Consider the following 57,671-nt stretch of genomic DNA (forward strand, 5'->3'; position numbering starts at 1 on the left):
ATCTGAACTGGATTTTCCACCCCAGATTTAATATCATTAAGAATAATATCCTTCAAGTTACTTGTTTGAACTAAAAGCACGGCTAATTGCAATATAAATAAGGGTCTGCCTGAAGTTATTTCATGTATTTTTTCTTTGAAATCTTCTTTAAGTAATTCTTTCTCCATCAATTCCCTATTAAATTGAGGAAATTCGTTCTTTAGAGCTTCTAAAAAGAAACGTACAGTTTCATCCTGAGTTAGTTCAGAAGTTTGAATTTCAATTCCTGTAATAAGATTTGCAGAGCGAGTAGTAATTACAACCTTGTGGTGATTAATATTTAGTCTAGAAATAAAATCAGTAATTTTTATTTTTTCCTCTTTCGAAAACGTTTCGAAATCATCAAAAATTAATAAAATTTTACCTTCAAAGTTTAATATCGATTCAAGTTCAAAAGATGGAATATTGGATATAATAGAATTTATATACTGTATTATCTGATCCAAAGAAGAAATATTATCATCAATCTTTTCTATACGCCCCTTGTAATAATTGTAATATCTGTCTTTTGCAGATAAGAAAATAATATAGTCAAATTTCTTTTCTTGGCTTTGGCATAATAATTGAGATACATACTGTATTGATGCTGTTTTGCCGACACCTCCATGTCCCCATAAAGTTGCATATACCGAAGAATTATTCTTCGTCAAGAAATTTTGTATTTTAGAAGCTATGCCAACATCAATATATTTGTTATAATTATTTTTGAAAGAATTAATAACAGTACCATTTGAGTTTTTCCTTTTTATACCATCATCAGAGATTAATAAAGATTGTAATTCAATATTATCAAGTTGGTAAGTACCAGTAGATATAAGTTTATTATATTTAGTTCTACCTGTTAACTTCTCTTCTATTGAACAAAAGGTATAAAAGTTAGATTCGTCTTTAATATAAATGAAGGGACTAATTCTATGATATTCGTTATCATTCTTTTGAATATATAAACTTTTAACTTGAAACTCAGATACTAATTCTGGGCATTGCCATGCAATATATTCGCCATCAGATCTATAATTAATACCATAATTAATATTATTGACAGTTTGATCGACGTATATTAAATTATAATTTTCATTAATGAGCCAAATATCTGAATCTTCTATGGCACTGATAAGCTCTTCAAATTTGATCAAATAGTTGTCAATGTCATCCTCATAAGAATATCCGTGACCTATTATTTGATTTCTAACACCTGGATATTTATCCAAAGCTGTAGATATTTTTTTAGCCTTTTTATTCCCGAAAATTTCATTCTCTATATCTAATTTTCTAATTATGGAAACTATACTACCAATGGATGGTCGTAGAATTTCATTTATGACAATTTCTTTATCTTCGAGCTCTAAAGATGAAAGATTTTTATTCCAATAGTATGCTAGCAATAGATTTAGATAAAACTCAAGTTTGGCCTGTAAATGAGGTTTTAATTCTGCTTTTCTGTTTAATGACTTCAAAAATGAAATTTTCCGTTCCAAATGATTTAGTAAATAATTCATAGTATAGATTATTTATTAGTTTTATTACTTTTCCCCATACTCCCCAATCTTCTCTTCACAAATCCTCTTAGTAATATCTCTCAACAATTCAACTTTCGGAATAAGTGCGTCAATATCCTCTTTCGTTACTACAAAATCAGGATCGTAGCGACCATTTACATAGGCAGCTTTTATAAGCTCAAAAAGTCGTTTCTCTTCAGGAGTGTCTTGAGGGAAAACTTTGATAAACTCGTTAGAATATTTCTTTACAGAGTTTAGAAGCTTTGATAGGTTATGTTGTTTGGGATTTTCTAACGTAAAGACTAAGCGGATTGCATAAATATAGTTTTCACAAGCTTGATGTAACATAAACGAAGCTGCTCTATATTCTTTTATTTCAGAATTGAATAATGTATTTTTTAGAAAGACATCTCCACTATGATATTTATCATTAAAATACTCCTCAGCTTGTTGCTTTATTTCATCAAAACTAAGTTTACGGCGACGGGCAAGTTTAAACTTACCACTATCATATAGCACAACACCTTCCTGCTTTATTTGTGTGTAGAAATATCTTCCATCGTTCAGATACTTATTCAGCTTTTTCATATCCTCACTAATAAATTGAACAGGAGGTTGACGATCTGGATCTGTTGCCCGATCGTAATACAAATCTTCTATATTACTAAGTATCTTTATTGCAATGCCATCAGATATGCCACTCGTTACAACCAATATATCGTAATCGCTCACATAGAATTGTATTTTGCCAAACTCATATTTTTCATCATACACCACATAATCATTTCGGGCATAACTGCCAAAAAGTATTATCATCTCAGTCTGTTTCAATCTCTGTAAAACAGATTCGATAATAAAATGCAAATCTCTCTGATTAGTTGATGGTAAATATGATATGGACTTTTTCATTCTATTCGTTCGTACTTTTTGCAAATCAAAAATTAAAGATAGGTAAAAAAGAAAATCGAAATTAACTTTTTGTTTATTAATTGTATATTTGTATCAACATCCTGTTATCGTCTGTCGGAGATCTAATTTTGACTGACGAATGAAAACCGCAGAGATATAAACTATTTATTAATATTTATATCAGTCTGATTCTCAAATTAGGCTTAAATGCGGACACTATGACAACAAAAGAAATACCTACCGAACAACTTTATTCTAAAATAATTGAGCAGGCAAGCTCAGTGTTAAAGCTTTCCATATCACAAATTAAGGAAAAATACACAGATTATCCGCTCTATCTGATTGACTATATAGAGAAAGATATCCAAGAGAAGTCTATTGAAATACGTTTTTCTAAAGAAGGGATTACATTAACCTGTACTTTTGATAAGGACGGGAACTGTGATGAATCATTCCTGTTTCCTGATGATGATCAGCTTATAGAAGACTTTGTTAGTTATTTGACAGATCATCATGATTACAGTTTTATGAGAAGTCGCTTTATGCTAGGTAACTGTTATTTGAAAATAAAGGAACTGAAAGAACAGAGAAGTGATATTTGCTTGGTTTTCTTTCAATGAAGTTGTAATTTTTTAGGGCAGGGTTGAATAAATTCTGCTCTTTTTGTTTATCTCCTTAATATCACCAACTTTACACCGCTGATAATCAATATTTATATCATAAAATCACACTAAGTAAAAGAGACTTTCGGGTGCAATTTTTCACCCTGACATCATCATATACTATTGCATTTCATTAATTAAAATCACAATTATATGGAATGTAAAGATCTTACTTTCGATAAGTTGCCCGAAGCGGTTGCTTATCTTATCGAAGCGGTTGCAGAGATTAAATCGCTTGTGAAAAACAAAACTGAACTACCCGAAAAACGGATTCCGATCGGAATCGAAGATGCTTGCCGAATTATTCAAAAAGCAAAGCCCACAATTTACGCTTTAGTAAGAAAAGGTTTATTGCCTAGCTATAAACGAGGGAAAAAGCTATTCTTCTTTGAAGACGAGCTGTTGGAGTGGATAGCGAAAGGAAAGAAGAAAACTATCTTGGATATCAGAGCCGAAATGGAAGCCGATCTATATTCTAAATCAAGAAGGCGATGAATCTATTTGATTTGCAGAAAAACTTCTGGCGACTTGATGAACAAGAAAGCTTTAGCGGAAATGAAACACGTTTATATTTCTTTCTTCTATACTTGGCCAATCGTTCATACTGGTCTGGATGGATTGAATATGGAGATAAAAAGATGGTTGCAAATGCAAATATTTCTCTCCAAGTTTTAAAATCAGCCAGAGAGAAATTGAAAAATGCTCAGCTAATTGGCTTTGTCACCGGAGGTGGATTTAGGGTTAAAACTAAGTATCAGATTCTAGAACCTAACTCTACACCTAAACTCTCATCCTATAATATAAATACTAAAGAGAAAAATAATAATACCAATACTTATGGAAAAAAGAAAGGCTTTATCCATTCGGGAAGTGACTTCGACTAATGTTACATTGTATGACATCCTAAAGAATGATATTCAGGATATAGTAACCCGTGAAAAAGAAAAGATAGAACATCAGAGGTTACCTCTTAATCTGGACTTTTCTGAATTCCGCGACCTGTTTATTTTGTCTGGTTCTTACAATTTTAAGAGACAGAATCAGCAACATGATTTTGTTATAGATGCAAATAATGAGTTTATAATACAACAACTATACCTGTATATGAAAAATGACTCTTCTTTTGATGGGGATCTGAATAAAGGAATCATGCTTCAAGGGAAATATGGCTGTGGAAAAACTGCTATTCTGGAAACTTATACTTTGCTTCATAATCACATGATACTTCGTTTTGGAATACCTATCCCTCTATTCACATTCATCAAATCAGTCAATTTGCAAGAGCAGCTCATGAAGCAATCGATCCAATCATTTACATACAAACCTTTAGTAATTGATGAGTTTGGTAGGGAGTCGAAAACGATACAAGACTATGGAAATATTCTGAGACCTATTTCCGAGTTATTAAGTGTCAGGTTAGATATCGGAGCAACAACTCATGGTACTACATACTTCACATTAGAGACTTCAGCCTCTAATGATTTCTATGGGGGAATGATTGGTGACAGGCTTAAAATGATGTTCAATTTTATCACTCTTCATGGTGATAGTAGGCGTAAATAATTGCTCAATGAATCAGCGGACGCAGTATCCCCACCATTCGCGAAATTAAGCGGAGCAAGTTTATGTTTTGGTATGCCCAAAACAACTTGCTTTCCGCTTCCGATGGTCGCAGAAAGGGATCATCCCGTTGGTCTGATGTATAACATTTAAGAATTAAAAAGATGATAGAATATCGTAAAAAAGGAGGTCGTCCGAAAAAAGATTTTGGGCAAAAAAAGACCTATCGAATCAACATAAAATTGATAACAGAAGAGTATTATTCTTTAATCGCAAAAGTGAAAAATACAAAGACGACAATTAGTGACTTTGTTAGAGATTGCCTAAAAAAAGGATATGTAAAAGAACGAATCACGATTGAGCAACTAGACTATGTCCGAAAACTTTGTGGAATGGCGAATAATCTGAATCAGATTGCCCGACAAGCGAATACACAAGGATATAGTAATGTCGCGATTGAGTTTCAATCTATGGCTGAAAGAATAGATAATGTAATAAAGCGACTAGAACAATGATGGCAAAGATTATAAAAGGAAAAGGTTTTAAAGGCTGTGTCAATTATATTTTGGATAGCAAGAAAGGAACAACCCTTCTGGAAGCAAAGGACGTTAGACTAAAAAGCAAAGTTTCTATCATCCAAAGTTTTGTTTCACAGGCAAAGTTGAACCCAAATCTAAGTAGATCAGTTGGGCATATCTCATTAAATTTTTCAGCACAAGACAAGGATAAAATTACTAATGAAATGATGGTGACAGTGGCTCGTGATTACATGCAGAAAATGAGAATTAAAGACACCCAATACATCATTGCTAGACATTTTGACAAAGAGCATCCACATATCCATCTATGCTTTAATCGGATTGATAATAAAGGAAAAACAATATCTGATAAAAACGACAGATATAGAAGTGAAAAGATCTGTAAGGAGCTGACAGCTAAATATGGCCTGTACCTATCTTCTGGCAAAGAGAAAGTGAAGACAAATCGATTAAAAGACCCTGATAAAACTAAGTATGAGATATATAATCTACTTAGTCAACTTGTTCCTAAAAGTAAAAGTTGGAAACAATTATTATATAATCTAAACAGATATGGTGTTGATTCCCAATTTAAATATAAAGGACAAACAGATGAGATACAAGGCATCACTTTTATCAAGAATGGATATTCATTTACAGGCTCTAAGGTTGATCGGATGTTTAGCTATTCGAAAATAGACTATCAGTTGAAACAAAATGAATTTTCACAGAATCAAAGCCTCAGAAAGAGCCAACAGCAAAGTCAAACAAAAGATATTGTTGAATCGACTTTAGATGCTTTATCCGGAATTGGTGGTCTGCAAGTTCACGGTGATGATTATGAAGAAGAATCATTCAAAGACAGGATGGAATATGAAGAAGAGAAACGTAAGAAGAAACGACAATTCAGACCAAAATTTTAAACTTAATAAATTAAAAAATCATGAGTGATTTATCCACTATAAGTATCATGTTTGAAGAGTTAAAACAGATACTAAAACGAGTAGAATCTAATTCTACAAAACCAGAGAGTTCTGTAAAGCAAAATATAATCAGTACATCCGATTTGGCAAATATTACAAATCAAGTCAGCCAATCAGAAGAATTGATTATACAAAAATTAGAGCATATTGAACAAACACAAACAGCTCCAAAGAAAATACATCATCGTATTTCTATAGATATTACCTCTTCGTGGGTATTTATTACAATTATGGTAATTGGGCTTATGCTGCTTGTCTCCTTGTTCTTTCATTATAGGAAAAGGGAAGTTATCAATAATCTATCAGATAATGACTTGAAATATCGCTATATCAAAGCCTTTAATAAAGCTGATTCCGTCAGTGTTTACAAGCTTGAAGACATATTTGAATACAATCGAGATTCGAAGGTTATTAACGAGATTCGTCAATCTGTTGAAAAATATGAGAAAGAAGTCATAGATAGAGCCAAACGTATGGAGCAGGCTAAATTGAAAGAGGAAGAAGCTAAGAGGCTTCAAAATGAAGCTAGTAAATTAAAATCGAAGTAGTATCTTTCTCCATCTGCCATACAAAGATATATACCAAGAATAAATCTGCAAGACCACAGCCTGACGGTTTTCCTGAAAATCTTCCTTTTTCCAAAAGAGTATTTTTAGGAAAAGTCTTGCATTTTTTATTCTTGTTGTATGGGGGTGTATAACAGTTTTAGAAAGGGGAAGTTTATAGAGCTTGCTTTACCAGACTCATTATCTTATATTGGCATTAAGAGCTATTATTTTTTATACAGTATTTAATTTTTATCCTCTTAGTGCTAAATAGTTAGTAAATTATATATTGAATGAATAAATTTGTTAAATTTGAGAATATAATGACTTAAAGATATACTTATGAATATAAGCCAATTTTTTTCTCTAAATAAATCTCAAGCAGAGCTTGACTTTGTTGATATTAACCCGACAGAAGATACACCTCTGTTTTTGGATCCTTTCTTCCTAACCTAAGTAAAAAACAAGATAATTGGTCTATTAATGCAACTTTAACATTGAGAAGCTTCTTTCAGAAATTAATAAATTTGATTAGAGAGGGATATGACGATGAAGCCAGAGAGTTGTTCGATTATCTTCATGAGCCTAATTCCACATGCTTAGGGATGTCCATCGGCAATCCTCAAGGTCGAGGGGTCGGTAATCAAGATACAGATAAGATATATGATAGTCTTCTGAGGAGTAGAGCTATCCAAACAGGTTTAATCCAGGATATTGAAGATAATATATTATTTGTAGACAATTTTGGGAAAGATAAACTGTCTGATATGACTACCAATATTATTACAAAACATTTAATATCATATACACAAGATCAATGTAGGCTTCACAATATTCCATTAACCCCCAATACTCCTTCTCCTTATTTTTGGAATGCACATAATAATGAATGGCATTCAGAATATACTGATATGTTAATTATAAATAGAAAAAAAATACTTCTGGTTCCTAAAGGAATTGTATCTTATTCCAAAGCATATACACCAGACAAATATTATAATTATTTTGTATTAGAATTTCTCCAAAACGAACATTTGAGATTACAAACAGCATTAGTTCAAAGACGAAATAACGGAGTGAGATTTGTAACGAAAAAGAGTTTGAAAGAAGAATTACCTCTCTCTAAAGAATTTCTAAGACGGTTTACTCAGGAACATCCAGAAATATTAGAAGACTTTAAGAATCAAACTGATATAGAATCTCTTACTAACCAAGAACTTGATGATCTAAACATCCAACAAATTACTCAAAGTTTAATTAGTAGGTTACAAATAATTCCTAGTGGAACAGAAAATGCAAGCAACTTTCATAATATTATAATTGGTATATTAGAACTACTCTTTTATCCACACTTAATAAATCCGAGAAAAGAAAGAGAAATTCACGAGGGACGGAAAAGAATAGATATAACATTTGATAATGCAGCAAAGAAGGGAATATTTCACATCTTATCAGAAGTTCATCATATACCTTGCCCATATTTATATATTGAATGTAAAAATTATAGTCGAGATATAGCAAACCCAGAATTAGATCAAATAGCAGGACGTTTTTCTTTTCAGAGAGGCAAAGTTGGGTTTGTCGTCTGCCGTTCAATCGAAAACCTCAATTTATTTATGAATCGTTGCAAAGATACTTATAGAGATGATAGGGGATTGATTATCCCTCTTGTTGATGAAGATTTAATTTTGTTACTTCAAAACTATAATGAATCGAATCAAGACTTTATGGAACATTTTTTGAGTGATAGAGTTAGGGAGCTTATTATGGGGTAACAAAATTATTCCATTATTTCTAAAATAAATAAAATTAAGATATTATTAATCAGATTTTTATGAATTAATTAATAAAATAGATTATGGCTGAATTTAGTATTAACAATGTTTCAAAGTCCAAATTGACAGATGACGGAATATCTGTTGAAGAATTATTAGAGTTGCTCAATGAAGAAGATGAATTAAATAAGTCTTTGCTCGATTCTTTAAACATTGAGAACCTTAAGAAAGATTTTATAAGTATTTCTGGAGCGAAGCAACTTGTTACGCTTCAAAAAGGTATTAACAAACGGTTTCATAAAGAAGACTTTATTAGTCCCTTGAATGATATTGCTGTATATTGTGAGGACAATAAATTAACATTTTCTTTTGTAAATTTAAATGAAAGCGAGTATCTCTCACAACTTAACTTATCTTCTGTAGACGCAATTCCTAAGTATTCATCAAAGAATGATTTTTTTTCTTGGCTTTATGGCATGGATAAATATGCAAATGAATTGATTAAAAATGGATTAGATGATATTCTGTCTCATAACCTAGATTTGTTGAGACAACAAGAGATAGGAACAAAAAAACGAAGGTATAGAATTCTTCAGGATCTAAATAATAAGCAATTTTATGTTCGTGCGATAATATCATTAGACAGATATAACAATTACGATAACAATATAACAATTGTTATCGCACTATTATCGCTTCATAGAAAAATGCAAGAATTGGGTATCGTTTATTCTTTAAACAGAGTTGAATACAATGAATCTTATATAAGAATTTTTTTTGAAGAAGAAGGTAAAAAAGAATTGAAGGGATTAGGGTATGTAAAAAATATAATTGAAGTATCAAATGATGAAGTAAAGCGAGAAGCCTTAAAATTTGATGCAATAAGCAATATTGAATTTATTGATTCTGAAAATAATACTCAAGAATTAATGATTCAATCTTCTTTTTCCAATCGGCCCAAAGTTAAAACTAATATATTAGCAATTGCTCATAGCCTTAGTCCCAAGAAATTTGTAGAGAAGTTAGAGGAAATTGACAACTCAGTAAAAATACATGAAGAATTATTTAATCTGATTAACGAAATTTCTCAGATTTCCAATCCTTTGCAAATAATGTTCTTAATAAAGCAGATGGTTAAGAATGCAAGAGATGAAAGTTTCAAGAAACATAAAAATAAGGTGCAAAAAATTATAGATACTCATGTGGTTGACAATATGATCCAATTGTTATCATTGTTCAAAAAGATAGAATTAGTCACAGAAAATGATATTGAGGCTAGTGAATATGTCAGGTATATTATTTACGAAACACTTATTGAACGTAAAGCTAATAGATAGTTTCCTTTGCTGTAGACTGCTCTAACTAAGAGCGGTCTATTTCTTCTTTATTAAATGAGAAATTGAAACGGTCGATTAAATCTGACAGTTGAATAATTGTTCTTGAGATTTTTTAAGATATTAATGATATAACTATGGTTTTTTGAGTTCTAAGTTCTAATTGAATTGGTAAAGCCAATATTAATTTAAAATTCTTCTTATCCTCAGCATTCAATATTTATGTTAATCTTTATTACAGTCTAGATATCTTTTATTTATATCGATTGGATTATTAGGATAGATCTTTCTTTCAGGTTTGACTTTGCCATTCTCTGAATAATGCTTAATTCTATTTTAGGGTAGTTTTATTGGGTAGTACTACCCAATAAAATTTAAATATTTGTTTGCTTATGAAATTCCAGATAATATTTTGGAAACTTTCCAACTAATATTTCATCTTTTTGATGAAACTTGCAATATTGGTGAAAAACACGTAACTTTCTGATACAGAATAGAACGCAAACAGAACTTATAAATCAATTTGTACCGTTACAGGTTTAAAGTACTGATATAATATAAGTTATATTTGTTGTATCGGCAAGTAACTTAGTAAAACAATATAAAAGTAAAATCAAACAAATATATTGTACACTCGAACATTAAAAAAGTTTTATGTTGATATTCGTTTTTAGCAATCATACCAAAAATAAAGGAGAAAGCTCGTGCAACCAGTGTAAAACCAGAACTATAGTAGGTCGATTGGGAAGATAATTAGAAAGGAAATTATCCAATAATGACAATTACAGCGATTCATTGGATTTATTCACACCTGCATCACCAGCAAGCTATAGCAACCTCCAATAATGTACAAAGATATCGTTTTAAGTATAAAAAAAGCGACGAGATCTTATTCTGGCCGCTTTTACGATATAGAAAAGAGTCTTTATTTTATATTTATAATCGCTTCCGTTGATTTTAGCCAAGGAGATGTGAATCTTACTTTTACTTCACCTTGTTTGCCTGTAGACTGTATATAAGCCAGTATGCGACCATGATAAGTGCGATGCCTGTTATCTGTATAGTCAGACATGTCTTCATTGTTGCTTGCTTCCAATCCTAGTAATTTAGCCGGGCCTTGTATTTGGCAAGTTATTTCATTGTCGGACAGCATAACAGGTGTACCATTCTCGTCCACTACTTGTATTACAATCTGTGCCAAGCCATCTTTACTGATTTCTCTATCTGCTGCTTGTATGTTCAATGCATATGGTTGTCTTGAAGACTGTATTGCATAGCGAGCTGTTTCATTTCCGTTTTTATCCATTCCTATCACTTCAAGCTTTCCATCATGATAAGGAATATCCCAAAAGATAATCCCTGTATTGTCATTATAATCTTTTACTTGTCCTACTTCTTTTCCGTTTAGCAGCAATCGGGCTTTTTGTGTGTTTGTATAACATACTACCCGTATGGACTGCCCTTCTTGGTAATTCCAGATAGACCATGCATCCATAGATGGTATTTTTTCTTCATAGTTACTACCTTCGTTTTCTGCATCCAGTTGTGACCAAACATCCTTTACTTGACTTTTGCTACCTCTGCCAGGAGTAGGATAGGTTCCCAAATAAGCCATCGGCTTGTCAGACCAGAGCGATTGACGGAAATAGCCTCTCGGCTTGATGAAGCCTCCGAAGTCTAGTAGTCCCGAATAAAACCCTCTGGAAGGCCATCTGCCCGATTCTCCTAGATAGTCTATCCCTGTCCAAAGAAACTGACCGAATATATGTTCATTGTCTTTTACGGCTTTCCATGCTCCAAGTTCATGGCGGTTTTCACTGCCAAATATAACACGATTAGGATATTTTTTATGATCAAGCTCATATCTATTTTCGGTATAATTATATCCCGCAATATCCAATGCTCCCGGATATGCTGTTTCATTTGACATGGCAACACCTGCTAAGCCTGCTGTTGTAGGTCGTGATTCGTCGTATTTCTTAACAACGCCAACCAGACGTTTTGCTATATCTCCCAAACGCATTGCATCGGGTGCATCTTTTTTATATCCGCCAAATGTAGCCTGAGTAAAACCTGTGTTTTTTCCTCCATCCAATATAGGGTGAGAGTATGGATCGTTCGGATAGTCTACTTCATTTCCAATGCTCCATGCAAATATAGAGAGGTGATTTCTGTCTCGGCGAACCAAATCGGCAAGGTCTTTCTCTCCCCATTCTTCAAAGAAAGAATAGTTGCCCTGAAATCCCGGAGTACCTACATTCCAGCCTTCGAGCCATTTTCGTTTAGGATACTCCCACTCATCATACGCTTCGTTGAGAACTAATAATCCCAGTTCATCGCATAAGCTGTATAAGTCCGGAGCTTGTGGATTATGGCTGGTGCGGATAGCATTCACTCCAATCTCTTTTAGGGTTAGCAGTCTGCGTTTCCATACATCATGAGGTACTGCAGAACCTAATACACCAGCATCATGATGGATACATACACCTTTTACTTTCATCCATTTGCCATTCAAAGCAAATCCTTTATTGGGATCGAAGGTGAATGATCTGAAACCAGTCTTGGTTATTGTTGCATCTATTTCTTTTCCGTCTTTAATTACAGATGTTTTGAGGCTATATAGATTCGGATTACTCAGGTTCCATAATGCAGGATTCTTTACTTTCAGATTTGTTGTAATTTTTCCGTTCTGATTTCCTGCAACTGATAATCTCTGAGTGTTTTTTGCGATTACTTTATTATCAGGGCTAACAAGTTCATTAACTATGGTTAGATTGGATTTGTCTGTTGTGTTGTTTTCTAGTTCTACTTCAATATTTAGTATTCCTGTATTCTTATCCATTTCGGGATATGCATATACACCCCATTGAGCTATATGTATCGGATTTGCATAAATGAGCCATACATCACGGTAGATACCTGAGCCTGTATACCATCTGGAGTCTGCCGATTGGCTATGATCTACACGAACAGCTATTGTATTATCTTTTCCGTATTCGATATACGGAGTAATGTCATACATAAAAGAGATATAGCCATTCGGACGCTTTCCTAACAGATGCCCATTAATGAACACTTCACTATAGTTATACACACCTTCGAAATAAATATATGTTTTTTCGTCTTGCTTTTCTTTTGGGATATTTATTGTTTTTCTGTACCATCCTATGCCCCCGGGTAGATAACCTGTTGCACTGGCCAAAGTTGGGCTTAGTTGTTCTTTTACACTCCAGTCATGTGGAATCTCTACTGACTTCCACTTCGAGTCGTCATAAGCTTTCGACTTCGCTTCAGGGATATCCGATAGATAGAACTTCCAAGAAGAATTAATTTTTTCGGACTGACCGAAAGAAACCTGTCCCATTATAGAAATGGAAGTTATGGATATTATCGCAGTCAGAAATAGCGTAGTAATTTTCATGATATAATAATTTGCATTTATTTAATGACAAAAATAGACTATGTGTCAGAATATGCAGGGGCTTGTTTCATGCAAGTTTGATTAGTAAACTCGTCATTTCACCATTTAGTCATTTCTTATTCATTATTTGCTTTATATATTCTGATGGTACCATACCAAACTCTTCTTTAAAACACTGCCTGAAATACGTGATACTGTTTATTCCTACCATGTAGGATATTTCAGATATTGTATATTTGCCTGTTAAAAGTAATTGTTCCGCGTTACGTATTCTTACTTTTCTTATAAACTCATTGGCAGATATGCCGGAAAGAGCTTTAATTTTTCGGTAAAGTGTAGAATGGCTCATATTCATTTTGTCTGCAATAAAAGTCACATCCACTTTATCTGAATCCAAGTTGTCTTCGATAATCGTGGTTACTTTTTCGATAAATTCGTTATCTATTTTACTTAAAGATTCTGTTATAATGATGTTTTTATTTATCGTATTATTGTTTATCAGTTCGGCAATTTTCTTTCTGGCTTCCAGTAAATTTACAATACGGCTTTGCAATAGTGTGGCACTGAAAGGTTTGGTGATATAAGATTCGACACCGATGTTATAACCTTCGGTACGGTCTTGTATTGAATCTTTAGCTGTAAGAAGTACAATAGGAATATGGCTGGTTCTTACATCTTCTTTTAAAATCTTGCTTAATTCAAAACCATCCATTTCAGGCATCATGATATCACTTATGATAATGTCAGGAATGTGTTTATAAGCTGCTTTTAGTCCTTGTTTTCCATTATTAGCCGTGTATACTTTGTATTGTTCCGATAAGGAGCTGTAAATGTAGTCCCTGATATCTTCATTATCTTCTATAATGAGTATGATTTGTTTGGAGTCCGAATTTTCAGTGTCTTTGGCTTCAATACCGTTTTCAATAATATCATTGTTAGTATCATTGATATGTAACGCGTCGGGATAAGTATTGTCAGACAGTATTCTGAAACGAAATTTAGAGCCTTCTCCGGGTTTGCTCTCTACTGATATGCTCCCTTGATGTATTGATACCAGATTTTGTACAAGAGCTAATCCGATACCCGTTCCTGATAGTTGTTGATCTCTTTCAGCCTGATAGTATCTGTCAAATATTTTGGATATCGATTCTGTAGGAATACCCTTTCCTGTATCGCTTACTTCTATTTCCATATAATTTATATTGTTTTCAGTTACATCTCTTAGGGTGAGTGTTATATTTCCTTTTTGTGTGTATTTGAATGCATTGGATAATAGATTCTCTAGGATTGTAATTACTGCATCGGGGTCAAAATATAGATTAATATTTTGAGTATCTATTATAGTATTACCAGAAATGCGCTTGTTGGTGTTGAGCTCTCTGTATCTTAATCCTATTTCTTGAACTAATTGGGATATATCACTTTTGTATACACAAAGTTTCTTGTTCTGTGTCTCAGTTTTTCTGAATTCCAATATCTGATTGATGAGGTTCAATAGGCGTGTTGCGCTTCTGTATATGACCGATATTTTAGACGCATGTTTTTCATGTAGATTTGTGTCTGCTTGTAAATCTTCTAATGGGCCAAGTATCAGCGTTAAGGGAGTGCGTAGCTCGTGAGTTATATTCGTAAAGAACCGAAGTCTCTCATTATTCAATTCTTGTTCCTGTATATGGTTCTTCTTTTCTAAAGTGAGAGTATTTTCCAAATCCAGCTTTCGTTTATAAAAGCGAAGTATAAGAAAAACAATGCCTAAGACAGTCAGTATATACAGTGTCTTTGCCCACCAAGTAAGCCATATCGGCGGATTTACGATAATTTTTAATGATGTTATAGAGTCTGACCATTCCTGATTTTTTACTCTCGATTTTATCTGCAACTCGTATGTTCCGGGAGGAACATTGCGGAAAGTAATTGCATTTTCATCCTGTGTGTTATACCATAAATCTTCTAACCCCTTTAACATGTATGCATAGTCTACTAAATGATTGAGTGAATAATCAAGGACATTGAATGACACATTAAAGGTGTTTTGGTTGTATTTTAATTCGATAATGGATGTTATGGGTTTATAGATCTCATTTTCAAATGTATTTGTCTGGTTTCCATAAATTCTGAATCCGGTGATAATAGTCTCAGGTAGTTCTATTGTTGTTGGGATTGATTCAGGGTTGAAGTAGCATAATCCATTTTGAGACCCGAAATAGATTGTACCTTTAGAATCTTTTGTGACAGACCCACTCATAAAGTCACCCAAAGGGATTCCATTATAATGATTGTAATTATAAACTTTATTTAGAGATGGAATAAATCTGTTTATGCCTCTATTGGTGCTAAACCATATATTTCCCTGCTTGTCTTCTGTTATAGCTCTGATGTGGCTGTTTGTAATTCCATTCTGTGTATTGAGGACAATATATTCATCAGTTTTTCCGGGGGAGGTAAAGCATACTAAGCCTTCTCCGGTGGCAATCCACATTTGCCCTCTGTTATCTTTGTATATATTGTCTACGGTGTTGGAAGGGAATCCTTTGTCTGTTTTGAATGTCTTTATGATTTTGAGATTCTTGTCAAAGACGGCAAGCCCCTCACCGAAAAAACCAATCCATATCTGGTCTTTGTCATCTCTTGATATAGCACGAACAAGATTATCCGATAAATCGGAATTGTCGGTAGAATAGAGTTGGCCTTGTTTTGTTATAATATTATATTTGTATAAACCGTTGTTGCACCCGATCCACATATTTTTCTCCTTATCCTCAAAGAAACACCTTATATCTCTGCTCCTGTCATCTATCAGGCATTTTTGTATGCCATTTCTTTTTTGATCATAAATGTTTACTCCACCGTTGAATGTTCCAAACCATAGATTATCTTCAGAATCTTTAATTGCAGCCAATATGGCGTCATCAGTAATTTTATTTGTTTTTTTATCAAATATCTGTACCCTTTCTCCATTTGCAAAAAGATTGATGCCTCCACCATCCGTACCTACCCAGATGCGATCAAATTTGTCTACACATATGCCCCATGCTGTAGGGTTATTCAATGTGTTTTTTAATCCCGGTATAGGAGAATAGATCCATGTATTAAAGTCTGTGGGATGATGACTGATAAAGTTAATTCCACCTCCATATGTGCCAATCCACATATTGTTGAAAGAATCTTGGTATATACTGCGTATTGTAGGATTAGAAAGGCCCCTGTAACCATCATCGTATGAGATATTCTCAAAGGGAATACTTTGAGGGGTAAGAAACATATTCTGTTTCAAATCCAGAACACTTATTCCTCCTTTTTCTGTCCCAACCCATAATTTACCATCGCTTACCTGATTTATTGTATATATATAATTGGATATGAGCGATTGTTTATTTTGAGGATTATGTCTGAATGTCGTAAATGATTCTTTATCACTGTTGAAGAGAGCTAAACCATTGTTTGTTCCTATCCATATATTGTCATTCTTATCTACATATATTGTTTTTACTTCATCTCCTGGCAAGCTTTCTTTATTGTTGGCATCATGCCTGAAATTCTTTATTTTCTTATCTTTTAGAGACAAGATACTCAAACCGGATGATACATGCCCTATATATACAAATCCTTTATTGTCCTCCATTACAGACCATACATTGTTACTAACCATATTCGGAATGGTAGTACGATTGTAATGGGTAAATGTTTCGGTTTTCTTATCAAAATAATCCACCCCTCTATGGTATGTAGAAAGCCATAAATTGCCATCTTTAGATGAGGTAATGTCAGTTATGTCGTTCGTTATAATGCCTGTTTTACTTTCCGTTGAGTGTTTGTAGTGTTTGAATGTTTCAGTTTTGCAATCAAACATATTTAATCCTTCTCGCTGGGTTGCGATCCATATTTTATCTTCAAATTTGTCAGCATATACTTTATTCAGTTCATTTCCGCTAATATTGTTTGATTCTGATGTCCCATTTTTTTTATAAACCTTGAACTTATTACCATCAAATCTGTTTAACCCTGATTCGGTGGCAAACCATAAAAAACCTCTTTTATCTTGAGTGATGCTTATAACATAATTACTAGAAAGACCTTGTTCCAAGCCTAGCTGTTTTATGTTATACTGTTGAGCCTGAATTGGCATAAAAGCTATTAGGGCAAAGAGAAAGAAAAGCTTTATTTTCATGGGATCTGTATTAGTATATCAAAAGTAATTATATTTTGAGAATATAGACCCTCAAACTAGCTATTGACTGATTTGAATCCTATTAATGATTGTTTTATATCCCTGCCTGTTGTTAAGCAATACATATATTTGTTCTGGTTATTTAACTCGAAGCATATCTCTCGTAAAGTATATCTTAATATGTGTTTCTGAGTTATATATATGATAAACTAAAATCTAATTTCATGAAAACAAGAAAGTATTTAAGCTTTTTGATGGTTCTTTTATTTTTCTTCACCGCATGTAGTGATGATTATAAGTATTCGGATGTAGACGGATTGCCTCCTACTATTGTTCTCAGTACATCTAATATCAAGACTGAACCCGGGCGCGAATTTGTAATTAAAGCTAAGGTAGAAGATAAAGATGGTCTTCGGTCAATCAATCTGAAAAACACAAGTTTCAATTTGGATAAAACAATAGATCTTACCTTAGATAGTATTGTTTATTCTTTCGATTTGGACTATAAATACAAAACGATAAAAGGTCTTGAAGGAGATAGCTTTTCGGTGGAAGTAACAGTTACAGACTTAGGAGGTCGTACAGTAAATGAAACTGTATTGGTAACAATGGATGGTGATTTTACCAATCCTGTATTCACTGTCTCTCCTGATGAAGCCATTACTGTTCTTCTTAAAAACCAGACCAGACTGAATGTTAAGTTTACTGTAGAAGACGATAAAGCATTAGGTCTTGTTGTAATTAATATCCCTGAACTCAATTATTCAAAAGAAATAACAGAATTTACAAACTCAAGTAAGACTCTGGTATTTAATGATCCTGTAACATTGCCTTCTACTGTTGCAACATATAATTTGATATTGCGTGCGATAGACAAATCCGGCTTAGAAACATCCAAGACTAGTGTGATAACTGTTTCTGAAATGCCTGATTTCCCTAAAATGTATCTGGCGGATGTCGCAACGGTAAACGAGCTGAACAGTGATGTGTTTGGCGTGCCTATGCGTATAGAACGTACCGGAGCTTATCAATATAAAGCTAATTACTATTGTCGGAAGGCAGGTACAGAGATATTCTTCCTCCCTCAAAAAAGTGACTTCACTCCAATCTGTTTCGGTATTGATCCCGTAGATAATACAAAATTGACAGATGACCCAGATGTTGCAAAACCAATTGTGTTGAATCAAGCCAATGTATATTACGAAATTACATTTAATGTGAAAACTGGGGTTTATGATATTAAGACTTATTCTATCGCTGAGGCAATTGACCCTATTCCTCATAAATTTGGTTCTGTGAGTCTGGATACTTGGGGAGATGGAGGTAGCTGGCTTCAGGAGTTCTATTTCGGTTATATGACTTCTAATCCAAAAGAAGTAACACGGTTTGTACAAGATGCGACCAATCCTCACCTTTTTTATTTAGATAAAGCTCTAACATTAGAAGCGGGTGAAAATATGAATTTCGTCATTCATAATTGGCATTCTGATGGTTGGTGGAATTATTGTACTTGGCGTGTAGATGATTCTCAGGAGCCGGAAATATTTGGTTACTACGGTAATTATAAAAATCCCGCTTGGACCAAGCCTAATACAACTCTTGATAATTGGGCAAAACCGCTTGTTAAGCAGACTGGTAGCTACAAATTATACTTTGATGCTCACTTAGGTAGAGGAAAACTAGTTCGTGAGTAGAATAAATTTGAGTAATAATATAACATATATCTAACATGAAAAAATATCTAATATTCCTATTGTTAACCTTGCCTCTCTATCTTTTTGCTCAGAATAAGGTGGCTGTAACAGGAAAGGTTACATCAGCAATTGATAATGAACCGCTTATCGGAGTTACAGTTGTAGAGAAAGGTTCGTCGAATGGTGTTCTGACCGATTTAGATGGTAATTATAGTTTGCCGAATGTTTCGCAAGGCGGTACTGTCGTTTTCTCAATGATAGGTTTTGTTTCGCAAGAGATAAAAGTCGGTCAGGGGGGAGTAAGGAATATATCTATGGCAGATGATGCAAAGATACTGGATGATGTTGTAGTCATTGGCTATGGTGTAGTAAAGAAAAGTGACCTTACAAGTTCCATTACTACAGTAAAAGGCGATGATCTGAAAAGTATAACATCAGGAAATGCGCTATACTCGCTCCAAGGTAAGGCTAATGGAGTACAGATTACGGGAGAAGGTGGTCCGGGTAGTTCACCTCAGGTTATTATACGTGGGGTTACTACTATAAATGGTTCTAGTCCGCTTTATGTTGTAGATGGCGTACCGATTGGGACTAACATTAATTTTCTCAATCAGGATGATATAGAAAGTATAGAAGTGTTGAAAGATGCATCAGCGTCAGCAATCTACGGTACAAGAGGTTCAAATGGTGTCATTATGGTGACTACTAAAAAGGGTAGTGCAGGTAAAACCAGATTTCAGGCAAATGCATCTTTTGGCTTTCAGACATTGAATAAGCCTAAAATGGCAAATGCTACAACTTACGAAAAAGTATTTAAAGAAAGATATACCAATGATGGTAGCGTCCCTGTGTGGAATACGCCTGAAGGTTCGGGAAATACAGATTGGTGGGATCAGACAATAAACGATTTTGCATATACACAAAACTATAATATCAGTTTTCAGGGAGGTGTAGACAAATTTACATATAGTGGTAGCCTTGGTTATTTTCGTCAGAACTCACAATATGATGTCGGTTACTGGGAGCGTATAACAGGACGTTTCAATACTGAATATAAATTTTCAGAAAAAGTAAAAGCCGGGATTGATTTTGCCCCTCGTTACGAAAGTTGGGATGATACTCCTAATTTGTTTGGAGCAGCAATGAAAATGGATCCCACTACACCTGTATATAGAGCTAAAGAAGATTGGACTTCCAATTCGTTAAATAACTATGCGCGTTCCTATAACAATCAGGAATGGAATCCGGTAGCTACTCTTGCCCGTCAGAACAAGCATAGCAATGAGTACGGTTTAATGGTGAATCCATATGTGAGTGTAGAGCCAATAAAAGGATTGACTTTTCGTACTCAGTTCAGTGTAAATGCGCGTTTCAGAATGACAGATGAATTTACGCCAAAATTCTTTATCGACAATCTGGAACAGAATGCAGAGTCTAAAGCTGAACGTAAATCATATAACTGGGTAGACTGGAACTGGACAAATACCCTTAACTATATGAAAACTATTGAAGAGAAGCATAACTTCAATTTCATGGCTGGTTATACAATGGAACGATTCGCTGAATATAATCTGGTAGGTTCTCGTGAAGGTATTCCGAGCAACATCTCCGATCTGCAATATGTGAATGCCGGAACAATAAATCCGAAAGCAGAAGGAACTAATATTTACAGTTCATTGCTATCTTATCTTGGACGTGTAATGTATAATTATGATAACCGCTATTATGTGACAGGATCTGTTCGTGTAGATGGTTCATCTAAATTCCCGTCAGGAAGTAAATATGCTACATTTCCGGCGGTGTCAGTTGCTTGGAGAATTTCAGAAGAAGCATTTATGAAGAACCAGAGCGTTGTTTCTAATCTTAAGTTGAGAGCCGGATGGGGGCGTGTCGGAAATCAAAGTATTGATCCCAATGCTTACCTGAATCTGATAGGAGCAGGAGATTATGTTTTCGGAGCTAACGGAGATCGTTATGTAGGAACTGCAATCAGTTCAGTTGGAAATAATAAATTGAAATGGGAAACAGTTGAGGATTATAATCTGGGGATTGATGCCAGCTTTTTAGATAGCCGTCTTGAAATCACTGCAGATCTCTTTTCTAAGAAGTCAAAAGATATGCTTATGAAAAGACAAAATCTTCTAATCTTGGGTTATCCGATGTGGAATGGTGAGATGTGGACAAACATAGGTAGTATGGAAGCTAAAGGTTGGGAGTTATCCATTAACTGGAGAGATAAGATAAGTGATTTTACCTATGAAGCGGGAATCAATCTTTCAGGAGTGAAGAATAAGGCTAAGACACTGGTAGATAATACACCTGTGCTTAGAGGGGGCTTTTTTAATGACTATATTATCCGAAATGAAGAGGGTGGCGAAATCAGCCGTTTCTATGGCTATATTGCTGATGGAATATTCCAGAATCAGACAGAAATAAATAGTCATACAAGTAATAATGGAACACTTCTTCAGCCCAATGCACAACCGGGAGACATTCGTTTCAAAGATTTAAATAATGACGGAGTATTGGACGAAAGCGATAAAACCTATATTGGTAAAGCTTTTCCGGATGTTATGATCGGATTAAATATCCGTTTGGGTTATAAAGATTTCGATTTAGTGTCTAACTTCTATGGAACAATCGGGAATGATATATACAATAGCGCAATGGGAGGTCTGTATGCAGGAACCGATGGGCAAAACGTTTTTGCAGATGCATACGACAAAGCTTGGAGAGGTGAAGGCACAAGCAATTTTTATCCACGTCTTTCTGTTAATGATAAGAACTTAAATTATCGCCGTGTTTCTTCTTTCTTTGTTGAGGATGGTTCATATTTCCGTTGCAAACTATTACAGTTGGGATATACATTGCCAAGGAAGATGACAAAAGGTATCGGAGTTCGTATTTCTGCTTCGGCTCAGAATCTATTCACAATTACTAGCTACTCGGGTATGGATCCGGAAAGAGCGTCAATGGGAGCAAACGTGAATGGTACTTACAGTGTGTTGGAAGCCGGAATCGATAATCTCGGTTACCCTAATCCTCGTACATTCCTTCTAGGTGTTAACATTAACTTTTAATCAGAAATAAAATGAAAAATATATTCAAAATATTCATATTTGGAGCATTTGCGCTATTGTCGAGTAGTTGCTCCTCCTTCTTGGATGAACCTGTTTTAGGTCAGGAAAATCTCGATACATATTTTCAAAGTGAAGAGGAGTGTTTAAAGCAGCTGGCAGGATGTTACCAAGGTATATTCTGGGATGGCTGGTGGCAGATAGCAGCACCAAATGTAGGCTTTGATATGGCTACAGATGACTTATGGATGGGCAATACAACTCAGTCCCAGAGTGACTGGCTAAGGATGGCTCATTATGGAAACCCGAAGCAAGATGGGCCTTTAAGCAATTATTGGCAATATCGCTATAAGTCAATATTGAGATGTAATATTGTTATTGAAAAAGTAGCTACAGCCCCTATTTCAAATGAGGATTTACGGAAGAGAATTATAGCAGAGGCTAAGTTTTTACGTGCATTTAATTATTTTGAGTTGGTTAAGAATTACGGAGGGGTTCCTGTTATTACCGGAATGAAGTTACCAAGTGAAATTCAGGGTATACAGAGAGAAACAGTCGAGGGTACATACGCTGTAATAGAACAAGACCTGAAAGATGCAATTACCGATTTACCTCTTAAAAGCGAGTATTCTTCCGCTGATTTGGGACGTGCGACACAAGGTGCAGCAATGGGATATTTAGGAAAAGCTTATCTGTATCAGGGAAAATACAAAGAGGCATTTAAAATACTGGGAGACTTGATTAATACTCAGGAGTACGACTTGTGTACCAATTTTAAAGATGTATGGTCTATTGCGAATAACAATAGTATAGAATCTTTATTCGAAGTACAATATAGTTCTGATATAAGCTATAGTCTTGGAGGTCGATTGCCTGTATTTACCGGCTCTCGTGACGATTCGGGATGGTCGTGGGGATTACCTACCAGCAATCTGGAGAAGGCTTTTATTGATGCAGGTGACACAGAACGTCTTCGCTGGACAATCGTGAAAAATGGAGACGACGTTCCCGGAGACGATACCGATGAGGGTAAGGATTATGTTATATCTCCGGATAAACACAAATCAGCTCGTATCAACAGAAAATTTTATGTACCACATGATTTGCGTCCCACCCCTTATGATTCGGATCATAATAATTTGAATCATCGCTTACTTCGTTATGCGGATGTACTGCTTATGTATGCAGAGGCTGCGAATGAAGAAGGAAATGACAGCGAGGCTCGTAAAGCTTTGAAGAGAGTGAGAGACAGGGTAAGTCTGCCGGAAGTAACGGCATCCGGGAAAACACTGCGTGATGCGATCAGGTTGGAGAGAAGGCTNNTGAGTTAGCACTTGAATTTCAACGTTTATATGATATTCGCAGATGGACAGATGACAACGGAAAGAAAGCGATATGCAATATTATGGGTGAAAATGGGACATTTGTCAGGTATAATATGATTGAATCGACAGATGAATATGAAATAACAAACCAGAAAGAGAATAGTAATAAAGGTATAACATTTCAGGAAAATAGAGACTTGTTATTCCCTATACCTAACACTGAAGTTCTTCTTTCGGGTGGAAGCATTGCTCAAAATCCTAATTTTTAATTGGGATAAGAGGTATTTAGGCTCGGATAGTGTACTCAGAGGTGGGTACACTATCTATATATTAATTAAACATAATACTTATGAAGAAAATACGATGTATATTATCCGCATGGCTGCTTTTGGTTGCTTTTTCCTGTAATGATGGACCTGATCCGACAATAGCCCCTGATAAAGGTTCCGGCAATGAAACTCCGGAAGGTTCAGAGAACGTGGTTATCAATCTCAGTCAGACATATCAGACAATAGAAAGTTTTTCGGCATCCGATTGCTGGGCACCTAACTATATTGGTACCTATTGGGCTGACGAAGAGAAAGAAGCGATTGCTAAGCTTTTATTTTCAGCCAAGGTTGCTGATGGACAACCCGAAGGTATAGGTTTATCGGGATGGCGTTTTAATCTAGGTGGTGGTACAGCTCAGCAAGGCGCTGCCAGCGGAATAGAAGATCCAGCCAGACGTGCCGAATCATTTATGAGCCCTGTTGATGGGACATTAGACTGGACAAAGCAAGCCGGGCAACAATACTTCCTGGAAAAGGCTAAGCAATATGGATGTGAACAGTTCGTCATGTTTAGTAACACTCCTCCTGTATATCTAACCCGTAATGGTAAGGGATATTCGGATATGGGAGCTTATTCAAATCTGAAGGATGATAGTTACGATGACTTTGCTGAATATATAGCAACTGTTTTAGACTACTTCAAATCGAATAAAGCAATAAACTTTACCTATATCAGCCCGGTTAACGAACCTCAGTACAATTGGGAAAGCGGACAGGAAGGTTCGGGTTGGCAGAATAGTGAAATAAAAAGGCTTACCGTAGAAATAGATAAGGCGATAGAGGCAAAAGGATTAAATACTAAGATATTGTTAGGTGAATCCGGTGCATGGAATTATCTATATGAAACGGATGGCGATGCCGGAAGGAAAAATGTTATCTATAACTTGTTTGATAATGCTTCGTCTAACTATGTGGGAGATCTGACTCATGTGGCTCCAGTTATTGCCGGTCATAGCTATTGGACAGACGGAAGCTGGCAAACAATGGTAGATGTAAGGTCACAAGTGGCATCGAAGGCATCAGCAGCAGGATTGAAGGTTTATCAAACCGAATGGAGTATGCTTGGCGATGGCTATGGGAATGAATTTGTTGGCTTCAACAATGCCTCGTATATGGACATTGCTTTATATATGTCGAAAGTAATACATTGCGATTTGGTGTATGCCAATGTTTCATCATGGTCTTACTGGACAAGTCTTGATCTGGAGCGTTGGAGTCATAAAAACAGATTCTTGCTGATAAAAGTAACTCCTGCAGGAGGTGATTACGGAGATATTACACAAAGTGGTACACACGAAGCGACTAAGACTTTGTGGGTTTTAGGTAATTATAGTTTGTTTGTTCGTCCTGACTATAAACGAGTGGAACTTAAAATGGAAAACACATCCAAAAACCTCTTTGGTAGCGCATATCTATCACCCGATGGTAAAAAACTTGTTGCTGTTTACACCAACTTATCTTCAACCCGCTATGATGTGAGGGCTGATATTGGTAGTGCGGAGGTGAATTCAATAAAAACATATACAACAAGTCAGACTCAAGATTTGGCAGAGGCGGTTATTCAGAATTTAGGGAACTCTATATTTGTTAATCCGGCTTCTGTATTGACGGTTGTATATGATTTAAAATAAGAAATATAGTGTGCTTTTATAGAATAAATAAAATCCCGGAAATTTATCTATTTATAGAATTATAAACATGAAATAAGAAACAAAAGTGACATGAATAAACTCTGTGAAAACTGTCACTTTTGTTACTTTTTTCTGATAGATGTGCTGATAACTAATTTATTATGAAAATTGTGAGATTTATATTATTTGTTACTTTTTTGTCTGTTATACCTCATGTGATTTTTTCTCAGGAATATCGGACGGGTATTGAAGAAAAAGACTACGTGGCTTATCTGTTTACCTATTTTACCGGGAATCAGGTAGAGGAAGAAGCTATTCATTATGCAATCAGTTCAGACGGTTATAACTATTTTTCTTTGAATAACAATAAGCCTGTTGTTGATTCCAAGATTATAAGTTCGACCGGAGGTGTCCGTGATCCTCATTTGTTGAGATCAGAAGATGGTAAATGCTTCTATATGGTAGTTACCGATATGACTTCGTCTGAGGGATGGGATTCAAATAGGGCGATGATCTTGATGAAATCTGATGATTTAATAAATTGGACATCAAGTATAATTAATATTCAGAAAAAATACTCTGGTCAGGATGATCTGAAAAGAGTATGGGCTCCACAAACAATTTATGATTCGGAGGTCGGTAAATATATGGTATACTGGTCTATGAAACATGGGGAAGGAGAGGATGTTATATATTATGCATATGCAAATAATGATTTCTCTGACTTGGTAGGTGAGCCAAAGCAATTGTTTTTTCCATCCAATGGTAAATCGTGTATAGATGCGGATATTGTTTTGAAAGGTGGCGTCTTCTATATGTTTTATAAAACAGAAGGACATGGAAATGGTATCAAGCTGGCAACAACGACTTCTCTTACGTCTGGACGATGGACAGAACATGAAGGGTATAAACAGCAAACATCTGATGCTGTTGAGGGATCTAGTGTGTTCAGAATGATAAATACCGATACGTATATTTTGATGTACGATGTATATATGAAAGGGAAATATCAGTTTTGTGAGAGTGCCGATTTGGAGAGTTTTAAAGTTATAGATCATGAAATATCAATGGATTTTCATCCTCGTCATGGTTCTGTTATTCCTATTACAAAAAAAGAATTGGAGTCACTTATTGATAAATGGGGAAACCCCGAGAGCTATCCTCTGATACCAAATAATCCAGTATTAGCAGGTTATTATGCCGATCCCGATGTTCTTTATTCCAATAAGACTCAGAAATATTATATTTATCCTACCAGCGATGGATTTGACGGATGGGGTGGCTATTACTTTAAAACTTTTTCTTCTGATAACCTGAAAGATTGGAATGATGAGGGTGTTATTCTAAACTTGAAAAACAATGTTTCGTGGGCAAATGGAAATGCATGGGCTCCTTGTATTATTGAAAAGAAAGTTGGGAATGACTATAAGTATTATTATTACTTTAGTGGAGGTAAAGATGGAGGTTCTAAGAAAATTGGAGTTGCAGTAGCCGATGATCCTTCAGGGCCGTTTTTAGATTCGGGAAATCCGCTTATTGATTTCAAGCCTAAAGGTGTAGATGGAGGGCAAGAGATTGATCCTGATGTGTTTTGTGACCCAAAGACCGGAAAGAACTATATCTATTGGGGTAATGGCTATATGGCTGGAGCAGAGCTAAATGCTGATATGATCTCTCTAAAAAAGAAAACTATTAAGGTAATGACTCCTGATAATACTTTTAGAGAGGCTGTTTATGTATTCTATCGCAAGGGTTTGTATTATTTTTTGTGGTCAGAGGATGATACCGGTAGTGCCAACTATAAAGTACGCTATGCTACAGCGAAATCACCGTTAGGTCAATTGACAATTCCTTCGGATAATATAGTGATAACGAAAGATGATTCCAAAGCAATTTTTGGAACAGGGCATAACTCTGTTTTACAGATTCCGGGCAAAGATGAGTGGTATATTGTTTATCACCGTATATCTCGTCCTGATGGCATTAAGAAAGTTTACCCGGGAACTTCACGTGAAGTGTGTATGGATCGACTTGAATTTGAAAAAGATGGAAGTATAAGGAGAGTGATACCTTCGTTATAGATTATAATCCAGATTAATATAGATAAGAAAATCCAGTGAATTTTCACTGGATTTTTTCTTTATTATCATTTGTCTGATTAGATCCAAAATAGGTATGTCTCCATATCCTTCTCGGGGGAAAAATACTCCGCGAAAACCTTTAATGTTTGGAAATACACTCTAAGGAAAATAGCATTCAGGTATTTCGTCATACAAGGCTAATGAGGTCGATCCCATATGATGATGCTTTGACAATGAGTTCTTTCTTTAGATTTGCTCCTGCACGATTTCCTGCCATTTGGTTACCAGCCTTTTACAGGCCTCCTTTAAATACTTCGGTAGCCACTTTATCTACTTCGTCTGACTGATATGCCTGAACGAATTTTTTTACTTTCTCCTCATCCTTATTTTCTTCTCTTGTAACAATAAGATTGACATAAGGAGAGTCTTTACCTTCGGCAAACACACCATCTTTGAGGAGTAGTCCAGCTTGCCCTGCAAAGTTATTGTTGATAATAGACAAAGCTACTTTTGCATCATCTAAGACTCTAGGTAATTGAGGGGCTTCGAGTTCCAGTATCTCCAGATTTTTAGGATTTTCTACTATATCAACCAGCCTTGGGGCTGTTACTCCTTCTTTAAGTTTTAGCAATCCTACTTTTTGTAATAGCAATAAGGCTCTGCTATTATTAGCCGCATCGTTGGGAATGACTACTGTACTTCCGTCTTTTAATTCATCCAAACTCTTTATTTTCTTTGAATATGCTGCCATAGGATATATAAATGTATTTCCAACAATAGCAAATTTATATCCGCGACGTGCGATCTGTTCGTCTAAGAACGGCTTCGTCTGAAAAACATTAGCATCAATGTCTCCCTGATCTAATGCTGTATTTGGCATTATGTAATCATTAAATTGAACGAGTTCTACATCAAGTCCGTATTTCTCTTTTGCTACTTTTTTTGCTGCTTCAGCTATTACATATTCAGGTCCCGAGGCTACACCGACTTTAATATAGTTAGGGTCGTTGTTCTTTTTACCTCCGCAAGAAGTGAGTAGCATTATAAGCGCAGATACAATAATAAATCCGTTTATAATTTTCATATTGATTTTCTGTTATATTAATTAGTAAATAATTGGAGAGGCCATTAATAATCGTTGTCCCCAATAATTAATTAATAGCCTCAACTTTTTATCTTTACAAAAGCAACTAATCTAACTATAATTTAAAAAACTTAAGGTCTGTATCGTCCCGGAGAAGAAAGATTGCTTCCAAAAAAGATAGCGTTAGTCAATATTCGTCCGCTACTTAACCAATACCCTCTAAAAGTAGGCGATTCCGCAAATAGAACAACAGTTCCTTTACCTTTGTTTTCGAAGACTACTAACGGTGCATTTTTTAGTTCCTGTTGATTTTTCTTTGTCAAAAATCCGCTTATTTGAGGTTTATCTGTCAATTGTAGAACTGTAGCGTAATTACTTTTAGGTCTTGGTAATTTGTAATTACTGGTTTTGATTGCGTATGTTTCTCTCGATACTATTCCGAAGGCTAGAGGATTGGTTATATCCAAATCTGCATTGAATATAGCGCCGCCAATTCGCTGTGGACCTTCGTTTTCTCGTTGTGAAATATAGTCTAATCGTTTATATTCATTTTTGCTTCGCGGAATGCTATCAGGAACGAAACCTGTTACTATTTTATTCTCAATAGCCCATTTAGAAGCACCTTCTGATGTGATAAGCGTTCCTCCGTTAGCGACCCATTGTTGCAGCTTTCCGATAAAGTTAGGAGACAACGAGTTGTAATTGCCATCTGATAAGATTATTGATGTATAACGATTGAGGTCTGCCCAATCAGCTGAAGCTACATTGATTTTGGTTAGAGGTATGTTTAATCTGTTGCCTAACAAAAACCAGGTTTCACCGACATCTGTCCAATTTATTCCACTTCCCACTAATGTCGCTACAACAGGTTTTTCTACTCTTCTGATATTATTGCTACCTAAGTCTATACCAGTGGTGCTGAAACCAGTTGTTACTCCTAATATTTTTATATCTGTCAGCTCGGCCGCCTCTTTTACTATATTATACAATTGGTCGGAAGATATGTTTTGATATTCAACAGGGATGACTATTGCTCCTTTGTTAAACTTATACTCTATTCCTGCTACAGAAGCAGAAAAGTCTTTGTATGCGGCTTTTACAACAACACCTTTGTCTAGTAGATAGTACAGAGACTTAGATGCTAGATAGTCAGTATAATTAAATATGTAGGCATAGTCAGATTTTTGACTAACTCCTCCTTTCTTTACCTGAGGGATATCTGTTACTTTTTGTCCTTGTCTTACTGCTCCTTTTACTTTCACAAATGGTATTCCATATCCATGTACAGTGCTCCATGCTGTAATGTCCATAAATATACTATCTACAAATGTTGTATTTTCTTCGAACACAGCATTTAAAATACGATATTGAGGTTGAGAGAATGGCACAACATAAGCATTCCCCGGTTCAAAATCTTTTCCATTTTGAGAAAACTTGTCAGGGAGTTCATAAACATCTATTTTATGGCTAAGTAAATGATCGAGAAATAATTTTGTCAGATTGTTATCATTTTTGTCTCCGAATACAATATACTTGTCAGCTCTTTTATTCGCTAAAGAAAGTGCACTGGAGAAGAAATCTTTCTGATGTTTGAATAATACGTCTTTCTCTGCTACTGCGGCTTTTATTGCTGCTATGCTGGTAACAACATTGTCTTTGATGTTTCGGGAGAATTTTCTTACCCCCACTTCCGTTTCTATTTCTATTCCGGCTGAGCTTCCTACTTCGAGGGTAGTACCTACACCTCCTTGAAAATCGGGATAAGTAGATCCATAAATTGGTGAAATATTGTCAAAATCTTCTTTTGTATAGTAAAGAGATCCTATTTTATCCAAAGATTCCGAATAGTATTTCGCTAATATAGGATTCAACACGTTGTATGTTTCTTCGGGGATTGTTGGGTTCCATGTGCTGCGTGGTGGCGACGGCTCGAAGTAATAGGCACTGTTGCTTCCCATTTCGTGATAGTCGGCATATATATTAGGATACCATTTGTGATAAAAATCAACTCTTGCTTTACTTTCAACGTGTACCAGTGGAAACCAGTCACGATTAAGGTCTGTCCAAAAGTGATTTCCTCTATGTGGGGTAAATCCTCCGGCATGCTCTATATCATTCGGATCGGATACAGGAGGAAAGGATTTGAATGTGTTAAAATATGAGGCAGCTCTATCTCTTCCATCAGGATTTAATGCCGGATCTATCAAAACAACTGTTTGTTCCAGATTTTTGATTGTTTCATTGTTTGTAGAAGCTACAAAGTAATATGCGGCAAGTATTGCAGCTTCTGTTCCTGCTATTTCTCCTCCATGAACATTATAACCTAAGTGCACTATGACTTTTTGATCATTATTTGAAGAGGAGCTCTTAGGATCTATAAGTTTCAAGTGATTTTGACGTATAGATTCCAGATTCTTTTGGTTGTCAGGGCTTGTGACAATAAGTACAACCTGTTCTCTATTTTCGTAAGTTTTTCCGATAACTTCGAGTTGTGCTCTATCGGATAAATTATCCAGCAACTTGTAATATTCAACAACTTTGTCATATCTGGCTAATGACGAACCAATGGGAAATCCAAAAAACTGTTCGGGGGTAGGTATCTTCGGATCGAACTGATTATCCCTCCCGAAATAATAGTCGTTTTGAGCAAAGGAATATAGCCCTGCTATAAATAGCAGGATAATAATAGCAAGTTTTTTCATATTCTATTTTGATTAAAAACCTCCAATACCAATTTGCCGTCGGAGAAAGAGGTGAGTTATTTGTCTGAGATGTTTTAGCTGTTTTTTTACTATTTATTGAGCGTAAGATACTTAGATTCTATTTGCCGGATTTGGGCTAATTGAATATCCCGGCTTAGACGAAGAAATCCATAGTCGTGATTATACTGCTGTCCTTCAGTTAAAACCCATTTTATAAAATCTTTAACTTCGGGTTTGGGTGTTGCGGAGCTGTTAATTACAAAACCTATTTTTTGTATTGGGATCAAGTCTAGATCTTCATTCTCAACCAGGGTTAACACATCGTCTATTGTTGACGATTCCAATACTTCTCGATATTCCTTTTTTATATCCAATGGTAATAGCTTTATATCTGATTTTAGTTGACGGGTAGACAGATCATATAAATAAGATAAGCTATTGAATGTTACGCCTGTATTATCTTTATTTATCGCGTTTAGTAAAAATATATCATCTCCTGCTATTTTTGTGCCTCTTAAGGTGTTTGCCGGATAACCAAAATGTGCCGCAAAAACACTGGCTACAGATTCTTTTTTATTGCCTGAATATACTGTAAAGCGTTCAGCCAGTTTTGATGGTTTACTATCGTCTTCATCCAAAAGATCTTTTTCGAAAAATATTTCTCTTAATTTTTTCTTATTATACTTTTCTTTTTCGAGACTCTCTGTATAGATATAATTTTTGGAGACAATCGGTAGTAATGCATATTTCACTACATAAAAAACATCTTTGCCATATAGTAAACTATCGGGTTGATCAGTTATAATTAATTCTATATCTGCGTTTGAATCATTTTTATGAGCATCTTCTATTTTTAGACCTGAATTAACATTCTTATATTCAGATACCCACTTACTCACTAATGGAGAAACCAGTTTTTGGCTTTTGATGGATATTGTATTTTGGGCATTAAGCGATAATGCTAAAATGGATAATATTATTGTTGTAAGAACCTGCTTTATAGCTTTCATAATTTTGAAATTTTATATATAAAATGAGCCAATATTACTAGAGGCACAATATCAAATGAAAATAAATAATAAAATATTGAGTGGGGGAGTTGGAATCAAAAGCAATGCATTCGCATTGATAAAAAGAGGAAGGAAGGTAATAGCAAAGAACGAGCAGGAACAGAGATAATTCCTGCAACATAATCATCACTTTTTTCGTGTTGTGATGCTTGTTGGTTTGGCTTTTTTAACTTAGCAATGCTGTTTCGAATGATTTTCATTTTTTTCAATATTCTATAAGATATATTTATAAAACTATCTGATACAAAAATAAAAATATGAATGGCTTTATAAAATACCACAATTGTGGTATTTTATAAGCTCTGGGTTTCAATTTTCTCTCTCATTCGGCAATGGTTATCATCGATAATCCTATATGGTCTTTTATTGAGCCCTCCGGATTTTGGTTTTCGAGCTTGACAAACAATCTACATTTGCCTGTATTTATTTTTGTAATTTCTATCATGGGCGTGTTGCCCAGCATATCTAATACACTATTTGTAACATTATACTCTTTCATCGTTATAATATTTACTTGTTGATATAATAACTTTGGCTGATATCACAAACCTGTAATATCAGCCAAAGGCAAAATATTTATCAATAGCCCGGATTTTGTTCAATGTCAGGATCTGATAATATATCGGAAGCGGGGAATGGAAACAACCAATAGTCGGTATTTGTCAGACCGAGGACTGAACCTGTCCTTTTTGTTCTAACCAGATCAAACCAACGATGAGGTTCGAAAGCAAATTCTATACTGTTTTCATCTTCAATAGCTTGAATTATTACATCCTTATCAGAGCTGTCAAAATCGGGTATATCTGCCCTGCCACGAACCTTATTTAAGTCTGATAAAGCACCTAATATATCCGGAGTTGCTTTTTTTATTCTTGCCTCAGCCCGTATTAAGTATAACTCAGCAATGCGAATAACATAAGCCGGGTCGGTACTTGTTGATACGGTATTATACAATACTCCGTATACTGAGTTTCCGCTACCTTTTATAATTTCTTTTCTTGTTCCCCCTACATCCGAATCGTTTAGTTTGGCAACTAATGCATCCGACGGCTTTAAGGTATATTGCCCTCCTACAGTGCTTGGATACCAAAGATTCCAGTAACTATTTTTGTCGTTTGATGTAAAAGTTAATTCAAATACAGATTCCGGAGACAGAAATGGTGAAGTAAAAAAGGTTTTAAAAGGTTTCACTAGAGAGTATTTAGTACTGTTGATTACCGATGTGGCATATGTTTCTGCTTCGCCCCATTCTTCCCGATAGAGGTGGAGCCTGGCTCTTAAGGCTCTTGCCGCATTTTTTTGAGCTCTGTTACGTGTTGTCGAATCGTCCTCAGGGAGTAGCTCTTCGGCTTTTATCAGATCGGCAAGTACCTGATCGTAAGTCTGAGCGAGAGTACTTCTTTTTATACCTGATAATGCTCCCAAATCTGTTGTTGGGTTCAATTGAAGTTGTACTCCACCCCATCCACGAGCAAGGTCGAAATAGCCTAGGGCTCTTATAAAGTATGCTTCGCCTAGAATCTTATTCTTTTCAGCTTCAGTAAATAACGGATCGCTGACATTCCCGATAGCTGCAATTATTGAATTGGCAGAGTTTATTCCCGCATAAATGGTTTGATAAGCATAAACAGTACCTGCATTATCAGGAGAGACCGAATTCTGATCGAGTTGTAAGTATTGGCTCAATGTCCCATTGTAGGAAACATTGTCTGCAGTTATTGTTCCCAATGTTATGTAATAATTGGAGTAGTAATTCTGAACCGAATTATAAGCTCCGATAATAGCCGCATTTGCCGTTCCTTTATTTGTTATTGCAATTGTAGAAGGTATAGAATTTGTCGGCGACAAATCTAGAAAATCTTCACAAGCAGTGAACAGTAAGAGAGGTGAGAGTGCTGCTATAATAATTAAGTTTTTATATAACTTTTTCATTGTCTTCATTTTTGAGGAAATTAAATATTAATTCTTTTCTTAGAATGTAGCGTTCAGAGTAAGCTGAATAGTACGAGGTTGTGGCACTGTTGCCCAATCATATCCATAAGTATTCTGGCTAGTACTTTGTGCATTTACTTCCGGGTCGAGCCCTTTATACTTTGTAATGGTAAACAGATTGGTAACCGAAACAGTCGCCCTGAGTCTGCTTAGCTGTAAGCTTTTTATTATAGATTTAGGTAGATTGTAGCTTAGAGCCACATTCTTGAGCCTGATAAACGAGCCATCACTCAAATATCGGCTACTCATATTTGCAACATTTCCTCCATAATTGTTAGCTGAGCCTCCGTTAATAGTAGGGTCTCCACTATATGTGGTCAGACGTGGAATATCGGTAATATCTCCGGCTTTTTGCCACCTTTCTAGTTGTCGCGGAATAAAACCTATATTGTTCTGAGTTCCACCATGCACTAAGAAAAAATCGTGCATACTAAGGATTTTGTTTCCTTGTTGGAAATATAAGAATAGGTTCAATGAAAAATCCTTATATGTAATTTCATTTGTGAGACCTCCTGTATAATTTGGCAATGCATTACCTACAATTTGTCTATCCGCTGAGGTAATAAATCCATCTTTATTTACGTCTTCATAAACAGCATTTCCGGTTTCGGGGTCAACATACAATTGTTTATACAAATAAAAAGAGTTTACTGAATAACCTTCACGTAATATAGATGCATTGCGTCCTGATGCTCCCAATGTAATATCTGAAGCTAGTTTTTCTATTTTATTTTTGTTCCACGATATATTGAAATCAGTAGTCCATTTGAAGTCTTTTTTATTGATATTAGTCGATTGTATTCCTAATTCCACTCCACTGTTTCTTACAGCACCATAGTTTTGAAGAAAAGATGTAAACCCTGAACGATAAGGAACAGGAACATTCAATAATAAATCGTATGTGTATTTATTATAATAGTCGAAACTAAAGCTTATTGCATTTTTCAGGATTGCAAAATCAAAGCCGAGGTCTAACTGACGTGTGGTTTCCCATGTCAAATCTGGATTTGCCAATTGAGAAGGGGCAGTGCCCGCAGTCTCTAAATAATTCGATCCTGCTGACCATAAACCCAAAGCAGCGTATGACCCTATTCCATTTTGATTTCCTGAATATCCAAAACTGCCCCTGAATTTGAGCGCATCAAAGAAATTTATGTTTTTTATAAAACTCTCCTGACTTGCATCCCATGTAAGCCCAACAGACGGAAAGTAGCCCCAACGCTTGTTCTTCCCGAACTTAGATGAGGCATCAGCCCTTATGCTTCCATCTATTGTATATTTGTTGTTAAATGTATAACTGGCTTTTCCAAAGAATGATAGCAGTCTGCTTTCAGACTTGGAGGCTGAGCCCGATTTCGTTGCCGCGACTGAAATGTCTTTCAAGTCGTTGGTAGCAAAACCTTGTCCCGAAGCACTGGTATACTCCTCTTGTACAGCATTGACTGTATTTCCAAGTAAAACATTAAGTGCATGTTTATCTTTAAAGACCTTATTGTAGGTGAGTAATTGTTCTGCTGTATAAACAATGTTTTTAGCTTTGTATGAGGTAGCAGAACCATTCGTTGCTATCCCGGCACTGATAAATGTGTCAGCATAATTGTTTTCAGTCAGATCAGTATTATCTAAGCTCCAGCTTGAACGAAATTTAAGTTCTTTGAGAATATTATATTCCAAGAACAAGTTTCCGATAGTTCGCCATGTAGTAGCATTGTTATCAAGATGCTCTATCAGCGCCAGATGGTTATCAAAACTTCCATATCTGGCATAACTTCCATCTTCATTGTAAATAGGTAAATATGAACGAACGAATATTGCCGAATTGATTACTCCTTTTGGATTGTTGTCATTGCTACTCACATTACGATATATTTTACTTAGGTTAATGCTTGTACCTATTTTCAATTTGCTTGTTAAATTATTGTCATAGTTGAGTCGTCCCGAATAGCGCTCGAAATCGGAAGGCTTAACAACAGATTCTTGCTTGGTGTATCCTAAGCCGACATAATAGGTACTGTTAGAGTTTCCTCCCTGCGCTGAGATTTCATAATTTGATAAAGCAGCCGTTCTAAATAAATCACTATTGCGATCGTATGTGGGCATACTGGAGGGATCAGCAAAAGGTAACTTTATGTCAGATGGAGACAATCCTCTATCGATACCAGTATTGTAGGCTGCTTCGTTAGCGAGTATAGCCGTTTCAGGGCCTGTTATGGATCGGAATTTTTTAATAGCATTTGCCCATCCATGAGACAGGGATACCGATATTTTCGCTTTTGTATCTTGTTTACCTCTCTTAGTTGTTATTATAACTACTCCATTTGCACCTAATGATCCGTATATTGCGGTCGCATTAGCGTCTTTAAGTACAGTAATGTTCTCGATGTCTGATGGATTAATATCCGATAGTGGATTTGACTGGGTTTGTCCTCCCATACCGGTAGAAATGAGATTACTGTTACTAATAAATACACCATCAATAATGTATAATGGGTCTACTCCTGCATTAATAGAGTTACTACCTCTTACCCGAAAGATAACACCACCTCCGGGAACTCCGGTATTTGATGAGATCTGTACGCCGGGAGCTTTTCCTTGTAATAGCTGGTCAAATCCGGAAGCCGCAGTTTCTTTTATTCCATCTGAAAGATTAATGGAAGTTATAGCTCCACTGACTGATCTTCGTTGTTGTGATGTATAACCTGTTACAACAACTTCGTCAAGAAAATTAAAGTCTTCTTTTAATGATAGGATGATGGGTTCTTCTGCATCGTAAACATCAATATCTTGTGATTTATATCCTACCAGACTTATAGATAAAGTAGCGGGTAGAGCTTTTGTTACTTGTAACGAAAATCCACCATGAGCATCAGTAAGAGTCCCATTTGTCGTTGCTTTTAAGGCGACCGAAGCTCCGATAATAGGCTCTTTGGTTTTCTCGTCTATTACGTTCCCTCTTATAATGGTTTGGGAATAAAGTCCAAACGTAGATAGCATCAATAATACTAAAAATACATAAATATGCTTTTTAACACATGAGGGTTGATGTTTTTTTTTCCAAAAAATAAATATATTTGTCATATTCTATTTTAGATTGAACACTTCCAATACCAATTGCCGTCGGAGGAGGAAGTGTTTATTTTTATAATTAAAACTTCTCTTTTTTATATACGATTGTAGCACATCTTGCTTATTTGTATAACTCAAGAATATTATAAAAATTCTTGATGCAAATTCAATCAGTTAACTTTTGTTTACTAATGAACTTATAATAAGTCAAAATAAAGAATGTAAGGGGAAAGTATTATCTATAGCAACACATTCGTGCTGAAAAAGAAAGGGCTGTATTAGGTAGGCTAGGAGATAGAAGGTAGTTGATGTTACAAAAGCGAAAGAGTAAATTCAGCTTTTTGTATTTGATTGATGAATGGTGTATTCGCCGGGATGGTGAATCAACTTCTAATAGTTTTTCCATAATCATTTTCATATTTTTTGTTTAACTTATATAACAATTGCAAAAATATAAGACTTTCGTTTAATCATAAATACCATAAATGAGGTATTTATTGTNNACAGATTTCGCTGATGGTACAACAAAACTTTATAGCCAACAACGATACCTATCTGCACTTAAAGTGAAACACTCACCTATGGCTTATAGATTATATCTATTAAATATTCGTTTATATCAGTAAATCATATTATACATTTGTACTCTTATCGAAACTTATAATCTGTTCAACTATTTTAATTAATATATAAAATGCAATTATATAATACATTAAGTAACGAAGAAAGAGAAAAATTAATAGACCAAGCCGGTGTTAACAGGCTTACTTTATCATTCTACGCTTATGCCCAGATTGACAACCCGCAACAGTTCAGAGACGAACTCTTTGTCAGATGGAGCGAGCTCGATGTGCTGGGGCGTATATATGTAGCCAAAGAAGGGATTAATGCCCAGTTATCATTACCCGCTCATAATATGAGTGCCTTTAAAGACTTTTTGGACACTTATACCTTTCTGAAAGACATCAGGTTGAACATAGCAGTAGAACATGACAATAAATCTTTCCTCAAATTGAAGATAAAGGTAAGAGACAAAATTGTAGCCGATGGGCTTAACGACAACACCTTTGACGTTACAAACATAGGTATTCATCTCAAAGCACAAGACTTTAATAATATGATGGACGATCCTGATACCATCGTTATTGATATGCGTAACCATTACGAAAGTGAGATTGGGCATTTTGACGGGGCTATCACTCCCGATGTTACTACATTCAGAGAATCGCTTCCGATTATAAATGAGCAATTGAAGGACTACAAAGAGTCTAAAAAATTACTGATGTACTGCACCGGAGGTATCCGTTGCGAAAAGGCGAGTGCATATTTCAAACACCAAGGCTTCAAAGACGTCTATCAGTTAGAAGGAGGCATTATCGAATATACCCGTCAAATAAAGTCGGAAGGATTGAAATCGAGATTCATAGGCAAAAACTTTGTTTTCGACAATCGTCTCGGAGAACGAATCACCGATGATATTATAGCTCATTGCCATCAATGTGGAGAGCCTTGTGATACGCATACCAATTGTGCAAATGAAGGCTGCCATCTTTTGTTTATACAATGCTCGAAATGTGCCCAAAAGATGCATAATTGCTGTTCCGATGCTTGCAAAAATATAGTCATACTACCACAAGAGCAAAGGAAAATATTGCGCAAAGGCATTAAAAATGATGCGATGATTTTTAGAAAAGGGAAAGCTAAGCACCTTCTCCCAAAAAACGAATAAAGAGAACACATTTTATTCGTCACCTATCCTGTTTCTACTATTGTTCAGACCAGATCAAAGGGTACTCCTTTTTATTTATAAAAGATATAAGAGCCTGTTTAGATTTTATTTAAATAGGCTCTTACAATAATATTATCTTATTGTCAACCCCTCCTTATTACCCACAACTCTAAAAACCATCTTAAATCTTAGAGAAACTTCCCGTGGATGTATACTTGAAAAGAGAAATACTTCCATCAAATATTTTTTCATAAATATCAATATTACAGACGAATGATAGGCGAGTGATAGACTTTCGCCTAAACAAATCTTAACGTAAACGTAACAAAATAGAAAAGAGGCTGTAACAACAGTGTAATAATTTTGTTGCTGTAAAAACTAGGGAATGAAAATATCACTAAAAATAAAAAGATTATGAGAAAAACAATTTTGGTTTCTATAGCATTACTATCGTTAAGTATTGGTGTTAGTGCTCAAAAGATTAAAGGTTCGGACACAGTATTGCCTTTATCACAAAAAGAAGCAGAAAGTTTTATGAAGGCAAATCCATCCAAAACCGTTACGGTAACAGGGGGAGGAAGTGGAGTTGGTATATCTTCGCTTTTGGCAGGAACAACAGATATCGCACAAGCCTCAAGAAAAATTAAATTCTCGGAGAGACAACAGCTAAAAGATAAAGGGAAAGAGGCGAAAGAGGTAATTATCGCCTATGATGCACTTGCGGTAGTAGTACATCCTTCGAATAAAGTATCGAACTTAACTCGCGAACAACTAGAAGGTATTTTTACCGGAAAGATAACTAATTGGAAACAGGTAGGTGGAGCAGACCTGAAAATCGTTCCTTATTCACGCGAAACATCATCCGGTACTTACGAGTTTTTTAGAGAGCATGTGCTGGCAAATAAAAACTATGTAAACGGAATAATGAGTTTGCCGGCAACAGGGGCTATTATCCAGTCAGTAGGACAAACGAAGGGAGCTATAGGCTATGTAGGGCTTGCTTATCTTAATAAATCTGTAAAAGCAGTGCATGTATCGTATGATGGAGGAAAGAAATTTATAGAGCCATCAGTAGCCAATGCCAAGAATAAGACTTACCCGGTTGTACGTCCTCTATACTTCTATTACGAAGCAAAATCAGAGAAAGCAGTAAAACCTTTTGTTGACTATGTATTGTCAGCTAAAGGACAGAAAATAGTATCGGACGTTGGATTTATCCCTGTGAAATAACGATTTCAGAAACAAAAGGAATAACATGAAACAACTAAAACGAATATTAGAGCGGATAGTTGAAAGCATACTAACAGTTAGCGGTGCTGTAACAAGTATCGCTATACTCCTTATCGTAATATTCTTATTCAAGGAAGGATTCGGATTGTTTAATTCTCCTTCTGTCGAACATGGCTATACACTTGTTGTAAACTCTAAGAATGCAGTTGACAAATTAAATGTTCTTGAAATAAAAGAAATATTTGATTCAGAAATAACGAATTGGGCAGAACTGGGCGGAGCAGATGAAGAAATAAAGATTTTCAGAATAGATGATATTTTTAATATGTATTCTGAAGAAGAATTTGGAGAAGATTATGCTCTACTACCGCAAAAGCTAGGCGAAGTGATTGCCGAGAATCCGAATATCATAGCATTCTTACCCGAAAAATATGCCCCAACAAATATGCCCGGAGTGAAAGTGATTACAACAGGGAATATTAATGTTGAAGATTTTTTTGGAGGAAAGCAATGGATGCCCACAGCAACGCCTGCTCCTTTATTCGGGGTATTACCTTTGATCTTGGGAACTCTACTTGTGAGTATAGTTGCTATTCTGATAGCGCTTCCTTTAGGGCTTGGAGTCGCTATATATATATCAGAATTAGCTAATGAACGAACACGCAAGCTTATGAAACCAACAATTGAATTATTGGCGGGAATTCCGTCTGTAGTATATGGTTTCTTCGGCTTAGTTGTCTTGGTTCCCATTGTGCAGAAAACTTTTCACTTACCTGTCGGCGAAACTGCATTTACAGGTAGCCTTATCCTTGCTATTATGGCTTTACCTACCATCATAACTGTTGCCGAAGATGCAATGCGTAATACGCCTCGGGCTATGCGCGAAGCAAGTCTGGCATTGGGTGCTACCCATTGGCAAACTGTTTACAAAGTGGTTATTCCATATTCGATATCGGGTATATCAGCCGCCGTTGTATTAGGCATAGGCAGGGCTATAGGTGAGACTATGGCAGTGTTGATGGTTACGGGGAATGCAGCTATAATACCACACTCTGTCTTTCAATCGGTGCGGACAATTCCTGCAACTATAGCAGCCGAACTAGGTGAAGCTCCGGCAGGAGGAGCTCATTATCAGGCTTTGTTTTTGCTCGGATGTATTCTGTTTGTGATAACTATGATTATCAGCATTACAGCTGAGGCGATTTCTAAAAAGCAATATAATAAAGGATTATAGTTATGGATAAGAAATTAAGTCAGCGTATTGCATTTATTATATTTCGTATACTCGGTATAGCAGTAGTAGGTATCCTTTTCTGGATATTAGGATTTATCATATACAACGGTGTAGGGGTTATCAATTGGGAGTTTTTAACTTCAGCTCCAACAGAAGGTATGACTTCGGGCGGAATATTTCCGGCTATCGTAGGAACTATGTATCTGATTATAGGCAGTATGATATTTGCTTTCCCATTGGGAGTAATGTCTGCTATTTATACAAATGAATATGCCGGAAACAGCTGGATTGTGAAATTCATACGCATTATGACCAATAATCTGGGGAGTATTCCTTCCATTGTTTTTGGACTTTTTGGTATGGCTTTATTTGTAAATACGCTCGGTTTTGGCGATTCTATTATTGCCGGTTCATTAACACTTGGCTTGCTTGTTCTTCCTCTTATTATTCGTACTACCGAAGAAGCACTCAAAGCTGTACCCGATTCGTACCGTACAGGAAGTCTGGCACTGGGAGCAACTAAATTGCAAACCATTCGTAGGGTTGTTTTGCCTGCTGCTCTTCCCAATATAACTACCGGTTTAATTTTGTCTATAGGGCGTGTATCAGGAGAAACTGCTCCGATTCTATTTACGGTTGCAGCCTATTTCTTGCCTAAGTTGCCCGAAAGTATGTATGATCAGGTGATGGCATTACCATACCATCTTTATGTAATAGCAACTAGTGGTACCGATATAGAAGCCTCTCGTCCTATTGCTTACGGAACGGCATTGGTTTTGATTGTCATTGTGTTATTTATGAATATTTTAGCTACTGTTTTAAGACGTTACTTCGGCAAAAAAGTAAAGACTAATTAATTAGAATAAGAAAATGATTGAAGCAAAAAATATAGATTTTTATTACGGAGACTTTCATGCATTGAAGGGTATAAATATGAAAATGGAGGCCAACACTATTACGGCTTTCATCGGACCTTCAGGATGCGGAAAGTCTACATTCCTACGCCTTTTTAATAGGATGAATGACCTTATCGACGGAACAAGACTTACCGGAGAGTGTTTAATTGAAAATGAAAATATATACGATAAGACAGTTCAGGTAGATGAATTGAGAAAAAGAGTAGGGATGGTTTTTCAGAAACCTAATCCTTTTCCCAAATCGATATTTGAAAATGTAGCCTATGGCTTGCGCGTAAATGACATGGCTAGTAAAAAAGATTTGGAGCAGCGAGTTGAAGAGTCTCTCAAGGCAGCAGCCTTATGGGATGAGGTGAAAGATAAACTAAAGAAATCGGCATTCGAATTATCGGGAGGACAGCAGCAACGTCTTTGTATTGCAAGGGCATTAGCCGTGTCTCCCTCTATCTTGTTGATGGACGAGCCGGCATCGGCTCTCGACCCGATCTCTACTTCAAAAATAGAGGAACTGATCCATAATCTTAAGAAAGACTATACAATTGTTATTGTTACTCACAATATGCAACAAGCGGCGCGGGTAAGTGATAAAACCGGATTCTTTATGTTAGGAGAATTGGTTGAATTCAGTGAGACAAAAAAGATGTTCTTAAATCCGCAAAAGCAAGAAACTCAAAATTATATAACCGGAAGATTCGGTTAAGAAGGAGTTTAAATTAAAATTAGTTTCTTAAAATTACAATTAAAAGAAGGAAGAGATGAATATGATGAAACATACAGAACGGGAAATGTTAGCTCTGAGAGAAGAGGTAAATCAGATGTGGAAGTTGGTTATATCTCAGTTAGAAAAAGCAAAACAATCTTTTCTTAATGGAGATGTAGAGCTTGCCCGTGAGATTGTAAGCCGTGAGAAGCGCGTGAATGCATTCGAGTTGAAAATAGATAGCGATTGCGAAAACTATATTGCTCTCTACAGTCCTGTGGCTGTAGACTTAAGGCTGATCTTATCACTCATAAAGATTAGTAGCACGTTGGAACGTATTAGTGATTTCTGTGATGGAATAGCTCGATATGTGATCGATGATGACTGTAATAAGCCGGGCTCACAATTGTTGGAAGAGTTGCAATTAGAAAGAGTATTCGATGTACTGATAGGAATGCTTTCGGATGTATTTGTAGCTCTCGAGTCGGAAAATACAAAAATAGCCGGTAAAATATTAGCCAAAGATGAAGAGGTAGATAATATCTATCGCAATGCCATAGATGTATTGACGGTCTATCTGGAAAATAACCCTACTTTTATATATTGCGGTTTGAAGCTTTTACTGCTTATTCGCAAGTTGGAACGCATTGGAGACCATTGTAGCAATATCGTAGAAGAGATTGTCTTTTATGTTGATGCCAAAGTTCTTAAACACTCGGGTAAAATAGGAAAAATTGAAAAAAAAGATGAGTAATTTCTTGAATAGCTTATCTTTGTAAAGAGTAAATACAGAATGTATGGGAAATAAGATCCTGATCGTTGATGACGAGAAAGACATTTGCGAGATATTAGAATTCAATTTAAGCAACGAAGGCTTTGACGTTGAATTAGCTTATTCGGCAGAAGAAGCTCTTAAGAAATTGAACCCCGATTTTTCTCTTATCCTCCTAGATGTAATGATGGGAGGAATGTCCGGCTACAAAATGGCGGAAAAGCTGAGGAAAGAAGGCAATAATATTCCTATTGTTTTCTTAACGGCCAAAGATACCGAGAATGATATGCTTACTGGTTTCTCGGTGGGAGGAGATGATTATATTTCGAAGCCATTCTCTATAAAGGAAGTTATTGCCCGTATCAAAGCAGTGGTAAAAAGACTGGAAGTCAAAAAAAATACAAAGGAGTCAACTACTGAGTTAACCTTTGCCGGTATTGTGATCAATATGGACAAAAAAGAATTAACTGTTGATGGAGAAAAAGTAGCACTTACAAAAACCGAGTTTGAGATACTTGCTTTATTGGCAACAAATGTAGATAAGGTGTTTTCTCGTGAAGATATTATCCAGACTGTATGGCGTGAAACCCCTTATATTACAGAGCGGACTGTGGATGTGCATATTGCCCGCCTGAGGAAAAAAATGGGAGAATACTCTTCACTTATCGCCAATCGTTCGGGTTATGGTTATAGATTTAATATAGGAGAATAATGAAGCTGACTTATAAGCAACGATTGTTTTTATACTTTGCTATTATTTTCACTCTATTTACTGCCGGAATCTTTGTTTTCGAGCAGTCGAGAGAGCGGAGGTTAAGAACTGAAGCATTGGAGGAAAAATTGGATGCTTATGCCGAAATCATTAACTCTAGTCATGGCTTCTTGTCTCTGGATAGCCTCGAACAGCTTCTTCCTTCAAATATACGCCTTACCTTAATCGATAATGACGGGAATGTATTGTACGACAACTCTGTAAAAGATGTGCATACTCTCGAAAATCATACAATGCGCCCCGAAGTACAAGCAGCAATAGCAAAAGGACGAGGTAGTAATATAAGAATGTCTGCTTCTCTCAACAAGGAATATCTATATTATGCAAAAAAGATAGGCAACGGTTATGTTCGGGTAGCCCTTCCATATGATATCCAAACACGGCGTTTTTTAGAGCCTGATAATTTATTTTTGTATTTTATATTAGCATTTTTCTTTATTATACTCATTCTGCTGAATGCCATAACAAACCGTTTTGGAAAATCGATCAGGCAGCTTCGAGATTTTGTAATGACTTCAGATAGTGATAAGCTTCCGAAGCTTGATTTTCCGAATGATGAATTGGGGCAAATAAGTACCAAGCTTGTAGAAAATTACAAACAGCTAAGAAGAAGCCAAAAGCGAATAGCTCTCGAACGAGAGAAGTTATTGCAACACGTTCATTCATCCGAAGAAGGAATTTGTTTCTTTTCGGCAGATAGAAATGTTGAATTTTATAATGGGCTATTTATTCAATATCTCAACACAATTTCGAGTGAACCGAATAGCAACCCCAAAGAAATATTCTCAGATAGTGCTTTTGATGAACTCAATGATTTTCTGTCGCGCGAAGATAAGGAAGAAAATTATTTTGAGATACATATAAGAAAGCATGGAAGACTCTTTATTCTGCGGTTGAATATATTCGAAGACCGTAGTTTTGAGATCGTACTGAATGACATGACAGAGGAAGAGAAAACCCGACTGCTGAAACAGGAAATGACAAGCAATATAGCACACGAACTGCGCACACCTGTAACAAGTATACGGGGATATCTCGAAACAGTACTTGTACAATTGGCTTTAGACGAAAGTAAGAAGCAGCACTTTATAAGTAAGGCTTACAATCAGACAATCATCCTTTCGGAATTGATAGGAGATATGAGTTTGATAACTAAAATAGAGGAAGCACCAACTTCTTTCCGAAAAGAAGAAGTAAACATTTATCAGTTGCTTAATGAATTGAATGACGATCTTGCGACAGCTTTACAAAGCAAAAATATAGTAATGACAACCAATAATATTCCCGAAAGTCTGACGATAAATGGGAATAGGAGTTTGTTATATTCTATCTTTCGTAATTTGGTGGATAATACTATTCGCTATGCAGGAGAAGATGTAACAATATGTGTAAGTGTATACAACGAAGACAAAGACTATTATTACTTCTCATTCTACGATACAGGAGTAGGAATCTCTGATGAAAAGCACTTGAAACGCTTATTCGAACGCTTCTATAGAGTTAATGAAGGGCGCACTCGTGATACAGGAGGTTCGGGCTTAGGGCTCTCTATCGTTAAGAATGCCATCGCATTTCACAATGGTTCTATTATTGCTAAAAATAGAAAAGAGGGTGGTTTGGAATTCTTATTCAAGCTAAAGAAGTAGAATCCTGATTTTATATTAAACCATCGCTTACAATCTCTTTGTCATCCTGAGGGAAACGAAGCATCTTTAGAGCCAGACTCAAAATAAATTCTTCACTTCACTCAGAACAACGAAAGATATTTCAGATTTATCCGTTTACTTTTTTATAATCGGCAAGGAATGTAACTAATCCACTATCTGTAAGAGGATGCTTAAGTAATCCTTTGATTGCAGACAATGGGCAAGTAGCAACATCAGCCCCTACTTCGATACACTGTATAATATGTTGAGTACTGCGGATAGATGCAGCCAACACCTGAGTAGACATATCATAAGTAGTATACATATCTACGATCTTACTTACTAGCTCGATGCCATCACTTGAAATATCATCAAGACGTCCAACAAATGGAGAGACATAGGTAGCCCCTGCTTTTGCTGCTAATAAAGCCTGACCAACAGAAAACACCAATGTGCAATTCGTGCGGATTCCTTTCTTCGTGAAATATTTAATCGCCTTGATTCCATCCTCTATACAAGGGACTTTCACAACAATGTTTTTGTGTAAAGCCGCAAGCTCTTCACCCTCGCGTATCATCCCTTCATAATCTGTAGAGATCACTTCTGCGCTGACATCTCCATCTACAATTTTGCAGATTTCCAAATAATGATTCCGTTGATTTTCTACTCCTTTTATTCCTTCCTTTGCCATAAGGGACGGATTGGTGGTTACTCCGTCTAATACTCCTAAATTGTTAGCTTCGCGGATTTGATCCAAATTCGCTGTGTCGATAAAGAATTTCATGATATGTTATTATATTTATGAATACTATCCTCTAATATCCGAATATATTTTAATTAAAACAAATCAGAAAGGCTGTTTGTTTCCGTTCTGGATATGCTTTATACTATCTTAATATATAGACAGATATAATTCTTTTGAACTCTGTTGAAAAGATTGTTTAGCAGATCGTTGCCATATGAGATAATACCTATTACTTTTGCAATCTCATTCTGGTTTATCTCAACAAAACGCTATGGCTATATCTAAACACTACTGGTATCATACTATTGCTATTCTCACTGTGATTGTTTGGGGTACTACCTTTGTTTCTACAAAGGTTCTTATAGGGTATGGATTATCTCCTTCCGAAATTCTGATCTATCGCTTCCTGTTGGCATATATAGGTATTTGGTTTGTCTGCCCGAAAAGGCTTTTTGCTAAATCTGTTAAAGATGAGCTCCTGTTTGTTGCCGCCGGACTATGCGGGGGTTCCCTCTATTTTGTATTCGAAAATACCGCACTGCAAATAACTCTGGCGTCCAATGTCTCTCTTATTATATGTACTTCTCCCATATTTACCGCCTTCCTTTCTTATTTAATGTACAGAAAGGAAAAATTGAAAGCATCCCTTATATTTGGCTCGCTCACTGCTCTGCTTGGGGTTGGCTTGGTTGTTTTCAACGGTAGCTTTATATTGCAGATCAATCCTCTAGGTGATATTCTGACAATATTGTCTGCCCTGTCGTGGGCTTTTTATGGGATTGTATTGCGCAAAGTCAACGGGCGTTATTCAACACTTTTTATTACCCGTAAGGTATTTATTTATGGTATAATTACCATGCTGCCTTTTCTTGCTTTTAGCCCTTCATCCCTTCATCCCGAATTGCTTGTGCAGCCTGTTATTATTGCTAACCTGTTGTTCTTAGGCCTGATTGCTTCATTGCTTTGTTTTATAGCATGGAACACAGCTGTAAAAGAACTTGGTATTGTGCAGACATCCAACTATATCTACTTCGTACCGCTGGTAACACTGCTTACTTCTGCCATTGTAATAGATGAACATATTACATTGGTTGCTCTTCTAGGGTCTGTGTTTATTCTATTCGGTGTATATGTTGCCGAGAAAGGATTCAGATTTGGGTTGAAGAAAAAGGTTGTATAAGAAAATATATTTTCAGCCTTTGAGTATTCTCTTTAAATAGGATATATCTAACAGGTTCACAGTCTCAAAAGTTCCTTTATAAAATACTCCCCAGTTGTTGAAAACGCAAGGCAGCTCTTTTGCCTTTTGCAGCGTATCCACTTGAATGAATGACACCGGGACGTTGTTCGTTTCGCAATACTCTTTTGTCATCTCAATACTCTGATAGACATAGGGACATTGCATATCATAATAAATTGTAAGCTCTTTGTTTGCTATTTTCAGGCTCTTGGCATTTTGTGTAAACTGAGGTGTTGTTCCGTCAAGAGAAAGTGCTAGTAATTCATATCCATTGTCGGTCGTATCAACAACCTCGAATCCAAACCTTTTTGCAAATGATTGATCAGAGAGCCACGATTTTTGTTTTTGTGCTCCCAGCATGCAGATGCCCGATTTGCCCTTTTTCTTTGCATCAGCCAGGCAATACTCCATTAGCGATCTTCCATACCCTTTTCCTTTATAATTGCCCAAAACCCACAAGCAATATACATAGTAATAGTTGTCGCCGATTATGGGAACCCAAGCCCTTTCCAAAGGGGCATATTCGATAAAAACGGTAGCCTTTGCATTTAGTTTTCTAAAGACATGGCCCTCATTCAGTCTGTCTGAGAGCCATTGTCTTTTTGCTTCAATACCTTGATGGGTCTTTTTACTACGGATAATGCAGCATAAGTGCTCATCGGTAAGGTTTTCTATTGTTAAGTTTACAAAATCATCAATCATCTGCTTTTGTTTCAAACTAACATATATCTCGTCTTATTTCAGTCCGCCTTTCTTAGCTTTCATTGATGAATAGCCCAGATAGAATATGATTACGGCATACATCAACAACGCGAGCCATTGTGAGCCTGCAGAGTCTAACCATTCTTTATTTACCAGATCAACTCCTCCGAAACGTAAGGTTGCGCTAACAACACCCATCAAAGCACCTCCGGCAATGAATCCTGATGCCAATAATGTTCCTTTGTCCAATCGTGCCGAATTCAATGCTTTATCTTTGCTACGACTGCCTACATACCAGTTTACTGCACCACCAACCAATAGCGGCACATTCAGTTGAAGTGGGATAAACATTCCTAAGGCAAATGCAAGAGCCGGTACTCTGAAAAATGTAAGCAATAGGGCGATCAATGCTCCAATGCCATATAGTATCCATGGTGCACCAGTACCCGACATCAGAGGGTCTATAACGGCAGCCATTGCGTTAGCCTGTGGAGCTACAAGAGCACCCTCTCCGGTAAAGCCGTACGTATCGTTCAATATGATCATTACTCCTCCTACTGTTGCAGCAGAAACGAGTGTTCCTAGAAACTTCCACGATTGTTGTTTAGCCGGAGTTGTTCCCAGCCAATAACCGATCTTTAGGTCGGTTATAAATCCACCTGCCATAGACAGGGCCGTACATACTACCCCTCCCATAATCAGGGCTGCTACCATACCCGAAGTACCTTTTAGTCCTACTGCCACCATGATAACAGAGGCAAGGATAAGGGTCATCAGTGTCATTCCCGAAACAGGGTTTGTACCCACTATGGCAATCGCATTGGCAGCTACAGTGGTGAATAAGAAAGCAATTATGGCTACAACAAGAATAGCAATAACAGCATAGAACAGATTATGCATTACTCCCAGATAGAAGAAAATGAATGTTGCAAGCAACGCTACTATTACTCCGATAGAAATTATTTTCATTGGGAGATCAAGCTGGGTACGCTTATCTATCTTCGATGCATCTTTATTCCCTCCTTTAAATTCTTTAGAAGCAAGTCCTACAGCACTTTTGATAATAGGCCATGACCGAATGATACCGATTATCCCCGCCATTGCGATACCTCCGATACCAATATGGCGTGCCATAGATGAGAATATCACTTCAGGGCTGGCTGATGATATTCCATCAATAAGCCCTCCTCCGGGCAAATAAGCTGCGGGATTTAACATTTGCAATGTCGTATCTCCTAATAATGGCATAAGAGGAACAAGCACGAACCAAACTAATGCCGAACCGGCACAGATGATAGCGGCATATCTTAATCCTACTATATATCCCAAGCCGAGAACCGCTGCTCCAACGTTGACACTGAATAGCATCTTCGCTTTATTGGCTAAGGCTTCACCGTAGGGGATTACACGCGATGTAAAGGTTTCGCCCCATGCGCCGAATGTAGCTATAACAAAGTCATAAAGTCCACCTATCAGCCCCGCCATAATAAGGGGCTTGGCCTGATCTCCTCCTTTTTCGCCCGATACCAGTACTTGTGTAGTGGCGGTAGCTTCGGGGAAAGGATATTTTCCGTGCATATCGGAAACAAAATATTTGCGGAAAGGAATAAGAAACAAGATTCCTAATATACCTCCGAGCAGTGAACTAAGAAATACCTGAAAGAAATCGACCGAAATATCGGGATATTTAGCTTGCAGGATGTAAAGTGCAGGCAGGGTGAATATAGCGCCGGCTACAATAACCCCGCTACTTGCCCCAATGGATTGTATTATAACATTTTCTCCAAGTGCGTTTTTACGCTTGGTGGCGCTTGATAGCCCTACGGCAATAATAGCGATAGGGATAGCGGCTTCGAATACCTGTCCTACTTTCAGACCCAGATAGGCTGCTGCAGCACTAAACAAAACGGCCATCAGCAGTCCCCACATAACCGACCATGGCGTAACTTCTTTGTATTGCTTATTGGGAGACATTATGGGGTTGTACTCTTCTCCCTCTTTGAGCTCATGAAAAGCGTTTTCAGGTAATCCGCTTATCTTGTCTTCATTTTCTGTTTTCACGGGCTAACTATTTTTTTGTTACAAATTTCTACTGAAAGTATTACAGATACAAATCTACATTATTTTTTACAGTTATGAAAAAGAACTTATTCCAACATCTTTTTTATTTCCAACATCATAAAGTTTTAAAAGTGACAAAATGCGATTTTTATACGATAATCCCAAATTCTTATTAAGTGTCACATTGTAAGTTTATTACTGGATGTTTTGAGAATAAAAGGTGACAAAAGTGACACTTTTTAGCCTGTCTTTATCTGTCACCTTTTTGTTCTGATCAGTAACTGATATAAGATAAATTATGGATTATAAAACGCAGCCTGTTTTGTATCTCATTTTATTTAATATTTTTGTTTTCTCAAGTAGAAATAAAACTATATCTATTATACTATGAACATACAGTTATCTGATAATTTCAGGAAGAAAACACTTGGTGCTATTTTTTCTATAGTCGTTTTCATTATTGTTTATATAATGTTGCTTATCCTCGCTATAATGCTTACTGCATTATGTGCCTATGGGGGTATTATGCTTATAGTAAACTTTCCTAAATTTATAACTATTTTATTAGGAATAGGGTTGGCCAGTATTGGAATTATAATTCTGTTTTTCTTATTTAAATTTTTATTTAAAGAACACTCCGTAGATAGGAGTCATTTAGAAGAAATTACCTCTAAAGACTATCCTCGGTTGTTTGGTATGATAGAAGAAATAGTAGTAGAGGTGGGAACAAAGTTTCCTAAGAAAGTATATATGTCGAGTGATGTAAATGCTGCCGTATTTTATGATTCCAGTTTCTGGAGTATGTTTTTCCCTATTTCTAAAAATCTGCAAATAGGCATGGGGCTTGTAAATACAGTTACAGAACAAGAACTGAAAGCAATACTAGCCCATGAGTTCGGGCACTTTTCTCAACGCAGTATGAGTGTAGGCAGCTATGTATACAACGTGAATCAGGTAATCTATAACATGCTGTACGAAAATGAGTCGTTCGACAAGATGATAAGTGGCTGGGCGAGTATCACAGGCTATTTTTCTATTTTTGTGATTATAGCCGTCAAAGTGATTCAGGGAATTCAGTGGGTATTGAGAAAATTATATGATTATGTTAACCTGAAACATTTAGCACTATCAAGAGAAATGGAATTTCACGCCGATCAGGTAGCTGCTAATGTAGCAGGTAGCCTAGCACTTCAGGAATCATTGGTGAGGCTCGATCTTGCGCAACATGCTTATAATCTTGCGATCAACTTTTATGAAAAGAAGAGCGATGATAAGATAATAAGTGAGAATCTATATCAAGATCAATTGTTTGTTTTAGATATTCTTGTAAAGGAAAATAATACGCCACTCAAAAATAACTTACCACTGGTTGCATTAGAAGACCCCAGGAAATACAATAAGTCTAAGCTAAATGTAGATGATCAATGGGCTTCGCATCCAACTACAGAGGAAAGAGTAAATGCCTTGATAGAGCTTAATATCACGAAGGATAGTGTAAAGAATAATCTGGCAATAGATTTGTTTTCGAATGATGGTACAATCGAGAAAAAAATGACTGTAAAAGTCTTTTATTATTCTACGTTCGACAAAGATGTCAGACGGTTGACTATAGACGAATTTAAGAAAGAGTTTATAGACGATTATAATAAAAATACTTTTCCAAAACAGTATAATGGTTATTATGATGAAAAGAATATTATTCCATTTGACCTATCGGAGATAACAGATTTTTCACAAATAGAGGCAATGGATAGATTATTTGCGAAAGAAAAGGTTGATATGGTCTATAGTTATATTTCGATAGAAGCAGATAGAAACACGTTGAATAATATTTACACAAAGAAAGTTCCTATCAAAAGGTTTGAATATGATGGAAAGAAATATATGAGAAAGGAAGCCGGAGCGTTGGAGGTAAAACTAGATGCCCAAATGCAAGCTCTTAAGGCAGAAATAAAAAAGAACGATATAGCTATTTATCGCTTTTTCTATAATCAGGCGAAAATAAGAGGGATCGAAAGTGAATTGAAGACTAAATATATTACTCTTTTTGATGAGGATATGGGTTACGAAAAAAAGTTCCAGCTTTTCTCGAAGTTTACAGAACAAGCCGATTCCTTGGGGCGGGCAACATCAGATGAACAGGTGGAAGATATATTTAGAGAGTTTTCCGAATTGGAAATAATATTGAAGCAAGAGCTAAAACAATTTTTGAAAAAAAATCTTTTGGCACAGGAAATTACAAAAACGATGAATGATAACCTGAGTAATTACTTCGGAGGAAATTGGTCTTATTCAAAAAATCCGGACTCTGATCAGGAGTATTTAGATACAATGTTTCAAGCAGTAAATTATTATTATTACTTTATATCGAGGAGTTACTTTTTATCCAAGCGAGATTTATTGGACTTTCAGATAGCTTTGTTAGCAGAAAGGTAATTGTAAATAAGCTTATTCCTTATTCGGGTTGTAAATCAAAATCCCATACCAAGCTCAAACATTAGCCTGTTGGCATCGCTCGAACCAAAATAAGAGAATTTACCTGTGAATTTGCGCAGTAATGTTAGCCAGAATCCTCCTCCATAAGAGGAATGCCACTTTTGTGAAACATCTTCAGGATACCATACACGTCCATGATCTACCCCAACAAATATTCCATAGTTAAGCGGAGTGAGGGGATTGTTGAGCCGTCCCATATCGAGCCGTATATCCGAATATTGATAGAATGAATGACGACCGATGAAGCGGTTGCTCCGATATCCTCTCAGCTCGGTTGTTGCTGCCTGAAAGAAATCATATTTGTCAGAGAACAGGCTTTTTCCTTTAAGTAGAGTAGCAAAAGTAATTCTGTCTGTTAGTTTAAGATTGAACCCGAATTCTCCTGTTGTATAAGCAAAATTGTTCTGAGGTTTGGTTACGTTTACAGTCCAACCCGACGAAACGGAGAACTTGACAGACGAAACAAAAGATTGCATTTTCTTATTGAACTCATACGCCGCCCCAAGATCAACAAAGTATTTGGTAGAGAATATGGAGTTATCATCATCGTAGAATGTATTGATGAAGCGATCACGATTTTTAGGGTTCTTCACTTTATACGATTCTATGGAAGTGTAGATGTTGAATGTCTGGTCTTTGTTTATATTGTAATACAAAGACGGCTTTAACATGTACTTTTTGATATTAACACGATTGTAATTCTTGTTCTCATTTTTATAACCATCCGTGTTGTTGCCGAACCCGAAGAAGTTGCTAAAATAAGAAGGGCTACCTACCAGAGCCAATACGTGCAGGCTCTTTTTCTCATCATAGCTTGGAAAAATTCCCTGATATATAAACCCATTGTTTAAATCGTAGCTTATCTGATGTCTTCGAGTGTAAGGAGCTCGCCTAAAACCGTATACGGTGTACGAAAAGGATGTCCCGAGATTCAAACCCAAATCGGAGTCATAGATTCCTATCGGAGTGACAGAAAGTGATGTGTGTCTCAATCGCTGATAGTCATACTCCAATGCACTTTCGTCGTTAGGGATAATTACTTTTGCGTTCTTGGTGGCTTTTAGCTGTTCTTTCTCCGACTTCGACTCGTAAATAAATACGTTATTACCTTGTTTTACCTCATAGTCGTTATTATCGTTACCTCCAATAAGTAAGATCGCAATATTTCTTCTCCGTTTATTTACTTCGAAGCTGTCTTCACCTCCTAGTCCGTATAGCCATATTTCTTTTGTCCGTTTTGGTGAATATTTCTTATAAAAAGTTAGCTTATTGGTGTTTTTATCAAAGATGCGTATGTGCAATTCCTTTCCATTCTGATCTATTACAAACTTCTCGCTTCTATCTGTACCCGTTATAACCGGATTCTTTTGTAAAGTAGTATAATATTTCAAAGCGATATCCTCCAGATTTTTTCTTCTGGCTTTAAGTCTTTCTTTTAGTTTGTTGATATCCTCATTTTGCATTTCCTTCGGTAGTGCCGAAAACGCATTGTCTATATCCCTATCTGTTAAGTCTAATTTTAATATTCGTGCTTGCTCTTGCCAGTCTTCGGCTGTGCTTCTTTGCGTAATTGCAATATCGAGAGGCTGAGCCAGTGTGTTTATTTTCTTGATATTTTTTATAGGAGCTTCATAGTTGGTAATAAAGCCGACACCCAGCATTCCTAATAGTCCTTTGAAGAGAAAACCGTCTACTTTGGAGAAAGCATGGCTTCTGTCTATCACCTGGGGTTGATATATAACGGAATCACCTTTCTGAGTTGATATCCAGTACCAGTTTTCCGATACTTTGTTCCAATCGCCGATAAGCATATCAAACAATCGCATCTTGATATATAAGTCCTGATCTACTGATGTAGGACTCGTGCTGTGGAGGCTATCTATTAATGTCTCTACATTGGTGAGAATCTTTTTATTCTTCAAAGCAGGCAGCTCTGATATACTCACGAGCTTATTCTTTAGTTGATTATCGTCTATAATCGTGTCCGTCTGGTCGTCAAGCATGTAGTAAATACGGGTATTCATCGAACAAATATTTGCCGACCTTGCCAACTTTTCCGACACAAGAAACATATATGGATGAACGATTGTATACGCTTCAGTAATAAAATCATCCAGATATGTATCTTTAAAATCTTCATGATGATATACATCCCTGAAAAATTTGGACTCCAAAAAGCTTGATGAGCCGCCAAGTGGCTTTAGCATAAATAGCTGGTCTCGTTTGTTCTTCAGAATAAACGCATGAAGCATCGGGCGTTCGCTGATAATGGATAGCCCTCCATAGGATGAATCTAAAGATACTGCTTTGGCTGTGATGGGTTTGTAGTATACGTCTCTGTAATGTTTTCCCCACGCCCAGGTATAAAACGAACTGTGCTTTTTCTTTTCGTTAGAATAGATAGGCTTTTCTATATTTTGCCCAATGCGCACAGGTATAGAATCATCCGCATTATCTTGTGCCAATACATTTAGCGAAGTAAAGTGTAAGCAGATAAAGCTGAATATTGTGATGTAATATTTGAGGAGTGGTTTAAGCAATATTTTACAGTTTATTTCTGGTGTAATAATGTTTTGTTGTAGAGTATCGGTGTAAATGTAATTAAAAAAACGAAAAGCAAACTCAATTTACTTTAATTCTCTTATTACTTTACATGGATTGCCTGCTGCAAGACAATTTGCTGGAATCGATTTTGTGACCACACTCCCTGCTCCGATAGTAGTATTGTCGCCGATAGTTACACCGGCAAGTATAATAGATCCCCCGCATATCCATACATTAGAACCGATAGTTACCGGTGCCGAATCTATTTTCCAGAACGAAGGTGCTGCATTCTCATCGGTATTGTAAGATAAGCGTTCATTCGGGTTTACGGGATGCGAAACAGCGTATATCTGTACATTGGGACCTATACCTGTATTATTCCCGATTGTTATTTTGTTGCAATCAAGAAACACACAATTCATATTGATTTCGCAATTGTCTCCAATATGGATATTTTCACCATAATCGACATAAAAAGGTGCAGTAATCCAAACGTTTTCTCCTTTCGATCCAAGGATCTGACCGAGCAATTTATCTAGCGTTTCCTTATCGTCGCTCGCTGTTTGGTTGTATTGCTGTGTTAGTTTTTTTGCCAAATGCCAGCGTGTAATCAATTCGGTATCTCCCGGATCATAATATTCGCCTGCCAGCATTTTTTCTTTCTCTGTTTTCATTTTGTATATTTTATAAACCTGTTAAAGTAATGATTAATAACCCTACGCACACAGCGGTGATCGTAGCCACTAGCCCCGGAAGCATAAACGAGTGATTGAGTACCCATCGTCCGATGCGGGTTGTTCCTGTACGGTCAAAGTTGATAGCAGCCACTACTGTTGGGTAGTTGGGTAAGAAAAAGTACCCGTTGACTGTAGGGAACAATGCGATAAGCATCCAGGGCGATATACCCAGAGCAATACCTAATGGCATCAATGCCCGTACGGTTGCAGCTTGACTGTATAATAGAATAGACATAACAAATAAGGCGACACCAAATATCCAGGGCATGGAGGTAACAACCCCTTCTATAGAAGTACGAAGTTGCTCCATGTTGCCGTTGATAAAAGTATCTCCCNNCTTGCATTCCTGCAACAAATACAGACCCCTGAGCCGCTTTTATACCATCGGTACGTGTTAAGAGCAGAATCAGTGCAGCAGCCGAAAGCATCAGTATTTCTATAATGATGGGCATATTCAGCGTTTTACCTCCTATCTGTCTTAAGCCGTCTACAGATCCGAAAAGAATAATGAGAACGGTAGCCAATATAAAGATAAGGACAGATAACCCTGCTTTACTTTTTAGACTATATTTTTTTTTGTCGGAGACTTTATCTTGGCTGAACATTCCTGCACGGAGGCGTTTAAGATATTCGGTATCTTCGTGTAATTCCTTCCCCATACGCATACTCACTAATGCACCAA

The 57,671-nt window shown here is 36.3% G+C and carries 38 protein-coding genes and 2 pseudogenes (1 of these 40 running past the window's edge); 24 read left to right on the forward strand and 16 right to left on the reverse strand.

The features are described from left to right. Both B3P17_RS13300 and B3P17_RS13305 read right to left on the reverse strand, forming a co-directional pair. The coding region (locus tag B3P17_RS13300) for an NB-ARC domain-containing protein (protein ID WP_291105829.1) at positions 1 to 1,538 on the reverse strand (1,538 nt) is incomplete at its 3' end. Positions 1,539 to 1,562: 24 nt separating this feature from the next. Next, positions 1,563 to 2,447, reverse strand: a complete 885-nt coding sequence (locus B3P17_RS13305; RefSeq protein ID WP_291105831.1) for a HEPN domain-containing protein — start codon at positions 2,445 to 2,447, stop codon at positions 1,563 to 1,565. Positions 2,448 to 2,665: 218 nt separating this feature from the next. Between B3P17_RS13305 and B3P17_RS13310 the strand changes: the two genes are divergently transcribed. From B3P17_RS13310 to B3P17_RS13350, 9 genes are all read left to right on the forward strand, one after another. After that, entirely contained in the window at positions 2,666 to 3,067 is a 402-nt protein-coding gene (locus B3P17_RS13310; protein ID WP_291105833.1) for a hypothetical protein, read from the forward strand. Positions 3,068 to 3,262: 195 nt separating this feature from the next. Continuing rightward, positions 3,263 to 3,604 (forward strand): helix-turn-helix domain-containing protein, encoded by a 342-nt coding sequence (locus B3P17_RS13315; RefSeq protein WP_291030577.1) that lies wholly within the window; start codon positions 3,263 to 3,265, stop codon positions 3,602 to 3,604. Then, positions 3,601 to 3,993 (forward strand): hypothetical protein, encoded by a 393-nt coding sequence (locus tag B3P17_RS13320; RefSeq protein ID WP_291105835.1) that lies wholly within the window; start codon positions 3,601 to 3,603, stop codon positions 3,991 to 3,993. The genes B3P17_RS13315 and B3P17_RS13320 overlap by 4 nt, the downstream gene beginning before the upstream one ends. Further along, entirely contained in the window at positions 3,947 to 4,672 is a 726-nt protein-coding gene (locus B3P17_RS13325; RefSeq protein ID WP_291105837.1) for a hypothetical protein, read from the forward strand. The genes B3P17_RS13320 and B3P17_RS13325 overlap by 47 nt, the downstream gene beginning before the upstream one ends. Positions 4,673 to 4,833: 161 nt before the next feature. Next, entirely contained in the window at positions 4,834 to 5,184 is a 351-nt protein-coding gene (locus B3P17_RS13330) for a MobC family plasmid mobilization relaxosome protein (protein ID WP_291105839.1), read from the forward strand. Then, positions 5,181 to 6,110: a relaxase/mobilization nuclease domain-containing protein gene (locus B3P17_RS13335; RefSeq protein ID WP_291105840.1), complete on the forward strand. Its 930-nt coding sequence runs from the start codon at positions 5,181 to 5,183 to the stop codon at positions 6,108 to 6,110. The genes B3P17_RS13330 and B3P17_RS13335 overlap by 4 nt, the downstream gene beginning before the upstream one ends. A 20-nt stretch (positions 6,111 to 6,130) precedes the next feature. Continuing rightward, positions 6,131 to 6,718, forward strand: coding sequence for a hypothetical protein (locus B3P17_RS13340; RefSeq protein WP_291105842.1), 588 nt, complete (start codon positions 6,131 to 6,133; stop codon positions 6,716 to 6,718). 524 nt (positions 6,719 to 7,242) lie between these two features. Beyond that, positions 7,243 to 8,490: a hypothetical protein gene (locus B3P17_RS13345; protein ID WP_291105843.1), complete on the forward strand. Its 1,248-nt coding sequence runs from the start codon at positions 7,243 to 7,245 to the stop codon at positions 8,488 to 8,490. Positions 8,491 to 8,573: 83 nt separating this feature from the next. After that, a complete protein-coding gene (locus B3P17_RS13350) occupies positions 8,574 to 9,827 on the forward strand; it encodes a hypothetical protein (protein WP_291105845.1) in 1,254 nt (417 codons plus the stop codon). Positions 9,828 to 10,749: 922 nt separating this feature from the next. Here the strand turns inward: B3P17_RS13350 and B3P17_RS13355 are convergent. Together B3P17_RS13355 and B3P17_RS13360 are read right to left on the reverse strand one after the other, a co-directional pair. Beyond that, positions 10,750 to 13,245 carry a sugar-binding domain-containing protein gene (locus B3P17_RS13355; protein ID WP_291105847.1) on the reverse strand — a complete coding sequence of 832 codons (2,496 nt, stop codon included), beginning with the start codon at positions 13,243 to 13,245 and terminating at the stop codon, positions 10,750 to 10,752. Positions 13,246 to 13,354: 109 nt separating this feature from the next. Then, complete coding sequence (locus B3P17_RS13360; protein ID WP_291105849.1) at positions 13,355 to 17,413, reverse strand: hybrid sensor histidine kinase/response regulator transcription factor; 4,059 nt, start codon at positions 17,411 to 17,413, stop codon at positions 13,355 to 13,357. A gap of 224 nt (positions 17,414 to 17,637) precedes the next feature. On the opposite strand from B3P17_RS13360, the gene B3P17_RS13365 reads away from it, so the two are divergent. From B3P17_RS13365 to B3P17_RS13385, 5 genes and pseudogenes are all read left to right on the forward strand, one after another. Beyond that, entirely contained in the window at positions 17,638 to 19,107 is a 1,470-nt protein-coding gene (locus tag B3P17_RS13365) for a hypothetical protein (RefSeq protein WP_291105851.1), read from the forward strand. 35 nt (positions 19,108 to 19,142) lie between these two features. Continuing rightward, the gene (locus B3P17_RS13370; RefSeq protein WP_291105853.1) at positions 19,143 to 22,187 is read left to right on the forward strand and encodes a SusC/RagA family TonB-linked outer membrane protein; all 3,045 of its coding nucleotides are present in this window, start codon (positions 19,143 to 19,145) and stop codon (positions 22,185 to 22,187) included. A gap of 11 nt (positions 22,188 to 22,198) precedes the next feature. Then, positions 22,199 to 23,778: pseudogene (locus B3P17_RS13375) on the forward strand (RagB/SusD family nutrient uptake outer membrane protein). Between the two features lie 80 nt (positions 23,779 to 23,858). Beyond that, complete coding sequence (locus tag B3P17_RS13380) at positions 23,859 to 25,469, forward strand: glycoside hydrolase (RefSeq protein WP_291105855.1); 1,611 nt, start codon at positions 23,859 to 23,861, stop codon at positions 25,467 to 25,469. Between the two features lie 161 nt (positions 25,470 to 25,630). Beyond that, positions 25,631 to 27,550 carry a family 43 glycosylhydrolase gene (locus B3P17_RS13385; RefSeq protein WP_252637017.1) on the forward strand — a complete coding sequence of 640 codons (1,920 nt, stop codon included), beginning with the start codon at positions 25,631 to 25,633 and terminating at the stop codon, positions 27,548 to 27,550. A gap of 292 nt (positions 27,551 to 27,842) precedes the next feature. Here B3P17_RS13385 and metQ read toward each other — a convergent pair whose 3' ends face one another. The 6 genes from metQ to B3P17_RS13415 form a co-directional block, all read right to left on the reverse strand. Then, positions 27,843 to 28,634 carry a methionine ABC transporter substrate-binding lipoprotein MetQ gene (gene metQ / locus B3P17_RS13390; protein WP_291105857.1) on the reverse strand — a complete coding sequence of 264 codons (792 nt, stop codon included), beginning with the start codon at positions 28,632 to 28,634 and terminating at the stop codon, positions 27,843 to 27,845. A gap of 131 nt (positions 28,635 to 28,765) precedes the next feature. Beyond that, entirely contained in the window at positions 28,766 to 31,336 is a 2,571-nt protein-coding gene (locus B3P17_RS13395) for a M14 family zinc carboxypeptidase (protein ID WP_252637018.1), read from the reverse strand. 89 nt (positions 31,337 to 31,425) lie between these two features. Continuing rightward, positions 31,426 to 32,346, reverse strand: coding sequence for a hypothetical protein (locus B3P17_RS13400; protein ID WP_252637019.1), 921 nt, complete (start codon positions 32,344 to 32,346; stop codon positions 31,426 to 31,428). Between the two features lie 382 nt (positions 32,347 to 32,728). Continuing rightward, the gene (locus B3P17_RS13405; RefSeq protein WP_252637020.1) at positions 32,729 to 32,905 is read right to left on the reverse strand and encodes a hypothetical protein; all 177 of its coding nucleotides are present in this window, start codon (positions 32,903 to 32,905) and stop codon (positions 32,729 to 32,731) included. 80 nt (positions 32,906 to 32,985) lie between these two features. Next, the gene (locus B3P17_RS13410) at positions 32,986 to 34,338 is read right to left on the reverse strand and encodes a RagB/SusD family nutrient uptake outer membrane protein (RefSeq protein ID WP_252637022.1); all 1,353 of its coding nucleotides are present in this window, start codon (positions 34,336 to 34,338) and stop codon (positions 32,986 to 32,988) included. A gap of 39 nt (positions 34,339 to 34,377) precedes the next feature. Beyond that, a complete protein-coding gene (locus B3P17_RS13415; protein ID WP_252637024.1) occupies positions 34,378 to 37,392 on the reverse strand; it encodes a SusC/RagA family TonB-linked outer membrane protein in 3,015 nt (1,004 codons plus the stop codon). Between the two features lie 766 nt (positions 37,393 to 38,158). On the opposite strand from B3P17_RS13415, the gene B3P17_RS13420 reads away from it, so the two are divergent. The 8 genes from B3P17_RS13420 (at position 38,159) to B3P17_RS13455 (ending at position 46,464) form a co-directional block, all read left to right on the forward strand. Beyond that, on the forward strand, positions 38,159 to 39,193 hold the full coding sequence (locus B3P17_RS13420; RefSeq protein ID WP_252637026.1) for a rhodanese-related sulfurtransferase: 1,035 nt from the start codon (positions 38,159 to 38,161) through the stop codon (positions 39,191 to 39,193). A 414-nt stretch (positions 39,194 to 39,607) separates the two neighbouring features. Next, positions 39,608 to 40,423, forward strand: coding sequence for a PstS family phosphate ABC transporter substrate-binding protein (locus tag B3P17_RS13425; RefSeq protein WP_252637028.1), 816 nt, complete (start codon positions 39,608 to 39,610; stop codon positions 40,421 to 40,423). Positions 40,424 to 40,448: 25 nt separating this feature from the next. Further along, positions 40,449 to 41,657 carry a phosphate ABC transporter permease subunit PstC gene (pstC, locus tag B3P17_RS13430; protein ID WP_252637030.1) on the forward strand — a complete coding sequence of 403 codons (1,209 nt, stop codon included), beginning with the start codon at positions 40,449 to 40,451 and terminating at the stop codon, positions 41,655 to 41,657. A 2-nt stretch (positions 41,658 to 41,659) separates the two neighbouring features. Beyond that, a complete protein-coding gene (gene pstA, locus B3P17_RS13435; RefSeq protein WP_252637032.1) occupies positions 41,660 to 42,514 on the forward strand; it encodes a phosphate ABC transporter permease PstA in 855 nt (284 codons plus the stop codon). Positions 42,515 to 42,527: 13 nt separating this feature from the next. After that, the gene (pstB, locus tag B3P17_RS13440) at positions 42,528 to 43,274 is read left to right on the forward strand and encodes a phosphate ABC transporter ATP-binding protein PstB (protein ID WP_252637033.1); all 747 of its coding nucleotides are present in this window, start codon (positions 42,528 to 42,530) and stop codon (positions 43,272 to 43,274) included. 55 nt (positions 43,275 to 43,329) lie between these two features. Beyond that, on the forward strand, positions 43,330 to 44,028 hold the full coding sequence (gene phoU, locus B3P17_RS13445; RefSeq protein ID WP_252637034.1) for a phosphate signaling complex protein PhoU: 699 nt from the start codon (positions 43,330 to 43,332) through the stop codon (positions 44,026 to 44,028). A 43-nt stretch (positions 44,029 to 44,071) separates the two neighbouring features. Continuing rightward, a complete protein-coding gene (locus B3P17_RS13450; protein ID WP_006841561.1) occupies positions 44,072 to 44,758 on the forward strand; it encodes a response regulator transcription factor in 687 nt (228 codons plus the stop codon). Then, positions 44,758 to 46,464: a sensor histidine kinase gene (locus B3P17_RS13455; protein ID WP_252637035.1), complete on the forward strand. Its 1,707-nt coding sequence runs from the start codon at positions 44,758 to 44,760 to the stop codon at positions 46,462 to 46,464. Before B3P17_RS13450 ends, B3P17_RS13455 begins: the two co-directional genes overlap by 1 nt. Positions 46,465 to 46,591: 127 nt before the next feature. On the opposite strand, the gene fsa is transcribed toward B3P17_RS13455, so the two are convergent. After that, the gene (gene fsa / locus B3P17_RS13460; protein WP_291105864.1) at positions 46,592 to 47,248 is read right to left on the reverse strand and encodes a fructose-6-phosphate aldolase; all 657 of its coding nucleotides are present in this window, start codon (positions 47,246 to 47,248) and stop codon (positions 46,592 to 46,594) included. Between the two features lie 232 nt (positions 47,249 to 47,480). Between fsa and B3P17_RS13465 the strand changes: the two genes are divergently transcribed. Further along, positions 47,481 to 48,389 (forward strand): DMT family transporter, encoded by a 909-nt coding sequence (locus B3P17_RS13465; protein ID WP_135106568.1) that lies wholly within the window; start codon positions 47,481 to 47,483, stop codon positions 48,387 to 48,389. Between the two features lie 12 nt (positions 48,390 to 48,401). On the opposite strand, the gene B3P17_RS13470 is transcribed toward B3P17_RS13465, so the two are convergent. Both B3P17_RS13470 and B3P17_RS13475 read right to left on the reverse strand, forming a co-directional pair. Next, positions 48,402 to 49,151 carry a GNAT family N-acetyltransferase gene (locus B3P17_RS13470; RefSeq protein WP_252637036.1) on the reverse strand — a complete coding sequence of 250 codons (750 nt, stop codon included), beginning with the start codon at positions 49,149 to 49,151 and terminating at the stop codon, positions 48,402 to 48,404. A 33-nt stretch (positions 49,152 to 49,184) separates the two neighbouring features. Next, positions 49,185 to 51,212, reverse strand: a complete 2,028-nt coding sequence (locus tag B3P17_RS13475) for an OPT family oligopeptide transporter (protein ID WP_252637037.1) — start codon at positions 51,210 to 51,212, stop codon at positions 49,185 to 49,187. Between the two features lie 387 nt (positions 51,213 to 51,599). Between B3P17_RS13475 and B3P17_RS13480 the strand changes: the two genes are divergently transcribed. Next, on the forward strand, positions 51,600 to 53,648 hold the full coding sequence (locus B3P17_RS13480) for a M48 family metalloprotease (protein ID WP_252637039.1): 2,049 nt from the start codon (positions 51,600 to 51,602) through the stop codon (positions 53,646 to 53,648). Positions 53,649 to 53,683: 35 nt separating this feature from the next. Here the strand turns inward: B3P17_RS13480 and B3P17_RS13485 are convergent, their stop codons facing one another. The 3 genes and pseudogenes from B3P17_RS13485 to B3P17_RS13495 form a co-directional block, all read right to left on the reverse strand. Beyond that, complete coding sequence (locus B3P17_RS13485) at positions 53,684 to 56,248, reverse strand: hypothetical protein (protein ID WP_252637040.1); 2,565 nt, start codon at positions 56,246 to 56,248, stop codon at positions 53,684 to 53,686. A gap of 87 nt (positions 56,249 to 56,335) precedes the next feature. After that, positions 56,336 to 56,926, reverse strand: coding sequence for a sugar O-acetyltransferase (locus tag B3P17_RS13490; RefSeq protein ID WP_006841553.1), 591 nt, complete (start codon positions 56,924 to 56,926; stop codon positions 56,336 to 56,338). Between the two features lie 10 nt (positions 56,927 to 56,936). Then, positions 56,937 to 57,671, reverse strand: a pseudogene (locus B3P17_RS13495) (anaerobic C4-dicarboxylate transporter family protein) (it continues 541 nt past the right edge of the window).

Source organism: Dysgonomonas sp. UBA7630, assembly GCF_002483985.1.
Classification (GTDB): domain Bacteria; phylum Bacteroidota; class Bacteroidia; order Bacteroidales; family Dysgonomonadaceae; genus Dysgonomonas.

What these genes read in the sequence shown, in the direction of transcription:
- B3P17_RS13305 (WP_291105831.1), bottom strand. Translation starts at nt 2,447, where the DNA reads ATGAAAAAGTCCATATCATATTTACCATCAACTAATCAGAGAGATTTG.
- B3P17_RS13310 (WP_291105833.1), top strand. Translation starts at nt 2,666, where the DNA reads ATGACAACAAAAGAAATACCTACCGAACAACTTTATTCTAAAATAATT.
- B3P17_RS13315 (WP_291030577.1), top strand. Translation starts at nt 3,263, where the DNA reads ATGGAATGTAAAGATCTTACTTTCGATAAGTTGCCCGAAGCGGTTGCT.
- B3P17_RS13320 (WP_291105835.1), top strand. Translation starts at nt 3,601, where the DNA reads ATGAATCTATTTGATTTGCAGAAAAACTTCTGGCGACTTGATGAACAA.
- B3P17_RS13325 (WP_291105837.1), top strand. Translation starts at nt 3,947, where the DNA reads ATGGAAAAAAGAAAGGCTTTATCCATTCGGGAAGTGACTTCGACTAAT.
- B3P17_RS13330 (WP_291105839.1), top strand. Translation starts at nt 4,834, where the DNA reads ATGATAGAATATCGTAAAAAAGGAGGTCGTCCGAAAAAAGATTTTGGG.
- B3P17_RS13335 (WP_291105840.1), top strand. Translation starts at nt 5,181, where the DNA reads ATGATGGCAAAGATTATAAAAGGAAAAGGTTTTAAAGGCTGTGTCAAT.
- B3P17_RS13340 (WP_291105842.1), top strand. Translation starts at nt 6,131, where the DNA reads ATGAGTGATTTATCCACTATAAGTATCATGTTTGAAGAGTTAAAACAG.
- B3P17_RS13350 (WP_291105845.1), top strand. Translation starts at nt 8,574, where the DNA reads ATGGCTGAATTTAGTATTAACAATGTTTCAAAGTCCAAATTGACAGAT.
- B3P17_RS13355 (WP_291105847.1), bottom strand. Translation starts at nt 13,245, where the DNA reads ATGAAAATTACTACGCTATTTCTGACTGCGATAATATCCATAACTTCC.
- B3P17_RS13360 (WP_291105849.1), bottom strand. Translation starts at nt 17,413, where the DNA reads ATGAAAATAAAGCTTTTCTTTCTCTTTGCCCTAATAGCTTTTATGCCA.
- B3P17_RS13365 (WP_291105851.1), top strand. Translation starts at nt 17,638, where the DNA reads ATGAAAACAAGAAAGTATTTAAGCTTTTTGATGGTTCTTTTATTTTTC.
- B3P17_RS13370 (WP_291105853.1), top strand. Translation starts at nt 19,143, where the DNA reads ATGAAAAAATATCTAATATTCCTATTGTTAACCTTGCCTCTCTATCTT.
- B3P17_RS13380 (WP_291105855.1), top strand. Translation starts at nt 23,859, where the DNA reads ATGAAGAAAATACGATGTATATTATCCGCATGGCTGCTTTTGGTTGCT.
- B3P17_RS13385 (WP_252637017.1), top strand. Translation starts at nt 25,631, where the DNA reads ATGAAAATTGTGAGATTTATATTATTTGTTACTTTTTTGTCTGTTATA.
- metQ (WP_291105857.1), bottom strand. Translation starts at nt 28,634, where the DNA reads ATGAAAATTATAAACGGATTTATTATTGTATCTGCGCTTATAATGCTA.
- B3P17_RS13395 (WP_252637018.1), bottom strand. Translation starts at nt 31,336, where the DNA reads ATGAAAAAACTTGCTATTATTATCCTGCTATTTATAGCAGGGCTATAT.
- B3P17_RS13400 (WP_252637019.1), bottom strand. Translation starts at nt 32,346, where the DNA reads ATGAAAGCTATAAAGCAGGTTCTTACAACAATAATATTATCCATTTTA.
- B3P17_RS13405 (WP_252637020.1), bottom strand. Translation starts at nt 32,905, where the DNA reads ATGAAAGAGTATAATGTTACAAATAGTGTATTAGATATGCTGGGCAAC.
- B3P17_RS13410 (WP_252637022.1), bottom strand. Translation starts at nt 34,338, where the DNA reads ATGAAAAAGTTATATAAAAACTTAATTATTATAGCAGCACTCTCACCT.
- B3P17_RS13415 (WP_252637024.1), bottom strand. Translation starts at nt 37,392, where the DNA reads ATGCTATCTACGTTTGGACTTTATTCCCAAACCATTATAAGAGGGAAC.
- B3P17_RS13420 (WP_252637026.1), top strand. Translation starts at nt 38,159, where the DNA reads ATGCAATTATATAATACATTAAGTAACGAAGAAAGAGAAAAATTAATA.
- B3P17_RS13425 (WP_252637028.1), top strand. Translation starts at nt 39,608, where the DNA reads ATGAGAAAAACAATTTTGGTTTCTATAGCATTACTATCGTTAAGTATT.
- pstC (WP_252637030.1), top strand. Translation starts at nt 40,449, where the DNA reads ATGAAACAACTAAAACGAATATTAGAGCGGATAGTTGAAAGCATACTA.
- pstA (WP_252637032.1), top strand. Translation starts at nt 41,660, where the DNA reads ATGGATAAGAAATTAAGTCAGCGTATTGCATTTATTATATTTCGTATA.
- pstB (WP_252637033.1), top strand. Translation starts at nt 42,528, where the DNA reads ATGATTGAAGCAAAAAATATAGATTTTTATTACGGAGACTTTCATGCA.
- phoU (WP_252637034.1), top strand. Translation starts at nt 43,330, where the DNA reads ATGAATATGATGAAACATACAGAACGGGAAATGTTAGCTCTGAGAGAA.
- B3P17_RS13450 (WP_006841561.1), top strand. Translation starts at nt 44,072, where the DNA reads ATGGGAAATAAGATCCTGATCGTTGATGACGAGAAAGACATTTGCGAG.
- B3P17_RS13455 (WP_252637035.1), top strand. Translation starts at nt 44,758, where the DNA reads ATGAAGCTGACTTATAAGCAACGATTGTTTTTATACTTTGCTATTATT.
- fsa (WP_291105864.1), bottom strand. Translation starts at nt 47,248, where the DNA reads ATGAAATTCTTTATCGACACAGCGAATTTGGATCAAATCCGCGAAGCT.
- B3P17_RS13465 (WP_135106568.1), top strand. Translation starts at nt 47,481, where the DNA reads ATGGCTATATCTAAACACTACTGGTATCATACTATTGCTATTCTCACT.
- B3P17_RS13470 (WP_252637036.1), bottom strand. Translation starts at nt 49,151, where the DNA reads ATGATTGATGATTTTGTAAACTTAACAATAGAAAACCTTACCGATGAG.
- B3P17_RS13480 (WP_252637039.1), top strand. Translation starts at nt 51,600, where the DNA reads ATGAACATACAGTTATCTGATAATTTCAGGAAGAAAACACTTGGTGCT.
- B3P17_RS13490 (WP_006841553.1), bottom strand. Translation starts at nt 56,926, where the DNA reads ATGAAAACAGAGAAAGAAAAAATGCTGGCAGGCGAATATTATGATCCG.